General features: G+C 67.3%; 39 protein-coding genes, 1 tRNA gene and 1 pseudogene (1 of these 41 running past the window's edge). 17 read left to right on the forward strand and 24 right to left on the reverse strand.

Translation table 11 applies throughout. From position 1 onward, the window contains the following. The 3 genes from lnt to AYO52_RS02530 all read right to left on the reverse strand — a co-directional run. Positions 1 to 1,298: apolipoprotein N-acyltransferase (gene lnt, locus AYO52_RS17520; RefSeq protein WP_253701788.1), on the reverse strand; the 1,298-nt coding region annotated here is incomplete at its 3' end. A 313-nt stretch (positions 1,299 to 1,611) separates the two neighbouring features. Beyond that, positions 1,612 to 1,977: a cytochrome b5 domain-containing protein gene (locus AYO52_RS02525; protein WP_007626850.1), complete on the reverse strand. Its 366-nt coding sequence runs from the start codon at positions 1,975 to 1,977 to the stop codon at positions 1,612 to 1,614. Beyond that, positions 1,974 to 2,468, reverse strand: a complete 495-nt coding sequence (locus AYO52_RS02530; protein WP_223210127.1) for a hypothetical protein — start codon at positions 2,466 to 2,468, stop codon at positions 1,974 to 1,976. The genes AYO52_RS02525 and AYO52_RS02530 overlap by 4 nt, the downstream gene beginning before the upstream one ends. 748 nt (positions 2,469 to 3,216) lie before the next feature. Here AYO52_RS02530 and AYO52_RS02535 point away from each other — a divergent pair. Beyond that, the gene (locus AYO52_RS02535; RefSeq protein WP_253701791.1) at positions 3,217 to 3,681 is read left to right on the forward strand and encodes a M23 family metallopeptidase; all 465 of its coding nucleotides are present in this window, start codon (positions 3,217 to 3,219) and stop codon (positions 3,679 to 3,681) included. A 1-nt stretch (position 3,682) separates the two neighbouring features. Here the strand turns inward: AYO52_RS02535 and AYO52_RS02540 are convergent, their stop codons facing one another. Both AYO52_RS02540 and AYO52_RS02545 read right to left on the reverse strand, forming a co-directional pair. Continuing rightward, positions 3,683 to 4,840 carry a cell wall metabolism sensor histidine kinase WalK gene (locus tag AYO52_RS02540; protein WP_067712790.1) on the reverse strand — a complete coding sequence of 386 codons (1,158 nt, stop codon included), beginning with the start codon at positions 4,838 to 4,840 and terminating at the stop codon, positions 3,683 to 3,685. After that, on the reverse strand, positions 4,837 to 5,535 hold the full coding sequence (locus AYO52_RS02545; RefSeq protein ID WP_067712793.1) for a response regulator transcription factor: 699 nt from the start codon (positions 5,533 to 5,535) through the stop codon (positions 4,837 to 4,839). The genes AYO52_RS02540 and AYO52_RS02545 overlap by 4 nt, the downstream gene beginning before the upstream one ends. A 369-nt stretch (positions 5,536 to 5,904) precedes the next feature. Between AYO52_RS02545 and AYO52_RS02550 the strand changes: the two genes are divergently transcribed. The 6 genes and pseudogenes from AYO52_RS02550 to AYO52_RS02570 all read left to right on the forward strand — a co-directional run bounded on the left by AYO52_RS02550 (position 5,905) and on the right by AYO52_RS02570 (position 11,280). Continuing rightward, positions 5,905 to 7,500: a cytochrome c biogenesis protein ResB gene (locus AYO52_RS02550; RefSeq protein ID WP_253701794.1), complete on the forward strand. Its 1,596-nt coding sequence runs from the start codon at positions 5,905 to 5,907 to the stop codon at positions 7,498 to 7,500. Beyond that, positions 7,497 to 8,501 carry a c-type cytochrome biogenesis protein CcsB gene (gene ccsB / locus AYO52_RS02555; RefSeq protein ID WP_017836393.1) on the forward strand — a complete coding sequence of 335 codons (1,005 nt, stop codon included), beginning with the start codon at positions 7,497 to 7,499 and terminating at the stop codon, positions 8,499 to 8,501. The genes AYO52_RS02550 and ccsB overlap by 4 nt, the downstream gene beginning before the upstream one ends. 239 nt (positions 8,502 to 8,740) lie before the next feature. Continuing rightward, positions 8,741 to 9,250, forward strand: coding sequence for a DUF2771 family protein (locus AYO52_RS02560; protein WP_007626376.1), 510 nt, complete (start codon positions 8,741 to 8,743; stop codon positions 9,248 to 9,250). Then, a pseudogene (locus AYO52_RS17525) lies at positions 9,249 to 9,449 on the forward strand (ATP-binding protein); the annotation flags it as partial. The gene AYO52_RS02560 and the pseudogene AYO52_RS17525, both read left to right, overlap by 2 nt. A 110-nt stretch (positions 9,450 to 9,559) precedes the next feature. Next, entirely contained in the window at positions 9,560 to 10,267 is a 708-nt protein-coding gene (locus AYO52_RS02565) for a GNAT family N-acetyltransferase (protein WP_240341539.1), read from the forward strand. Positions 10,268 to 10,551: 284 nt separating this feature from the next. Continuing rightward, positions 10,552 to 11,280, forward strand: coding sequence for a hypothetical protein (locus tag AYO52_RS02570; protein WP_253695599.1), 729 nt, complete (start codon positions 10,552 to 10,554; stop codon positions 11,278 to 11,280). 134 nt (positions 11,281 to 11,414) lie between these two features. Here AYO52_RS02570 and AYO52_RS02575 read toward each other — a convergent pair whose 3' ends face one another. Beyond that, entirely contained in the window at positions 11,415 to 12,620 is a 1,206-nt protein-coding gene (locus tag AYO52_RS02575; RefSeq protein ID WP_067712802.1) for an MFS transporter, read from the reverse strand. Next, positions 12,617 to 12,934, reverse strand: a complete 318-nt coding sequence (locus AYO52_RS02580; protein WP_371517175.1) for an ArsR/SmtB family transcription factor — start codon at positions 12,932 to 12,934, stop codon at positions 12,617 to 12,619. The genes AYO52_RS02575 and AYO52_RS02580 overlap by 4 nt, the downstream gene beginning before the upstream one ends. Before the next feature lie 287 nt (positions 12,935 to 13,221). On the opposite strand from AYO52_RS02580, the gene AYO52_RS02585 reads away from it, so the two are divergent. Further along, on the forward strand, positions 13,222 to 13,626 hold the full coding sequence (locus AYO52_RS02585) for a four-helix bundle copper-binding protein (RefSeq protein WP_067712804.1): 405 nt from the start codon (positions 13,222 to 13,224) through the stop codon (positions 13,624 to 13,626). Positions 13,627 to 13,800: 174 nt separating this feature from the next. On the opposite strand, the gene AYO52_RS02590 is transcribed toward AYO52_RS02585, so the two are convergent. From AYO52_RS02590 to AYO52_RS02620, 7 genes are read right to left on the reverse strand one after another with little or no spacing between them, the layout of a single operon-like run. Further along, complete coding sequence (locus AYO52_RS02590) at positions 13,801 to 15,222, reverse strand: NADH-quinone oxidoreductase subunit N (protein ID WP_031264732.1); 1,422 nt, start codon at positions 15,220 to 15,222, stop codon at positions 13,801 to 13,803. Between the two features lie 15 nt (positions 15,223 to 15,237). Next, positions 15,238 to 16,728, reverse strand: coding sequence for a NuoM family protein (locus tag AYO52_RS02595; RefSeq protein WP_007626381.1), 1,491 nt, complete (start codon positions 16,726 to 16,728; stop codon positions 15,238 to 15,240). A 2-nt stretch (positions 16,729 to 16,730) separates the two neighbouring features. Then, entirely contained in the window at positions 16,731 to 18,677 is a 1,947-nt protein-coding gene (locus tag AYO52_RS02600; RefSeq protein WP_007626383.1) for an NADH-quinone oxidoreductase subunit L, read from the reverse strand. Beyond that, complete coding sequence (locus AYO52_RS02605; RefSeq protein WP_017836397.1) at positions 18,674 to 18,976, reverse strand: NADH-quinone oxidoreductase subunit K; 303 nt, start codon at positions 18,974 to 18,976, stop codon at positions 18,674 to 18,676. The genes AYO52_RS02600 and AYO52_RS02605 overlap by 4 nt, the downstream gene beginning before the upstream one ends. Continuing rightward, the gene (locus AYO52_RS02610) at positions 18,973 to 19,536 is read right to left on the reverse strand and encodes an NADH-quinone oxidoreductase subunit J (RefSeq protein WP_064257203.1); all 564 of its coding nucleotides are present in this window, start codon (positions 19,534 to 19,536) and stop codon (positions 18,973 to 18,975) included. Before AYO52_RS02610 ends, AYO52_RS02605 begins: the two co-directional genes overlap by 4 nt. Before the next feature lie 3 nt (positions 19,537 to 19,539). Continuing rightward, a complete protein-coding gene (locus tag AYO52_RS02615; protein ID WP_017836399.1) occupies positions 19,540 to 20,475 on the reverse strand; it encodes a complex I subunit 1 family protein in 936 nt (311 codons plus the stop codon). Continuing rightward, a complete protein-coding gene (locus AYO52_RS02620; protein ID WP_007626389.1) occupies positions 20,468 to 21,181 on the reverse strand; it encodes a hypothetical protein in 714 nt (237 codons plus the stop codon). The genes AYO52_RS02615 and AYO52_RS02620 overlap by 8 nt, the downstream gene beginning before the upstream one ends. Before the next feature lie 15 nt (positions 21,182 to 21,196). Here AYO52_RS02620 and AYO52_RS02625 point away from each other — a divergent pair, with 15 nt between their 5' ends. Next, on the forward strand, positions 21,197 to 21,646 hold the full coding sequence (locus AYO52_RS02625; RefSeq protein WP_187352317.1) for a hypothetical protein: 450 nt from the start codon (positions 21,197 to 21,199) through the stop codon (positions 21,644 to 21,646). A gap of 95 nt (positions 21,647 to 21,741) precedes the next feature. Here the strand turns inward: AYO52_RS02625 and AYO52_RS02630 are convergent, their stop codons facing one another. After that, positions 21,742 to 22,086, reverse strand: coding sequence for an NADH-quinone oxidoreductase subunit A (locus AYO52_RS02630; protein ID WP_007626392.1), 345 nt, complete (start codon positions 22,084 to 22,086; stop codon positions 21,742 to 21,744). Between the two features lie 383 nt (positions 22,087 to 22,469). Here AYO52_RS02630 and AYO52_RS17530 point away from each other — a divergent pair, with 383 nt between their 5' ends. The 7 genes from AYO52_RS17530 (at position 22,470) to AYO52_RS02660 (ending at position 27,612) form a co-directional block, all read left to right on the forward strand. Next, positions 22,470 to 22,733 (forward strand): heavy-metal-associated domain-containing protein, encoded by a 264-nt coding sequence (locus AYO52_RS17530; RefSeq protein ID WP_007626394.1) that lies wholly within the window; start codon positions 22,470 to 22,472, stop codon positions 22,731 to 22,733. Positions 22,734 to 23,115: 382 nt separating this feature from the next. Then, positions 23,116 to 23,298, forward strand: coding sequence for a hypothetical protein (locus AYO52_RS02635; RefSeq protein ID WP_067712807.1), 183 nt, complete (start codon positions 23,116 to 23,118; stop codon positions 23,296 to 23,298). A 395-nt stretch (positions 23,299 to 23,693) separates the two neighbouring features. Continuing rightward, on the forward strand, positions 23,694 to 24,971 hold the full coding sequence (gene eno / locus AYO52_RS02640; protein WP_067712809.1) for a phosphopyruvate hydratase: 1,278 nt from the start codon (positions 23,694 to 23,696) through the stop codon (positions 24,969 to 24,971). A 63-nt stretch (positions 24,972 to 25,034) separates the two neighbouring features. Next, the gene (locus AYO52_RS02645) at positions 25,035 to 25,940 is read left to right on the forward strand and encodes a septum formation initiator family protein (protein WP_067712811.1); all 906 of its coding nucleotides are present in this window, start codon (positions 25,035 to 25,037) and stop codon (positions 25,938 to 25,940) included. Further along, entirely contained in the window at positions 25,937 to 26,488 is a 552-nt protein-coding gene (locus AYO52_RS02650; RefSeq protein ID WP_067712814.1) for a DUF501 domain-containing protein, read from the forward strand. The genes AYO52_RS02645 and AYO52_RS02650 overlap by 4 nt, the downstream gene beginning before the upstream one ends. Continuing rightward, positions 26,485 to 27,486 (forward strand): Ppx/GppA phosphatase family protein, encoded by a 1,002-nt coding sequence (locus AYO52_RS02655; RefSeq protein ID WP_082923715.1) that lies wholly within the window; start codon positions 26,485 to 26,487, stop codon positions 27,484 to 27,486. The genes AYO52_RS02650 and AYO52_RS02655 overlap by 4 nt, the downstream gene beginning before the upstream one ends. Positions 27,487 to 27,538: 52 nt before the next feature. After that, positions 27,539 to 27,612: transfer RNA gene (locus AYO52_RS02660), tRNA-Leu, on the forward strand. Here AYO52_RS02660 and AYO52_RS17535 read toward each other — a convergent pair. The 8 genes from AYO52_RS17535 to AYO52_RS19170 form a co-directional block, all read right to left on the reverse strand. Further along, positions 27,583 to 29,295, reverse strand: coding sequence for a hypothetical protein (locus AYO52_RS17535; RefSeq protein ID WP_082923716.1), 1,713 nt, complete (start codon positions 29,293 to 29,295; stop codon positions 27,583 to 27,585). The genes AYO52_RS02660 and AYO52_RS17535 overlap by 30 nt on opposite strands. A gap of 102 nt (positions 29,296 to 29,397) precedes the next feature. Next, positions 29,398 to 30,294 carry a GIY-YIG nuclease family protein gene (locus AYO52_RS02675; protein WP_067712824.1) on the reverse strand — a complete coding sequence of 299 codons (897 nt, stop codon included), beginning with the start codon at positions 30,292 to 30,294 and terminating at the stop codon, positions 29,398 to 29,400. Positions 30,295 to 30,309: 15 nt separating this feature from the next. Further along, entirely contained in the window at positions 30,310 to 35,001 is a 4,692-nt protein-coding gene (locus AYO52_RS02680; protein ID WP_067712828.1) for a DEAD/DEAH box helicase, read from the reverse strand. A gap of 9 nt (positions 35,002 to 35,010) precedes the next feature. After that, positions 35,011 to 39,372: a hypothetical protein gene (locus AYO52_RS02685; protein ID WP_067712831.1), complete on the reverse strand. Its 4,362-nt coding sequence runs from the start codon at positions 39,370 to 39,372 to the stop codon at positions 35,011 to 35,013. Then, on the reverse strand, positions 39,369 to 41,699 hold the full coding sequence (locus AYO52_RS02690) for a 3'-5' exonuclease (RefSeq protein ID WP_067712833.1): 2,331 nt from the start codon (positions 41,697 to 41,699) through the stop codon (positions 39,369 to 39,371). Before AYO52_RS02690 ends, AYO52_RS02685 begins: the two co-directional genes overlap by 4 nt. A 1-nt stretch (position 41,700) precedes the next feature. Then, on the reverse strand, positions 41,701 to 48,147 hold the full coding sequence (locus AYO52_RS02695) for a DEAD/DEAH box helicase (protein WP_067712836.1): 6,447 nt from the start codon (positions 48,145 to 48,147) through the stop codon (positions 41,701 to 41,703). After that, entirely contained in the window at positions 48,144 to 52,763 is a 4,620-nt protein-coding gene (locus tag AYO52_RS02700; protein WP_067712839.1) for a DNA methyltransferase, read from the reverse strand. The genes AYO52_RS02695 and AYO52_RS02700 overlap by 4 nt, the downstream gene beginning before the upstream one ends. Before the next feature lies 1 nt (position 52,764). After that, positions 52,765 to 55,710: a DEAD/DEAH box helicase gene (locus tag AYO52_RS19170; protein WP_067712842.1), complete on the reverse strand. Its 2,946-nt coding sequence runs from the start codon at positions 55,708 to 55,710 to the stop codon at positions 52,765 to 52,767. Between the two features lie 163 nt (positions 55,711 to 55,873). On the opposite strand from AYO52_RS19170, the gene AYO52_RS02710 reads away from it, so the two are divergent. Beyond that, on the forward strand, positions 55,874 to 56,992 hold the full coding sequence (locus AYO52_RS02710) for a DUF3320 domain-containing protein (protein WP_067712845.1): 1,119 nt from the start codon (positions 55,874 to 55,876) through the stop codon (positions 56,990 to 56,992). Here AYO52_RS02710 and AYO52_RS02715 read toward each other — a convergent pair. Further along, positions 56,989 to 57,671, reverse strand: partial view of a DUF262 domain-containing protein gene (locus AYO52_RS02715; protein WP_067712848.1) — the 3' portion only. It continues 1,219 nt past the right edge of the window; only the last 683 of its 1,902 coding nucleotides appear in the window; its start codon lies off the right edge, out of view — the gene reads right to left on this strand; it ends in the stop codon at positions 56,989 to 56,991. The two genes, AYO52_RS02710 and AYO52_RS02715, sit on opposite strands and share 4 nt — an antisense overlap.

Here is a 57,671-nt window from a genome sequence, read left to right on the forward strand (position 1 = left end):
TTCGCCGCGATAATCGCGCTGACACCGCTGGTGGCCGCTACCACCACCGTGCGGTTGTGTTCGACAGCGCGCAGCCGCGACATCGCCAGCTGCTGATAGGTCATGTCGGTATCGCCGAAGGTTGCATTGTTCGTTGGTACCGCGATCAACTGCGCCCCCGACCGAACCGACTCGGATACCAGATCATCGAACGCGACCTCATAACAGGTGGCCACAGCGAGCGGTGTCTCATCGATGGTCACCACACCATCGCCGTTACCGGGCACGAAGTTGCCCGCCTGCGCGGCATAAGGCGAAAGCTTGCTCACGATCGATCGCATTGGCAGATATTCACCAAATGGAACCAGGCGTCTTTTGTCGTGCGCATCGCCAGGTCCTGTTCCTTGCTCCCACACCAGCGCTGTATTTCGGGTGGTACCGGAGCCAGTGGACACCACCGCCCCCACAAGGATCGGAGCGCCGATCGTCTCTGTGGCCGCATCGATCCGCTCTGCAGCGTCGGCATTGCGAAACGGGTCGATGTCTGATGCGTTCTCCGGCCAGATTACCAGATCTGGTGCGGGCTTCACTCCCGCGGCGACCTCGGCGGCGAGAGCGTCGGTACGAGCCACATGATTGTCCAGTACAGCGCGCCGTTGCGCGTTGAAATCCAGACCGAGTCGGGGCACGTTGCCCTGGACTAGGGCAACCGTTTTAGAGGGGGTGGTGACCGCTGCGGTAGGGACGGGCATCGAGCCGAGTGCAGAGGCGGTCACAAGCACCGACCCGAGCAGCGACACCGAGCGCCAGGCGGAGCGCCGAGCAAGTCCGACGACCACTGCAGCCGTTGCGCTGCCCACCAGTGCAACGGACAGGCTCACCCCTGGCGCCCCAGCGATCTGAGCGATCGCCAGCAATGGTCCATCAGTCTGACCGAACGCCAGCCGGCCCCAGGGAAACCCACCGAAGGGCAGGCGCGCTCGAACCGCTTCGGTGGCCACCCAGCAGCACGCGATCCACAGTGCAGCCCCGGGCAGCCGCGCCACCAGTGCGGTGGCCCCAGCGAAGACAGCGACTGCCACGGCCTGTAGCGCCGCTAATGCTAGCCAGGGGACAGCGCCGACATAAACCCCCACCCAGGGCAGTAAAGGTACGAAGAACCCGAGACCAGCCAGGTATCCCAGTCCGAACGCGCCGCGCACGCCGATCCCTCGGACCGACAGAACCAAAATGGCAAGACCGGCCGGGGCGAGAAACCACAAGGATAGAGGCGGGAAACTGGTGTACAGCAGTATTCCTGCGCCCAATGACGACACCATTCGACCAAGCGCACGGCCGACGGGGTGACTATTTAGCCACCGCCGAGAAGGCGTTGACCGCGGTTGATTTCGGGTAACCCCGCCCATCCTGAGGCCGACTGCTGGCAGTACCACCGATTGCGGCCCACGGTTCTTCTGTCGTGTTGTCATGTCACGCTCGCGAGGTGCGCTCTCGTCTTCCGCAGAGGTCGCGGGGGGAGCGAATCGAACCCGTTCACGGCCTCGCTGAGTCCACGCGCGCGGCCCCGGAGCGGGGCCCGGCACATGCCTCCGACCGGGACGCACAGAGCGGATCGGAAGCATATCTGCCGGGTCACCCGGCGAGCTGGCCGATCTGGAACTCGGCGAGCCGCGATTGTGGCTGGGACGCTCCACTGTGCTGGTCGGTGAAACTCTCTGTCCCGTCTGTGCCGCACAGCTGCTCGATCCGGTCCGGCCCGCCCGGGTGTTGGTCGACCCACGCGGTGAGGTCGTAGACGATGTTCTCGATCACGGTCCAACACGAGTCGGTCGAATCGTTCTGCTGGACCTCGGCCATCGTGACCTGTTTCTCGGCTCTCTCGCCCGTCTGGAGCTGCTCTGCCTGTTCTGGCGCGCCCGTGTCGTTCCCGGCGCAGCCCACAGCTAGGAGCAGGGCGGCGGTGGTGCCGGAGGCGGTGAGTGTCCTGCGCAGTCTCATTCGATCTCCTCGTATAGTGATCTACCGAAAGTCCAGGCGGCCAGCCACGTACACAGGACCGTGAGCACCAGTGCTACGCCGATGTGAAATGCCAAGGTCGAGCTGCCCCCTAAGCTCGCTTGGGCGAACGTGGCCCCGAACAGGACGAGGGCGACGACTGCAGCCCAGCGACCTCGCCGTGTAGCCCACGCGCGCCACCCTAGAACCAGAGCCAGCACGCCGGTGAGGACATGAAGGGCGATGGCGGCCGAGCTGTGGACGTCCAGACTGGTGCCGTCCTGGACCAGCACCCCTGCCGAAGTGAAGAGGAGTCCGAGGGCGCTGACTGTCACTAACGCCACCGCTCGTGCGAGCAACAACAATCGTCCGGAAATCTGTAAATCTTGTGATCGCGACACTTTCCCTTTCTCGAGCTGCTCGTCCACTTCTTCGTGGTGGGAGGCGGCCGGCGACCCGCCCCACTTGTCCCCCAATGCCGCACGCACTGTCACATCTGGAGATTGTGCTGTGCTGACCTCTTGATTCGGTCGGGGTTTGATGAAGGTCTGATCAAGATCCCGGACGTGACGGTCGCTGACGCGGTGCTGATTTGGTGCGCGGCCAGTTGGGGTGAACCTGGGTGAAGCCTGTCAGGACGTCCAGCTTCCGAAGGCCTTCCCATGTCGCCCACGTAGTCCCTGACACTCGCAACAGGCAGCTTGATGAACGCTGCCAGAGGCTGTGGTCAGAGGGAGACTCTAGGCACGATGCACGCTGGTGGGGGCCGCTCCCGGTCGTTCTTCGACACGGGTGACGAGGCCCCCACTTCTTGCGACGGCGGACTCTGCTCGTCTAAGTTCGAGCAGAAGTCACATCACGAAACCATCACGATATAGCGGCAGGGGAGACACGGCGGCAGTGGAGCGAAGACGTGCACACCGCAAGGAACACCCTTCAACTGTCGACATCTGGGCGAGTTCTGGTCGCCCTCGAGGTGGCGGTACGCATCGCCAACCCTCCGCCCGGCCCGAGTTACGCGATCAGGTCGTCGTCGTCACGGTCGCCGCCGGGGCCATCGTGTCCTCGATAAGTTTTCTAGTGGACCAGCACACAGAGGCTGGTGGTGAGCACATTCACCTAATCGCGCACGAGGAGTCGATCAGTCCTGCTGGCCAGTCTGGAGACATAGCCCTTCCCCCGGCTGAACTGCCTGGGCCCGTTGCGGTGCAAGGCGACCTCCCGCTGGAGAGCGCTGCCGCCATGGTGTCGTCATTGGCGGCAGGCACCGAAATCGACGCTCGCCGGCAAGTTGCCGAGGAGACCGCGCGCCGTCCAACAGCAGCGATGCCGACAGTCGGGACCCTCACGTCTGAGTTCGGCCAACGCTGGGGCTCGCTCCACGGCGGCATCGATATCGCAAACGCGATCGGAACCCCGATCGTGGCGGCCACTGACGGGACCGTCATCGATGCCGGCCCGGCGCAAGGGTTCGGCAATTGGGTCCGACTGCTGTCGGATGAGGGCACGATGACCGTTTATGGACACATGGAAGAGGTTCTCGTGTCCACGGGCCAGCGTATACAGGCTGGACAGACGATTGCCCTCATGGGAAGTCGTGGCTTTTCCACCGGTTCACACTTGCACTTCGAGGTGTGGTTGAACGAGGGACGGGAGCGCGCCGACCCCATCGAGTGGCTCCGGCAAAACGGTATCGCGACCAACTGAGTCAGCCCTTGGAATGAGCCGGGGTCTGCGGTAAGGAGATCGTGAATCGGGCGCCGCGGCCGAGCCCGTCACTGTGAACGCGGATATGGCCTTCGTGGGCTTCGACGAGTGCACGGGTGATGGTGAGTCCGATGCCGCTTCCTCCGTGTGCCCGGTCGCGTGCGGTGTCGACGCGGTAGAAGCGGTCAAAAATGTGGTCGAGGTGCTGCGCTGCGATGCCTTCACCAGTGTCGGCGATAGTGATCTCCACGTTCCCCTCGTGTAGGCGACTGGTGACGGTGACCATCCCACCTGAATCGGTGTGGCGGAGCGCGTTGTGCAAAAGGTTGGTCAGGACCTGGTTGATTCGATCACTGTCGACAGTGATCGGTACTGCCTGATCAATACGCGCTTGGAGCATCACATTCTTGTGCGAGTACTCGGGGCGCAGGGCGTCGATCGCGGCCGCGATGATGCTGCGAGTGTCGGTACCGATGGGGATGAGACGCGTGAGGTGTTCTTCGGCTCGGGACACCGCGCTGACGTCGTGAGCGAGCCGGCCTAGCCGACCAGTCGCGGTTCGCAGAATGCGCAGCGTGTCGTCGTCGAGTGCACGGACACCGTCTTCGATCGCCTCAAGGTGGGATTCGAGCGTGGCCAGGGGAGTCCGCAACTCGTGTGCGAGATCTGAAAGCATCCGTCGGCGTGTGGTTTCGGTGGCATCTAGTCGTCGTGCCAGTTCGTTGAAGCTGACGACAAGATCGTCGAATTCACGACCTATTCTCGGCTCGTGCACTCGTGAGTCGTATTGTCCACCGGAGATCTGCTGGACTGATCGGGTGACCGGGGTGATCGATCGTTGAACGCGGCGGGCGATGTAGCCGCTGACAGCCAGCGACAAGATCACCGATACCGCCAGTGCGATCGACCAAGACAGCATCATTGACGAGTTGAATGCCTCCTCCATATGGGCTGCTTCGGAGGAGTTCTGTGACAGTCCGGCCATCTCCAGATGCTCGTGGAAGATCCCGGGGGCAAGTATTGCGGCGACGACCCAGGCACTGACTGCGAAACCGATCATCACAAAAGCGAGCGCCGCCAGTAGCCGGGTACCGAAGGTGGCAGTGGTGAACCACCGCTTGAGGCGCGTCACGTTGTCACCCAGATCGATCCGGCTCACTGACCATCTCCGGTGCGGTAGCCGACACCGCGGACGGTGCGGATGTACGCGCCCCGGGACGCAGTGTCTCCGAGCTTGCGTCTCAGGTGCCCGATGTGGACATCAACCAGGTGCGTGTCGCCGACCCAGTCAGGCCCCCAGATGGCACTGATCAACTGCGTCCGGGACAGCACCAAGCCGGGGTCTCGCGTCAGTGCCGCCAAGAGGTCGAACTCGGTCCTGGTCAACTGAACCGGGGTGGTGTCGACGGTGACCTCGCGGCCTTCGACGTCGATCGCCAGTGCCCCAATCCTTCGCAGCTCTCTGCGTTCGGAGGCCGCAGACGGGGAGCGTAAGGCTGTAGACGATCGAGGACGGCGCAGCATGACTTGGATGCGGGCCATGAGCTCTCGTGGGCTGAACGGTTTGGTCATGTAGTCGTCGGCTCCCACGGACAGTCCGATGAGGGTATCGACCTCCTCGGTGCGGGCGGTGAGCATGACGACATACGCATCGGAAAAGGTGCGCAACTGGCGGCACACTTCGACGCCGTCCAGTCGCGGAAGGCCGAGGTCTAGCACGACGACGTCGGGATCAATCTGCCGGATCAGGTCGACTGCATCCTGCCCGTCGTGAACGATCGTGATGTCGAAGCCCTCGCGGGTCAGATAGGTACCGATGAGATCGGCGAGCTCACGCTCATCTTCGATGACCATCGCCCGCAGCCCTGCGGTCGCGCGCGTGGTCGGTGACTCACCTTCAGGTCCGGCGTCTCGAGAATCGGATGTGAACATAAGGCCTCAATCATCGTCGTAGGTCTGCCACTGGCGCCTATCGCATGCTTGATCTTGATCAGACCTTCATCAAACCCCCACCGAATCAATGGGGTCGGCGAAGGACAATCTACAGATGTGACTATGCGTGCTACAGCGGTGCTGATGATGCTATGAAGCCGGTGACGCCCCACCGAAGCTGCCCCTCGTTCCGGTTCGTCGCACCGGGAACGGCAGAGGGGACTCATATCAGTGCCTAGGATGGCTCCGGTCACCGCGTTCCTGCGGAACTCATGGCGCACTCTCACCGCGATGCGCACGGCATTGATTCTGCTATTTCTGCTGGCAGTGGCGGCGATACCGGGGGCACTCCTGCCGCAGCGCAGCCTCAACCAAGGAAACGTCAATCAGTACATCGCGGACAACGGCTGGCTGGGGGAGTTCTTCGACAAGCTCCAGCTGTTCGACGTGTTCTCCAGCTGGTGGTTCACAGCCGTGTACGTGTTGCTGTTTATATCGCTGGTGGGCTGCCTGACACCGCGGTCGATTGATCTAGTCAAACAACTCAAGGCCCCGCCGCCGCTTGCCCCGCGTAACCTTGCACGCCTGCCGCATCATGCGGCGTACCGGACCACGGCCACGCCGGAGCAGGCCGCGGACCAGGTCCAAAAGAGCCTCAAGGGCTGGCGGGTCCGTCGCAACAACGGGGACGGTCGCGTGTCGGGCAGCATCGAGTTGTCCGCGGAGCGCGGGTATGCGCGCGAGGTGGGCAACATCGTATTCCACTTCGGCTTGCTGTTCCTGCTGATCGCGTTCGCGGCCGGCAAGTTCGTGTACGCGGAAGGCATGCGGGTGATCATCGCCAACGAGGAATCGCCGGCCTTCTGCAACACCACGCCTAGTGCGTACGACTCGTTCCGGGCAGGTCTGCTGGTAGACGGCACTGACTTGGCGCCGTTCTGTATCAAGGTCGAAGACTTCCGTACCGACTATCTACCCAATGGCCAGGCGGAGATGTTCACCTCCAACATTCGCTTCAGCGAGGAGGTCACCACCACCGATCCAGACACATGGGAACCCTACACATTGCAGGTCAACCACCCGCTGCGCATCGGCGGCACCCGTGTCTACCTCCAAGGTCACGGCTTCGCGCCCACGTTCACGGTCACGTTCCCCAACGGCGAAACCCGTACAGACACAGTGCAGTGGCAACCGACGGACCTGTTGACTTTTCTCTCCTCCGGCATCATGCGCTTTGATCCGCCAGCCGGCATGTACCCGGACATCGACGACCGCCTTGAGCAGCAGATCGCCATCCAGGGGCTGTTCGCACCGACCGCCTCGTTCGACGGCACCATACTCAGCTCCCGTTTCCCGCGGATGGACGACCCGGCGGTGGCGATCGACGTCTACCAGGGCAACGCCGGCCTGGACAATGGCGGCGCACAGTCGATCTTCTCGCTGGACCCCGACCTAATGGAGTCGGGCGCGTTGGAGCGTAGGGCCCGCGTCAACCTCATGCCCGGCGAATCCACGACCCTGCCCGATGGCACCGAGGTTCGCTTCGACGGAGCCGACGAGTTCATCAACATCCAGGTCTCGGAGGACCCTACTCAGATCTGGGTTGGCGTGTTCGCTGCCGTCATGGTGGGTGGACTCGTCCTGTCATTGATGGTCCGTCGCCGAAGGATCTGGGCACGGATCATTGTCGACGAGGCCCAGGCGACCCGCGTCGACCTGGGCGGCCTCGCCAAGACGGACAGATCGGGCTGGGGCCGGGAATTCGACGACCTCCGGGACCGGCTGGCCACCATTGCTACTGCTACACCCGTCTTGCCCGAACCTAGCGACACTGCATCTAGTCGAGGCGACGACCCCGACGCTTCGTGGAAGGACAACATCCGGTGAACACTGTAATTCTCGCGCAGGGACTGCCTGTCAACGAGACGCTCTCCACCTACAGCGACCTGGCGTATAGGTCCGCGTTCGGTCTATACGTGCTGGCGCTTGTCGCATCGTTGATCTACTACGCCGGATTCCGGGTAGCCAAGGTGACTAAATCAAGCCGGAACCTAGTGGGTGCCGGTGGGCCCGGGCTCACAGAATCAACCTCTCTCACCGACACCGGAGACGAGGACCGTGAGTCCGCAGGCAGTGTCCGCTGGGCACGGATCGCACAGCTATTCATCATCATCGCCTTCCTCTTCCAAGCGGCTGCGCTGATCCTGCGCGGGGTGGCCACAGGTCGCTTCCCGTGGGGCAACATGTACGAGTTCATTCTGGCCACCACGCTGCTGGGAGTGGGCGCCGGGCTGATTTTCCTGCGCAAGCCGGCCCTACAGGTGGCCTGGCCATTCGTACTGGTACCGGTTCTGATCCTGCTGTTTTTCGGCGGCACCAACCTGTATTCCGAAGCCTCTCCCGTCGTGCCGGCACTGCAGTCGTACTGGCTGCCCATCCACGTCTCGATCATCTCGCTGGGATCGGCCATACTGCTGATATCCGGCGTCGCCTCGATCATGTACCTGATCCGGGTGTGGCAACCGCAGGGTCAGGAAACGGGCTGGAGCTCTGGGCTTTCCCGCCCACTACCGCATGCCGACACTCTCGACCGACTGGCCTATCGCACCGCTGTGATCGCATTCCCGATCTACAGCGTGGGCATCCTGCTGGGCGCTGTCTGGGCCGAGGGCGCGTGGGGTCGCTTCTGGGGCTGGGACCCCAAAGAGACTGCCTCCTTCGTCTCTTGGGTCCTTTACGCCGGCTATCTGCACGCCCGTGCCACCAGTGGCTGGGGCCCCAAGAAGGCCGCTTGGATCAACCTCGCCGGGTTTGCGGTGCTCATCTTCAATCTGTTCTTTATCAACATCGTGGTCTCCGGTCTGCACTCCTATGCTGGCCTGAACTGAACGGTTGAGGAGCACTTCGCAGCCTCGATATCTGCTTTAGAAAGCGCAGCATCCAACTCCGCGAAATGAAAGAAACGGGGCCGGCTATCGCCCCGGTCCGACTCGGGCAGGAGACGCTTTTTGGCACCGTGCGAGGCGAGCCGGGTAACCACACTGGGCTAGGTGGAACCGTTCGCGGCACCTCGGGGAAGCCGGTGGCTCCCTGAGTCCGACTACGAAGAGATCGGCAGAACGAAACTGTGAGCTCCCGCAATGAATCCGAACTGACCGGCCGCCGTGTCCGCCCGGCCACCTGGGCGATCCTGGCGTGGATGATCATCATGATCGCCGCCATCCTGGGGGCGTGGAAGGGGTCGGAAGCCCGGTTCGGTGTGCTGTCGGAGATCACCGTGGCCACCGACCGCAGCACCGTCAAGGCTCTGCCCTTCACCGCGACCGACCTGGACGGCAACTCCTTCACCAACCCGGTGCCCGAATTCGTGGTGCGCAGCGAGCACACACTGACCGTCCGATTGTCCACCGAGCTGCGCGAGTCGACGATGAACGTCTACGAGGTGCGTCAGGGCGGTACCAACGAGTACATCGTCGAGGCTGGCGGTGCCGGCGAGCTACTCATTCCGGTGAGCACCCCGGAGCATGGCCCCATCGAGGGCCTAGCCATCCGGTCGGTCCCGATCTTCTATGACAAAGCCGGTGAGCCGTCGATCCTCAACGGCGAATGGTCCGTGTCCTTCGTCTACGAGGACTGAGCGCCCCAGTGGCGGCAGCGGTATCGGCCTGACCATCACTCGCGCACTCGTCGAAGCCCACGGCGGGAACATTCGAGCGCACAGTGACGGGCCCGGCCGAGATGCAAGTTTCACTGTCGAGTTTCCGAGCTCTGGCCGCTCTCCCACTAACCGAGCCGGCATTTCCGGCGCGCAAGTGGCCGGGCCCGGTCTGATTTGACCGAAGAAGGGAGTCAGCTTATGTGTCGACCGACGTGGCGCTACCGCCTGCTCTACCGTGCGCGGACGGCGCCTTGCCCACGGCCGGGACCGGCGACGGAGGACGATCTCGTGCTGCGGTACGCCACGATCGCTGATCTCGGCGCGACCGCGCAGTTGCACGTTGAACAGCTACCGGCCGGTTTCTTCCCCGGCCTGGGGCCACGATTCATGCGTCGCTGGCACCGGACCTACCTTGATTCCCCGCACGGCGTGGCGCTGGTCGCAGTCTGTCGGTGCGACGCCCGCGGGCACGTGTGCGGTTTCTTGTTCGGTTCGATCGACGAAGCGGCACATATGCGGGCGGTGCTGGCCGACCGCCGCTGTCTGCTGGTCCTGGCAGCGGTCGCCGCCGTGTCACTGCTGCGCCACCCGTCACTGGCGGTGCGGTTCGTGCGCACCCGAGCCAGGCCGTGGACGCGTCGCCTGCTTGGCACACTCACCTACCAGACTGCCGCACCCCCGGCAGGGACCGATTCTGCGCCGGTAGCCGTGCTGGCCGCGGTCACCGTTCGCCCGTCGCTGCGGGGCAGCGGCGTCGGTGCCCGCCTGGTCGAGCTGTTTCTCAGCCACGCGCACGAGGGCGGCTGTGCTACCGCCGAGTTGTTCACCAGCGCCGGCTCGGACGGGGCCGGCGCGTTCTATGAACGCTTGGGATGGAGCCCGGGGAGCGAGTACCGCACGCGCGACGGCGACATGGTGCGCAGCTATCGTCACCCCGTGGTGCCTCCGGCCCGCCACGGCACGTTCTGCGACAAGGGTGGGGCAGATCCCCGATGAAGCTGACCCGGCGCCAATTGCTGACGGTGCTGACTGCGGGGTCAGCCGCCACCGTGGCGTCCTGCACCCTCGGCCCCGCCCCGCCACGGCCTGCGCCCTCGGTGATTACGCCGACACCGCAGCCACCTCACCTGGGTGGAGCCGAACTCGGTTCCCCTCGTTCCCCGTTGTCCGCCGCGGCAAGCCGATGGCAGCCGGCGCCGGGTGAAGTACGCCCGGAGATCAAGCGCACCGCAGCGGCGTTTCTGGAAAACGCCGGAAACTGGAGCGACGGCGAAACGGCCGTGGGCACCCTCATCCGCGCCGGCGCGTCGCCGCCGGTGGCGTCGACAGCGTCGATACTTCAACTGCCGGACGCCCGCGCCGGGGAACTGACCGTCGTCTATCCGCAGTACGGCGGGCTCGCCTCGGATACCGCTGCCGTCATCGCCCTGGTGGAGCAGAACCTGCACACCGTCTCGGGACCGTGGAACCGCGAACTGGTCGTGGACGTGCGATTGGCCCGACCCCCCGGTGGGAGTTGGGCCGTCGAGCGGCTCGTCGCGCCGACCTCACTGGGCCCGTCGCTGCCGTTGACCGACACGGCGGCAGCGGTGCTCGCCGAGCCGAAGATCATCCTGCCCGGCCCAGCCCGCAGCGATGTCAGCACCGGCAGGATGGACAACCGACTGCTGGCGATACTGCACGCACTGTCCCGGGAGTTCACCCTGGCGATCCAGGTAATGCACACAGGCCACATCCAGACGGTCTATCCCACCGCGCGAATGTCCAATCACGCCGTGGGACGAGCAGTAGACATCCGCGAGATCGACGGTCGGCCGGTGGTGGACGTCCGACCCGGCGACGATCGTGTGCTTCGGTTGATGCGGCGAGCTGCCGAGTTGGGGGCGACCGAGGTCGGTGGACCTGCCGACCTTAACGGACCGCGCAAGGGGTTCTTCTCCGACGACGTCCACCAAGATCACATCCATCTCGGTATCACTCCCGGCGACGCGCCGGCGCACCTGCGGTAGGGCGCACGTGCGTGCGGGTGGGGCACGAGGTCACCGGCGGCGTGAGCCAGTCAGCTCCGCAGCGGTGCAACCGTTTCGGACCAAGTCGCACCCTTGACGAGCACCGTGCGGCGCAGACTGGCAGTGCGCCCGGCTCACGCGACGGGTCGTGTCCAGAGAGCGAAGGCACCGAAGGCCCCGAGAACTCCGAGAGCCGAGAGGATCAGCGCGGTCTGAGGTAGACCGAGCATCGCGCCAAGAACGCCGGCGATCGGGTAGGTGAGCATGAAGCAGGCGTGGGACAGGGAGAACTGCGCGGCGAAGACCGCAGGTCGAGATACTTGGTCGGAGGCGCGTCGCAGCAGGCGGGCTGACGGGGTCAGAATCAGCGACGTCGCGGCTCCAAGGATCGCCCACAGTGTGATCAGCAAGGCCCACTGCCCACTGCCGGCCGGTAGAGCGATCACTGCTGCTGATGCGGCCAGGGCGGGCGGGATAATCGCTGAGCCGGTGAGCATGACGGGCCGATCGGCGATCTTGTCGAGGACTCGGGGAACAACGAGGGCGACGAGCATGGAACCGGCGCCGAAGGCGGCCAGCAGAAGCGCGACGTCGCTCTCGGAGCGATCCAAAGATCCTCTGACCACGACGACGGTGTTGACGATCACCATGGCGGTGGAGGTGGCCACGATGAGGTTCATCACCAGCAGACTGCGCAGCTCCGTGGTGCGCAGTCTGACCCGGACGCCCCGGGTCAGTCGTTCTCGAAACGATGCGGCTTCGGACCGTGCGCCATCGGGAATTTCGGTGACCAGGACGAGCGCGCCGGAGGCGAGAAATCCCAGCACCGTGCCCAGAAATAGATTGTTGTAGGACATGATCGCCAGCAGCGCCGCAGCCAGTACGGGGCTCAGTAGCGATTCGGTGTCGTACGCCAGGCGGGATAGTGACAATGCGCGGGTGTACTGCGCTTCGTCGGGAAGGACATCGGGAATCACTGCCTGGAACGCCGGAGTGAAGGTCGCCGACGCCGCTTGCAGCGCAAAGATCAGGACATAAATCTGCCAGGCCTCACTGACCCAGGGCAGGGACAACGCCACTGCAGCGCGGACTGCGTCCGCGCTGACAAGAACGGCCTTTCGTCGCCACCGGGTGGCCATAGCCGCCATCACCGGTGACACGGCGACGTACGCGACCATCTTGATCGTCAGCGCCGTTCCTAGCACTACACCAGCGTCTTGCCCGGCGATGTCGAAGGCCAATAACCCGAGCGCCACGGTGAGCAGACCGGTGCCGAGAAGGGCGACTATCTGAGCGCTGAAGAGCCTGGCATAGGTGCTGTTCCGAAGGACACCGATCACGATAGGCCGGTGATCTTCCCGTGGCCCAGACGGTCGCGGTCATGATGCGCGGGGTGACTGTCCACCGCGTGCTGCGCCTGGAAAATCGCGTCGGCGACAAGCTGGCGGGCGTGCTCGTCAGTCAGGCGGTAGAACACTCGTTGCCCGTCTTGGCGTGCTGAGGCCATTCGCGCCAGGCGGAGTTTGGCCAAGTGCTGAGATACCGACGCCGGGGACTTGTCGACGATCTCGGCCAGCTGGTTTACCGACAGCTCCCCGTCGCGAAGGGCCAGAATGATCCGCACTCGCGTCGCATCCGCCAGCATGGCGAACACCTCGACAGCTAGCTCAACGTACGAACTCTGCGCCGTCAAGCCACACTTAGCATCTGCATTTATACGCAGATAATGGCATGTCGACTCCCATGGATCAAGGTCTCGACGCTGCGGCATTCGGCTGGACAGCCTGGCAAGGACAGGGCGCCTAACGATTTGGTTTCTTCGGAGACGATCTCCCAACTGGGCGGCGGCGATGGCTACGGTGACGGGTACGGCCTGCGGCAGGGAGACCCACTGCGCCGCCCGTCGGAGGCGTTCTAGACGACATCGACTACGGAGGAACAATGAGCACCACCGCCATGATCAACTCCCACCCCAATCCCACCAGTGGTCTGGACGTGGACCGCCTCGCCGATGCGATCGACGCGGCGCTGGCCTGCGCGCAGTCCTGCACTGCGTGCGCGGACGCCTGCTTGGCAGAAGAGGCGGTTGCCGACCTGCGGAACTGCATCCGTACCAATCTCGACTGCGCCGATGTCTGCGTCGCCACCGCTTCCGTCCTGAGTCGCCGAACGGGCAGCAACCTGACCGTGGTCACCGAGTTGCTCAAGGCCTGCCGTGCCGCGTGCGCTACTTGCGCCGAAGACTGCGAGGCTCACGCCGACATGCACGAGCACTGCAAGCTGTGTGCTGACGCCTGCCGTCGTTGCGAAAAGGCCTGCAGCGACCTCCTCAGCGCCATTGGCTGAACCCGCGGCGCCGCTGTAGTCGTTGCTCGACTGGGTGTGCGACTTAGGTCCTACGGCGACAACCGACGATCTAGGGGGTTCTCTCCTATAAGCGGGCTCTCCTGTACGGCCCCCGGCTCCCTCCCGCACCTACTCGACGCCCCTTCCGGCTGGGGAAGGCTGCCGCTCCCAGCCCTACAGGATCCCGGGGCCGTCGAGGGCAGCCCACAGGACACCGGCCAGGACGCCCAGCGCCAGGCTCGCGGTCGCGGCGACCGCGGCCGTGACGGCCGGCCAGGCGGCCATCCCGCCGCGTCCGGGGAACTCGGCGGCTTGGGAGTCGGGTCGGGCGAAGACGGGGGCGAACCAGCGCAGGTAGTAGAAGAGGCTGATCACGCTGTTGACCACCACCACCAGAGCCAGCCACCCGTGACCGCCGTCCCAGGCGGCGGTGGCGGTGGTCAGTTTGCCCACGAAGATCGCCAGGGGCGGGGTGCCCACCAGCCCCAGCAGCGCCACCAGCACGGTCAGTCCCAACCCTGGGCGGGAGCGGGCCAGCCCGCGGTATTCGGCGAGCGTCCGGTGCTCGGGCAGGGCAGCGGTCACGGCAAAGGCGGCGACGTTGGTCACGGCGTAGGCGGCCAGGTAGAACAACAGCGAGGGCAGGGCCAGGTCGCTGCGCCCGGCTGCGGCCACGGGCACCAGCAGGAACCCCACCTGCGCCACGGTCGACCAGCCCAGTAGCCGGCGGGGATCGGTCTGCCAGTAGGCGGCCAGGTTGCCCAGGAACATCGAGGCGGTGGCCAGTAGGGCGGCGACGAGCAACCAGGAGTGCTCTTCGGCGGAGACCGTGGCCACCAACCGGTACACGGCCACCAGCGCGCCCACCTTGGGCACGGTGGTCAGGAACGTGGCGGCGGTGACCCCGGAGCCCTGGGCGGCGTCGGGCACCCAGAAGTGCATCGGCACCCCGCCGGCCTTGAACAGCAGCCCGGCCAGCACCCCCAGGATGCCTGTCCCCACGGCGGCGTCCGGTGCGGTGGGCAACGCCTCCCGGAGCAGGGCGTAGTCGGTGCCTCCGGCCAGGGCATAGAGCACGGTGACGCCCAGCATCAGCAGGATCCCGGACAGCGCCCCCATGAGGTAGGTCTTGACCGCCGCCTCGGCGCCCAAGCGGCCGCCGGTGAGTCCGATGATCCCGTACAGCGGGATGCTGGCCAGCAGGAATCCCACGATCAGCACCAACAGGTCGGTGATCCCGGCCAGGACCATCACCCCGGCGGTGGCGAAGAGCAGCAGGGCGTAGGTGTCGGATTCGCGCGGGGAGTCCTTGAGCTCCCCGGAGGCCACCCCCAGGATCAGCAGGGTGGCCAGGGTGGCTATCACCCGTGCGGCGCCGGTGGCGGTGTCCACGGCAAAGGTACCCGCAAAGGCGCTTTGCGCAGGCCCGGCCATAGCCACCGCGGCGGCGGTCGCGGCGCCCAGTAGCGCCAGGGCGGCCGCGGCGCGGGCGATCCACTGGCGCTGCCGGGGGAGGAACGATCCGCCCAGTAGCACCGCCAATCCGCCGGTAAAGACGATGATCTCGGGCAGCAGCAGCCCGGGGCTCATCTGCATGGAGGCGTCCACGGGTTACCGTCCCACCAGTTCCACGAGGGCGGCCGAGCTCGGCTCGATCACCCCGAGCAGCACCAGCGGCAGCACTCCGATCAGCACGGACAGCGCCAGCAGAGGGCCGGCCGACCACAGCTCGTGCGCCCGCAGGTCCGCGAACCCGGGGGAGCGCCCGGCGGCGGGCCCGGTGAAGACCCGCTGCAGGGCCCGCAGGAACAGGGCGGCGGTGATCACGATGCCCACTAGCGCCACTGCGGTCACCGGGGCCACGGCCACGCTGCCGGCGAAGATCTGGAACTCGGCTATGAACCCGGAGAACCCGGGCAGGCCCAGGGAGGCAAAGGCGCCGATCGCGAACAGCGCCGCGTACCGCGGGGCGGGGCCGGCCAGCCCGCCATAGGAACCCAGGTCGTAGGTCCCGGCCCGGCTCTGCATGACCCCGGCCAGCAAGAACAGGGCGGCGGTGATCAGTCCGTGGCTGACCATCTGCACCATCGCGCCGGTGACCGCCACGGACCGGGCCTGCTCGGCACCCTCCACCAGCAGCCCGGCCGCACCCAGGGCCAGGACGATGTAGCCCATGTGGTTGACGGAGGTGTAGGCGATCATCCGCTTGAGGTCGGTCTGGGCAAGCGCCACCAGTGCGCCGTAGAGCACGGAGACGATTCCCACGGCCACGATCACCCAGGCCCACGCCCGCCAGACCTCGGGCAGCATCGGCATGGCGATCCGCACGAAGCCGTACGCGCCCATCTTCAGCAACACCCCCGCCAGGACGGCCGAGCCGGCGGCCGGGGCGTCGGTGTGGGCCGGGGGAAGCCAGGTGTGGAACGGCACGGTGGGGGTCTTGACGGCCAAGCCCACCAGGATCGCCGCCAGCACCAGCCCCCCGGCGAGCGGCTCACCGGCCAGCGGGGGTGCGGCGACCAGCTCGGGGATGTCAAAGGTGTGGGGCGCCGAGAACACATACAGCCCGATGAAACCCAGCAGCAGGGCCAGCGACCCCAGGAACGTGTAGAGGAAGAACTTCAGCGCCGACCGGGCCGCATTGCCGTGGCCCCACCCGGCGATGATGAAGTACATTCCCACGATCGACAGGTCAAAAAAGACGAAGAACAGGATCAGGTCGGCCGAAACGAACACGCCGAGGCTCATGCTCTGCAGGAACAAAAATAGCGCCGCCTGCACGCGCGGCCGGTCCGAATCCCGCAGGCAGTACACAGCGCACGCCAAGAACACCACGACCGTCATCGCCACCAGCGGCAGGGACAGCCCGTCGATGCCCACGTGGTAACTGCTGCCCACCCCCGGGATCCACGGCACCTGCTCCTCGAACGCCAGCCCGTTCGGTCCCGGGTCCTTGTAGCCGGCCCACACCACGGCAACCAGCAGCACTTCCAGCACGCTCACCGCGATCCACGCCCATCGCGCGGCCGCCGGCCCGATCGCCGGCACCGCGGCCAGGACGGCGGCGGCGGCCAAGGGGAGAAAGACGATCAGACTGAGCATGCTCATCCCATCACTGCGTAGACGGTCCAGGCCACCACGGCCACGGTGAGCACCGCGACGGCCTGCAGGAGGTACTGGTGGACGGCCCCGGTCTGCGGGGTGCGGGCCAGGTGCCCGAGTCGGCGAACCCAACCGGCCAGGCCCTCGACGGCGCCGTCGACCACGGCGTCATCGAGGCGGGCCGCGCCCTGCCCGGCCGTATGGGCGGCCCGTGCGGCTGCTCCGACTCCGGCGTCGAGGACCTCGTCGTCGAACCGCGCCACGGACCGTGCCAGCATCGGGACGGCCCCGGCCACGGAGGTCACGGCGCGGTCCAGGACCGCGTCGTCGAACCGGGCCAGGAGGTGCGCCAACCGCATGACGGGAACGACGACGACAACGTGCGCAGCAGCCTCCAGCCCCAGCCACCGCTCGGCCCACCCGAGTTCCGGGGCGCGTAGACGTCGCATCAGCAGCACCACGGCCAGGGCGATGGCGGCCGAGACCACGAGCTCGAGCGCCGTCACCTCGCCGTGCCCGCCCATCGCCTGGGCGAGGGCGCCGCTGAGCGGGGGCAGCGCCAACACCGACACCGCGGCCGCCCCCGCGGCCAGCACGACCAGCGGGGCCTGCTCGAGCGCCCCCACCTGCCCGGTGCCGAGCTCTTGCGTTGCGCCGACCTCCCGCCCGGCGGTGGGCTCCTCGACCCGGGCCTGGGCCCCGCGGTGCCAGATCGTCCATAGGACCTTGCCGGAGTAGGCCGCCGACAGGGCCGCCGCCACCAGTCCTGTGGCGTAGAGCCAGGCCGAGGTCTCCAGGGCCCCAGCCAGCACCGCGTCTTTGGTCGCCCACAGGGACAGCGGCGCGATCCCGGCCAGGGCCAGGGCTCCCACGGTCGCGGTCACGCCCACCACCGGCCATCGGCGGCCCGCCCCGCGCAGTTCCGTGAGCTTCTCGGTGCCCAACGCGGTGAGCCACGCCCCGGCAGCGAGGAACAGCAGTGCCTTGGTGGAGGCATGAGCCACCAGTTGGGCGGCACCTCCGCTCACCGCGCCCACTCCGGCGGCCAGCACCACAAATCCCATCTGCGCCACAGTGGACGCCGCCAGCAACTGTTTGAGATCCCGTTGGGCCAACGCCACGATCCCCATCGCCACCGCGGTCAGTAGCCCGATCCACGCGGCGGCCGGGCCCGCCCACCCGGTGGAGGCGAGCAGCGGCTCCACGCGCAGCAGCAGGTAACCGCCCATTGCCACCATCGCCGCCGAGTGCAGCAGTGCGCTGACCGGACTGGGGCCCTTCATCGCGCCGGAGAGCCAGAACGAGAACGGCAGCTGCGCGGCCTTGCCCAGTGCCGCCACCAGGATCCCGGCCGCCACCACGTGCCGCCACGGGCTCTCCGCCGCCGGCAACTCGGACAGGCCCATACCGGCGCCGCCGGCCAAGGCAGCGCCGGCGGCCAGGTAGAGACCCAGGTCGGCGGTACGGGTGGTGAGGAAGGCCGTGAGCCCGGCCGAGACGCGGTCGGTGTCCCGCCACCAGAACCCGATCAACGCGTACGAGGTCGCGCCCATCAACTCCCAGGCAAACAGCAGCGCCGGCAGGCTGGCGGCCGAGGCCGTGATCAGGGCCGCGGCGGCGAAGAGCAGCATCAGCCCGTGGAAGCGGGGCCGGGCCGCCCGGATGTTGCCGGCCGCAAAAACCAGCACCAAAAGGGTCACCACTGCGACCATCGGCAGGGTCAGCGCCGCCAGGGCGTCGACCTCCAATGCCACGTCGACGCCGGCGATGAACGGGAACGCCACCGCAGGCCGCGCAACGGCGACGACAGCCGCCAGCAGCGCGGTCACGGCAGCGGTCGATACCGCGATCGGGGCCGCAACCCGCTCCGCCCGGGTCAGCGCGAGCACCGCACCCACGGCAGCCGGGAGCACCACCAGGGTCAGCAGCAAGGTCTGGTCGGCGGTCATCCGGAGAGATCCTCGGCCATGTCGGTCATGTCGGTCTGCCGCTTGCGGTGCAACAGCGTCGCCACGGCAAAGCCCATGGCCATCTCCACGGTCATGGCCGCCAGCACCACCAGCAGCAGCACCTGCCCGGAGGGGCCCGGGGCCAGGAACCACCAGAACCCCGCGGCGGCCAGGAGCACCCCGTTGATCATCAACTCCAGGCCCATCATCACCATCACCACCACCTGCTGGGACAGGGCCCCGTAGAGCCCGACGGCGAACAGGGCGGCGGCCACCACCAGAACGGCCTCCAGGGTCATCGACCCACACCTCCCGGCTGGGGGTCGTCGGCCGGGCGGCGCCGCAGATCGTCGCCGAGCCGGTCGTAGCGGGTGCGCCCGGCGGCCAGGACGATCCCGGCCACGATGGTGGCCACCATGACCGCGCCCACCACAGCCATCACCAACATCTTTTCGCCCATGATCTCCAGGCCCAGCGCGTTGGTGAGGTCCTCGGGTGGGGCGCCACGTCGCTCGGGCCACGGGATCAGCAGCGCCCCGGCGGCCAGCAGCACAAAGACCCCGACCGAGGTGCCGATCGCGGTCTTCTTCCCGTGGGTCATGTCCATCGGCATCAGCGCCGGGTTCATGCCCATGAACATCACCATGTAGACCGCCATCACCGCCATCTCCATGACCATCATCAGAATCGTGATGATGCCCAGGTAGCTCTGACCCAGCAGCAAAATCATCACCCCCACGGCGATGAACGATGCCGCCAGCGCGTAGGTGGCCCGGGCCATCGAGTCCACCACGAACACGGCCGTCCCCGCGGTCACCGCCACCACAGCGAGTACCCAGAACACGATCCCGACCAGCACGGCTCAGCCCTTCCAGACCACGACGAGGGACACAAGCAGATCCTGGGCCACGACGGCCGGGAGCAAGACAGTCCAGCCGATCTCCATGAACCGATCCGGTCGCAGCAGCGGAAGTTTGCGCCGCGCCCACACCAGAACCGTCAGCACCAGCGCTGTCTTGACCAGCACCCACGCCCAGTCGGGCAGGACGGGCCCGGCACCACCGCCGAGGAAGAGCGGCACCGAGAACGCCGCCCCGGCGGTGAGGAACAGGTAGCGCCCGGCCTGCAGGACCAGCCGATCGACCCCCGAGAGTTCGGCCGTCACCCCGCCGACGATGTCCGCGGACAGGGCCGGGGCGAATGGACCCCATACAGAGAAGCCGGTCACGCCGATCAGGAAGACCAGGAACGCCACCGGCATCCACACCACAAACCACACGCCGTCCTGCGCGGCCGCGACGTCGCCCACCGCCAGACTGCCGGCGGCGATCGCCGGGGCCACCAATGCGAACATCAGCGGCAGCTCATAGGCCAGCCCGTGCGCGAGGAAGCGGTAACCGCCCACCAGACCGTGGATGGAGTTGGCGCCCCACCCCGCCAGCCAGACCAGGGCCCACACCATGACGTCGACGGCGTTGAACCACACGACTCCCACGTCGAGGTCCGCCAGTGTCCAGCGGCCCAGCGGGATCACGGCGATCATCAGGAACGCCCCGACCAGCATGCCCGCGCCGCCGATCCGCCACAGCAGGGTGTCCGCGGCGACCGTCGTGCGGCGACGCTGCCGCAACAGACGGGCCGCACGGGCCAGGGGAGTGGGCCCGCCACGACCGCCGCCCCGCGCCGGCGACGAGAGCACCCCGTCCAGCGCCACCGCGAACAACGCCAGCCCACACAGGATCACCCCGGCCAGCACGGCCCACCCACCGGACACGGTCGTCACCACGGTCTCAGACATGCCCCACCTCCCGGACGGCAGGATGCGAGCCCAGATCAAGGCTCGCCACCGCCAAGCGCACAGTGCCCAGCTCCAAACCGGTCACCAGGTCCGGCACCACCGCCCACGGCACAGTTAGTTTGTCCGCAGATTCCTGCGCTGAGCCGCCATCCGCCCGGTCCGGCGTTGCGCCGCCGACCTCGACGCGGATCCGTTCCAGTTGGGCCAGCAACCGGTCGTGGGCATCCCCGAGGCAGTGCCCCGGCAAGCCGTGGCGCTCCAGATCGGCCGGGCCGAGCGGCAGCACGCCCCGCAATGACCAGCGCAGCAGCCGCGACCTGCGAACCTTCCGGTGCAGACGCTCGACGGCGTCACGGGCGGCACCGGGATCGCCCGTCAGAATCCCGTCCCGGGCACGGCGGGCGCAGTCCGCCAGGTCTTCGGCACCGGCCAGTGCCAGCAGTGCCATGACCTGATCACATTGGGTCACCGTGGCAGACGCGTGGTCCGTGGGCCGACCGGGTGCTCCGGCCCTGTGCTCCGTCGCGTCGATCACCGAGGCGGTGGCGTCGACGACAACGTCCCCCTGTAGCGAGCAGTGCAGCACGAGCCCGGCCGGCCAGAACGGCAATACCGGACCGAGCGGCAGATGGAGAACATCCATCTCCAGGCCGTCGCGGTCCTCCCCGCCTTCGGCCAAGGGAATCCCGGCGGGAGCCATGTCCATATCCCCGTGGCCTTCATGGCCCTCGTGCCCGCCGTGGTCTGCGTGGCCCTCGTGGCCACCATGCCCGCCATGGTCTTCGTGGCCCTCGTGCGCCTGGCGATCCGCGTGCTCTTCGTGGTCCGAGTGTCCACCGTGGCCCTGGTGTTCCTCGTGTCCTTCGTGACCCACGTGCCCTTCGTGCCCTTCGCCATCAGCATTGTTCGCGTGATCGGACATCGAGGGCTCCTGCGCCCGTTCGCGGGCGTCGGTCCGGTGATGGGAAGTGTCGAGCAGGAGCGCAGTGGCATTGTCGAGGGCGGGAACCACCGCTCCGGGCGAGGCGATGCCGATGCGCACCCGAGGGCCGGGCATCTGCTCCCAGAGGCGGTTCGCCAGATCCGACAGCTCAGGGCCCGGCGCACCACACACGACGAGCACGTCCCCCTGAGCCGGACTACTGGCTATCCGCCACCCGCGACGGAGTAGCTGTTGCTCAAGCTCCATCCGAGTCGCCCACTGGCCCGGGGCCTCGACGACGAGCACCCGGGTGGCCTGGACGGCGAGGCGGGCGAGAAACGGGCTCAAGCCCATCGGAATGCGCCTTCTCGCCGTGCCCAGGCCACGGCGACTAGCAGGGCACCAAGGAACAGGAACATCTCCACCACCGCAGAGAGCCCCTTCTCGATCACCACCACGGCCCACGGGTACATAAAGAGCATCTCGACGTCGAAGGCCAGAAACACGATCGAGGCGAGGTACCAGCGTGCGTGGAACCGCGACAGGGCGTGCTCCTGCGGTGCCCACCCGGATTGGGCCGGCAGGACTGTCAACGGGTCGGAGGTAATGCTGGCCACGCGGTGGAGTGCATAGAAGAGAGCAACGACAGACAGCGCCACCAGAGCCACGGACACGATCCCTGAGGACATGACGGTCTCTCCCCTTTCTCGCGGTCGAACATCGAGGCCGGTCGCTGAGCGGTGGGAGTCACCTTAACGGATTACCGCGATCGATAATCTCGTTCCAGCTCGGCGGTCAGCCGTGACCGGGGCCGGCTCCGCAGAGCAGCAGGAAATGATGGGCGCTGTAGGGCACCGGCAGAGGGTGCTTTCAGGGGCCAGTCCGAAAACCGCGGTTCTCCGAGCCCGATCGACCAGCCTCGGGCAACGTGTCCTGGGGCGCCCACCTCGCTCCCTCGGTGCCAAGGTCAAGATCTCGTGAAGAAACCTGACGACTCGAATCATGTACCCACCGGGGGTATATGATTCTGGTGTGGGATCGCCCCACGGCGTTCGGCGAAAGGATTAAGACGATGACGGCCACCACATACCAAGTTCAGGGGATGACCTGCGGGCATTGCGTTTCGTCCGTGAAAGCCGCTGTTGGTGCATTGCCCGGCGTGATCGGCGTCGAAGTCAACTTGCAGGCAGGAAGTATGACAACGACCGGAACCGCGACTACCCAGGCCGTATCCCAAGCCGTGGCCGACGCCGGATACGCGATAGTCTCCGCAGATCAGACGGTCGGTGTCTCCTTGCCCATGGCGAGTGGAACGGGTGGCTGCTGCTGCAGCTGACGCTTGTCTTGCGCCTGGCGGAGGTCTTGCGTGGGGACCGGGTCGCCATCAGTTGCCGCCCCGGTTGCGGGCGGTGATGAGGGCGGGTGAGTCCACTGAGTCCTCCTGGATGGTCCTGGCGGGGTCGGGCTCACTCTAGGGGCCGGGTACGTCACCGTCGGCGCCCGCTGGCGGGCAACCCGCCGAGCTGCCGAGACGCCGGGCCGCCGAGCCGCCGGGGGCGAGCGTGGGGAGCCGGCGTGCGGCGCGTTCGGGACGAAGTCCATGACGATGGCGACGACGACACGGGCCCGCGGCGGCCAGAGTTCTGGTTGCGGGCTGGTTCGTATTCACGCAGGCCGTGCCGGACCCGCAGGATTGGCATAGTTTCTCGACAGGGGTGATGAGTATGCAGAGCCGGGATGGTGAGGACGCAGTCAGGCTCGCGACACTTCGTGCAGCAGTCGAGCTGGGCTGGGCTGACGTGGCGGCGGGCCGCTACGTGGATGTCGGCGACTCGGACCTGGACGACGCCACCGCGTACATCCGCGCACGAGCAGTGGCCGACGGTCGGTCACCTGGGTGACGGCGACATTCCGCCTCACGGTGAGCGCGGGTGAAAAGTCTGTCTGGTCTGCCGTTTCGACCCGGACATGCTCGTGGTGGGCGGGGTTCTCCACGACGCGATGGACGTGGGCCAGCACGTCGATCCTGCTCACGTGTGGAGCTGAGCGAGGGCGGCTGGGGAGAGGTATGCGCCCGGAATGGACCAGACCGGGTGCGTACCCGGGCCGGCGGCGTACATAGGGGACGCGCAACCCCGGAGGGGGCGAAGGCCGGCCAGGCGGGGGCGGGGTGAGCGCCCCCGGCCCAGCCTCGTCCCGCCCTCTGGACCGACGTGGAACAATGGCCAGCGGACTGCGCCCGCCTAGCGGCGCCGGCCACGCACACGAACCCACGAACTTCCCCCAAGGAGCACAGATGGCGCTTATCGAGCAGGTCGGAGCCCGGGAGATCCTCGATTCGCGAGGCAACCCCACCGTCGAGGTGGAGGTGCTTCTGGACGACGGCTCGTTCGGCCGCGCCGCCGTGCCGTCAGGCGCGTCGACGGGCGCCCACGAGGCCGTGGAGCTGCGCGACGAGGACGAGCGCTACATGGGCAAGGGCGTCACCAAGGCCGTCGAGGCCGTACTGGACGTCCTCGCCCCCGCCGTCATCGGCATCCCCGCCGAGGACCAGCGCGTGGTGGACGAGGCCCTCCTCGACGCCGACGGCACCCCCAACAAGTCGACCGTCGGCGCCAACGCCGTCCTCGGCGTCTCGCTGGCCGTGGCCCGCGCCGCGGCCGAGTCCTCGGGCCTCGAGCTGTATCGCTTCATCGGTGGCGCCAACGCCCACGTGCTCCCCGTGCCGATGATGAACATCCTCAACGGTGGCGCCCACGCCGACTCGGGCGTCGACGTCCAGGAGTTCATGATCGCCCCCATCGGCGCGCCCACGTTCCGTGAGGCCCTGCGCATGGGCACCGAGGTGTACCACCACCTCAAGACCGTCATCAAGGACCGCGGCCTGTCCACCGGCCTGGGCGACGAGGGCGGGTTCGCCCCCTCCGTCGAGTCCACCACCGCCGCGCTCGACCTCATCGCCGAGGCCATCGAGAAGGCCGGCTACTCGCTCGGCACCGACGTCGCCCTGGCGCTCGACGTCGCCGCGACGGAGTTCTTCAAGGACGGCAAGTACCATTTCGAGGGCAAGCAGCTCTCCGCCGCCGAGATGGCCGACGTCTACGCCGAGCTCGTGAACAAGTACGCGCTGGTCTCCATCGAGGACCCGCTCGACGAGGACGACTGGGACGGCTGGAAGACCCTCACCGACATGATCGGCGACAAGGTCCAGCTGGTCGGCGACGACCTCTTCGTCACCAACCCGCAGCGCCTGGCCGAGGGCATCGAGAAGGGCCTGGCCAACGCCCTGCTGGTCAAGGTCAACCAGATCGGCACCCTCACCGAGACGCTGGACGCCGTGGACCTGGCCCACCGCAACCGCTACGCCTCGATGATGTCGCACCGCTCGGGCGAGACCGAGGACACGACCATCGCCGACCTCGCCGTGGCCTGTAACTGTGGCCAGATCAAGACCGGCGCCCCGGCCCGCTCGGAGCGCGTGGCCAAGTACAACCAGCTGCTGCGCATCGAGGAGATGCTCGGCGACGCCGCCCGGTACGCCGGCGCCGAGGCGTTCCCGCGCTTCTCCGCCTGACGGCACCAACACCGCCCGCCGGAAGTTCACAGCTGACGGGCACGTAGTCGGAAAGGAAGGCGCATGGCCCGCCCGCCCCGCCCCTCGGACCGCCGGGGAGACGCACGCGATCGTGCGGCGTCCCGGCGGCCCGGGGAGGCGTCGGGTGCCATTCGTCGCCGTGCGAACGGGACGGGCCGTGGGACCGCCGCCGACCGGGGGAGCAACACCGGCCGCGGCCCGGGTGCTACCGGCCGCGACGGAGTCGACGGGCAGAGTGGGGCCGATCAGCCTGCCGACCCCACCCGCCGCGAACCGACCCGCCGACGGACGCCGAGCCGCGAACGGGACCGGCCCGTCCCGGCCTCTGCCCGCTCCGGCCGGGTCGGCACCACCGCGCATCCGGAGGCCCACCGCCTCACCACGCGCACGGACCTGTCCGACACCCTGCTGGGCCCGCGGAACTACACCCCGCGGCGGATCGGACTCCTCGCCGTCGTCGCCATCATCCTGCTCGTCACGGTGTCGTTCCCGCTGCGCAATCACTATCAGTTCTTGCGCGACGAGAAGACCGTGGCGCAGGAGCGGGCCGCGCTGGAGGCGACGATCGCCGAGCTCGAGGCCGAGGAGCAGATGCTCTCCGACCCGGCGTACATCGAGCAGCAGGCCCGCATCCGCTTTGGCGCCGTGAAGCCGGGGGAGACGCCGTACCGCGTGTCCATGGTCGACCCGATCGAGCAGGCCGTGGCTGAGCAGAAGGCGGCCGAGCTGGCGGCGCAGCCGTGGCAGACGCGGGTGTGGAACTCCATCGCCGAGCCCGCCGACCCGATCATGCCGGAGGACTCGGCGGTGCTCGAGGGCACGTCCATCCCCGGTGGCCCCGACACCCCGCCGGTGCCGGTCGTGCCCGGAGTGCCCGGTGCCGATGACCCCGCCGCCCCCATCCCGGGCGGCGTCCAAGATCAATCACAGGAGGACCCCCCAGCGTGAGCGCCGAGCAGAGCGTGTCCAGCGAAGACCTCGACGCGATCCAGGCCCAGCTGGGTCGGCCGCCGCGGGGCGTGCTGGAGGTGTCCTACCGCAGCCCCGACGGCCAGCCCGGGGTGGTCAAGACCGCGCCGCGGCTGGAGGACGGCACCCCGTTCCCCACGCTGTACTACCTCACCGATCCGCGGCTCACCGCCGAGGCGAGTCGGCAGGAGTCCGCGGGGATCATGAGGGGGATGACGACGAGGTTGGCCCAGGAGCCCGAGCTGGCCGCCAACTACGTCCAGGCGCACGAGCGGTTCCTCGCCAAGCGCAACGAGATCGAGGACCTGGGCACGGACTTCTCCGGTGGCGGGATGCCCGAGCGGGTCAAGTGCCTGCACGTGCTCATGGCGTACGCGCTCGCCGAGGGGCCTGGCGTGGTCTGGCTGGGCGACGAGTCCGTGGCGCTGGCCTGCGAGGCCGGGCTGCGCGGTACCGCGCTGCCGGAGGACTGGCCGACGCCCGAGGAGTTGGGCGTGCCCGACTACCTCGCGATGGACGAGCAGTGAGCTCCGCTGGTTCGGCTGGCTCCGGCGCGGTGCGCGTCGGCGCGGTCGACTGCGGCACCAACTCCATCCGCCTGCTCGTCGCCGAGGGCGTCCCCGGTGAGACCGGGTTGACTGACGTGGTGCGCGAGATGCGGATCATCCGCCTCGGTGAGGGCGTCGACGCGACCGGCCGACTCTCCGACGGTGCGATCTCCCGTTGCCGGACCGCCCTGACCGACTATGTGGCGACGATGGCCGAGCTCGGTGTGCAGTCGGTGCGGATGGTGGCCACCTCCGCCACGCGGGACGCGGCGAACAAGGACGAGTTCTTCGGCATGACCGCCGAGGTGCTGGGCGCGCACTTCCCGGGTGCTGTCGCTGAGGTGATCTCGGGGCAGACCGAGGCCGAGCTGACCTTTGCCGGTGGGGTATCGGACCTGCGGCCCGAGGACGGCCCGTTCGTGGTGACCGACCTCGGCGGCGGGTCCACGGAGATCGTGGTGGGCGAGCTCGTCCGCGGTGAGGTGCGCCTGCTCGGAGCCCGGAGCCTGGACATCGGCTGCCTGCGCATCACCGAGCGGGTGCTCCACTCGGACCCGCCGACCGGCGACGAGGTCGCCGACGCCCGCGCGGTGATCGCCGACGCGCTGGCCGAGGCCGGCGACGTCCCGGTGGGCCGTGCAGCCCGCTGGGTGGGCGTGGCGGGCACCTTCACCACGATGAGCGCGCTGGCGCAGAACCTGGCGGAATACGACCCCGAGCGGATCCACGGCAGCGTCATCTTGCTCGACCGGATGCTTGAGGTGTGCGACCGCCTGGTGGCCTCGTCGGTCACCGAGCGGCGCAGCTTGGGGCCGATGCACCCGGGCCGCGCGGACGTGATCGGCGGGGGAGCGATCGTGGTGCAGTCGCTGTGTGATGTGATGGCAGAGCGCGCGGGGTTGTCCGAACTCACGGTGAGTGAGAAGGACATTCTGGACGGCATCGCGATGTCGGTGCTGACCCGGCTGGCCGGCTAGCGCGAATCGGCGCGCTGCGCGCCACCCGGCCCCGCCTTGGCGGTGCCGGCAAGCCCCCATAGCCCAATTGGCAGAGGCAGACGGCTTAAAACCGTTTCAGTGTCGGTTCGAGTCCGACTGGGGGTACCGCTTTTCGATGGTGAACGGTAGCGCTCGCCGGAGTAGCGACGCCATGTCCTCCCATGCGGCGGATTCGCCTCTGCAGACCTGTGCCGTCTCTTCGTCTTCCTCGCCTTCGGCGGATTGGTGCCAGCTGATCGCTTGCTCCTCACTCAATCGGATGCACGTGAGAATGAGCGACCGGTCGCGCCGCATCAGCCGTGCCGCCAGTTCCGGGTCCACGACGACGTCGGGCTCGTTGTCCATGTGGATCAGCGCCAAGAGCTCGTCGGGTAGGTCGTCGTCGGACTCGTCCGCGGCAGGTTCGACGTTGTCGTCGCCGTCCGTGCTTCCGCCGAAGAGGACGGTGCCGCCGGTCCGGGAGGCGATCTCCTCGTCGGACTCGTCGATGATTCTGCTCGCTGTGACGATCACGTCGATGAGGTGCGCCGGGATGAACGGTTTGGCGGGGAAGTCGCAGGTGGCCATCACGTCGTCGTCATCGACATGGAAGCGGACGTACAGCGACCATGAGTTCAGATCCTTGAGGATCTGAGAGGCACGTTCGGGGTGCCGCATCTTCGTGACGGCGAAAGCGGTGACGGAGACGGCCATGGGTTCGCGCACCTGGATGAGCAGTCCGGCACTCCCGGCACGGATAGGGAAGACGCCGTCGTCGTCTGGAGGAACATACATCCCGTACATATTTCGCAACACATGCGAGACGGCCCACTGCAGCTCTTCTAGCGTCCCTGCGACGTAGGGCTGGTCGATCGGTAGAATCTCCTCGTCCTCGTGGGGGTCGGCGGAAGACGGGGGTGCGTGGAGCTCGTCCTCGACGGGAGCGGGCTTGAGGAACGACGGGTGGGGAATCCCGAACACACGGCGGAGCGTATCGACCACGAGTACGGCGACCGCGTCGATCACGTCTACGGGAGCCGACACGTAGAAGTTCGGGATCGAGGGTGTCTCGCCCGGTGCCGACGGGGGGTTCCACCCCAGAGCGAGCAGGTCGCCGATCTGGATTGCAGACAGTCGGGAGGCGGCCGGCAACTCCTGATTGCTCGACACCTCGACTCGAACGGTCTCGCCTTTGTCGCTCACGAACGCCTTGATGAACGGCGAGGCGTCGCCGAGTGAAGTGTCAATGCATAAGGAGATGTAGGTGTCGTCGTCGAGCGAGAGAACACGTCCGACAAACCCATCGCCGAATTCTTCCCATGCGCCGCTGATCTGCCTTTCGTCAGAGTCGCCCGGTGAGATGGCTCCTTCCTCGGCATCGAGATCGGCATCCTCGAACAGCTCACTCGGGTGATGAATTCCGAAGACCTTCTGAAAGGTGGTGGTGATGACCTCGGCCATCTCGGCGGCGAACGTGATGTCGACGACGGCATGGAAGTGAGGGCTTCCATCGGGATCCGCTGGCGCGGTGGGAGCGAACCAGCCGACCTGGAGCAAACTCTGCTCTTGGTCGCTAGTGAGTTTGTGCGGTCCACTCAGGTACTGATTGCTCGAGACCTCAGCGCCGACCTGGTCGCCGTCGATTGACTTCACGACCTGGACAAACGGTGCGTCATCGGTGCCCGTGTCGGTGAGTTCGACGGTGTAGACAGCTCCGGGCTCGAGTTCGACGATCCGTGTTGCGAGGTATTCGGTGAAGCGCTTCCAGTCGGCGTTCGGTCTGTCCGAGACACCAGTGCCGTCAGTCATACCTCGGACACTATTCGGTTGGTTCGCGGGCATGCGCCGGTTTTCGCAATCAGGTAGGGCTCAACTCGAGTGCTCATGGCGCTCGTGTCCCGAGACCGCTGGTCAGGTGGCGTAGGGCCAGTACCGGAAGCTGCCTTGGTCACCGCGCTTCTTGGCGGGAATCGAGTGGCCGTGAGGGCCCACCACCTCTCGCCACAGTGGATCCGCTCGGTCCACGATGGGAATGACATCGCATCCGCGACGATGGTGTGGAGCGTCGTAGATCTCCCGGGATGTGCCGGGAACTATCTGGAACAGTCTCCGGATAACCCCCCTATAGACGGCGACCAGATGCGTGATGCCAGAGTTTTCTACTTTCCTCTGATCCCACCGCCACCAGCAGCAAGTCGAATTGGCAAGCTCGTCGATGGAGGATTCGAGAAGCTTCTTGTCCATCCACTCGTTCTTGAAACCGAACCCAGATCGAATTTGCCCGTTGGGCATCTGCTCCTCCGCATCCTTCCAGTCACCGAGGGTGATAAGAAGCAATGGTTGTTGCGTGATGAGCGCCGGTGCTCGGAGTTCATCGACGATGCCTCCGAGTCTGGTGATTCCCCGCGCGGCGTCCCCACCCCGAACCTTGTTGGTGAGAGGCGTCCCGCTCGTGAGCGGACGAATCCGCTCCGGTGAAGACGCGAAGGGGAAGGTTCGGACGAAGTCGATGAGAGTGGATTCGACTGCGGAGTACTCAGCGCGAGTCATCCCGTACCTCAGTATCCAGATGTCGACTTCTCCACCGGAGTCCTCGATTGCCGAGATCCGATCGAGCTTGTCGTTCAACCCTGCAGGGTTTTCGGCGGCGACCCAGGCCTTGGCCTCGAGCCCGTGGTGTTCGACCCGCGCGCTGGTGCCCTTACCGATGTAGAAGGGGATACCGTCGCGAGGGTCGACGAGCGCGTAGACGTAGTTCCCGAGCCGGTGCGTCACGTCAGCGTTGATCGACATCACTTGGTCAGTCATGGGTCGTCCCCCTTGTCAGCGGTGTGAAGGTGGCGCTGGTACGAGGTCGGAGTGATCGATTGGACTGTATGACCGCATCTGGTCGAGAAGCGCGAGCGCGCCTCGGCGGCTGAGCTTCTCGTGGTGCCTATCGTTGAAGGCGTTGCGCAGACATCCGAAGCAACTGGTCTCCTCGCCGCAGTCACAGGAGGAGACCCTGTGGTAGGCCTCGTCGAGGACCGTGGGGAACTCCTCCGTGATCTTCCTCGCCGCGCCAGCGCCGGCCGGCACAGTGTCGAAGATGACGATGGACCTAACGCCACCCTTCCACGAGAGAGTGGCGGCGATGTCGTCACGGGAGATCTCGAGACCTTCGGAGGCGCCTTCGAGTAGTGCGTACATCAGAGAGAGCATGCTGTCGGAGTCTGCATTGACCAATCCTCGTGGAACGATCTCCGCGGAATCGGTCTGGTACCGGTGCCCCAGGGAGAACACGTCAAACGAACCTCGGCACTCCGCGCCGGAGAGCGGATTCTCGTGGGCGGTCGAACGATCGCCGTCGTTTGCTCTGGCCCAGCCGCAGATGTTGCACACCCGGAACCCCATCCCGATTCCCTCGGACAACACCACCATCTTGGCGCGCACGCCCGCGGTCACCGTCGTGGTTGCGGGGTTGCCCTTCAGCGTGACCTCGGAAAGTGAATCGCCTGGGTACTCCACGTGGGATGAACCGAGCGTCCTACGGGAGGGCGGCGTAGATCCCACGGTGTCGGGAGTCCGGTCCGCGACGAAACCCCACTCGGGAATGATGAACCGCCTCACGCTCTTGCCGGTGTGCTCGGTGCCGCACACCGCACAGGTGGCGGGGGCGTCGGAGAGGTCGAGACCGCTCTCGAAGGCGTCGCAGTTGCGGCAGACCCGGTACTCGTTGCGGACGAAGGCCTTGCCGGGCTTCTTCGCCACGGCCCGGGAGGTCCACAGCTTGCCTGCGGCCACCACCTGGTTCCCAGGGGCATAGTCGAGGATCGCCAGCGCCAGGTCGCGGTCGAGCTCCAGCTTCGATCCGGCGGGGTCCGAAGAGTGGTTGGTACGAAGCCCTACCGTGTCCACAGGGAAGCCGTACTTCGGAAGCACGTTCCGCTGGGCGAGGACACCCAGCGTCTGGCGTCCTTCGACAGTCTTGAGCGTCCGCTCGAGGAGCGCGGCGAAGCTGAACTTCTTCTCCGAGGAAGCTGCGCCCTGTAGCTCGGTGAGCTGCGCACGCTCGAGCCGGATCTCTTCTGCAACGCGGTCGAGTAGCTCGAGTAGCGGCTCGACCCACGAGTTGTCGGCGACTCCCAGCTCCTCGTGTAGTTCCACCGGAACCACCCGGGCCACTGAATCGGCGATCGCCACCGGAACCGGGGTGAGGAACGGACGGATCTCCCGCCATGCTTCGTCGTCGGGGTCGTCAGCACAGAACAGGTCTGCGATCTGCTGGAACTCGACGCCCCTCTCGACGTACATGTGCCGGAAGAACTCGGCGAACACGATCGAGTGGATGTGCCTGCGGGCGATTCGTTCGTTGTCGATGGGTACCCACGGAACGCGCATGACCCCGTTGATCATCTGAGTCGGATCCTGGAAGCGGGAGAGGTCGCGGGAGCGCCGCTGGGCATAGGTGGTCACGAATGCGGCGGAATCGGTCCGGCGCCCGGCGCGTCCGGCACGCTGGACGTAGTTCGCCGTCCGTGGGGGCATATTGCGGAGGACGACGGCCTGGAGATCGCCCACGTCGACGCCGAGCTCGAACGTGGTCGAGCATGACAAGACGTTGACCTCGCCGTGGATGAACTGGTTCTGGATTTCCAGTGCCTGCGACGAGGTCCACTGGGCGGTGTGTTCTTTGGCGGACATCGGAGCGATGGCGATCGAGCGGTAGAGATTTCGGTAGTGGTTGTTCTCCTGCTCCAGGAGCGGGATCGGGTACGAGACGAGCTGACCGTCGCAGTTCAGGGTCGGACACACATCGGCGGCGTTGTGCGCGGTCACGTTCCGGCAGACATCGCACTGCCACCACTCTGCCGTTGTTCCGGGACGGAGCTCGATGCGACGGTGATCGAGTTGGTAGGAACCGGTCGTCGGTGAGTTCGGGCGCATCCACCCCAGCCCGGGTCGCCCTGGCTCGACAGGTGAGGAGAAAAGTTTCCAGAGGTGATTGAGGAATTCGACCGCCTTGTCCTCCTGGCCCACGGTGGACAGGACGCGGCGGAGATAGTCGAGCCGCTTGTTGGTCCCTCGAGTCGGGGCCCAGGACAGTTGCTTCTTGCGCCGATCGGAGCCGTCGGACCGCATGGAGATGACGACGTTTCTCGGAGCGAACAACTCGTCGCCGACGTCGACGCCGTCGGGGACCGTGACCGCACCTTGACGACGCACCATCGTGGCGAGTTGTTGGAGAAGCGCCCGCGCGCTGTCCTCTCCGAGAGCGTCCAGGAGTGGACTCGGAATGACTGAGCCGGCAGGCAGCGCCATGCTCACGTGGAGAAGGCCGAGTCCCTCGAGTGACTGCCTCACGTCCGTACCGATGAGGTCGGCCATGACCCACGCCCCCACGGCACGATGCTGGCCGTGGGAGGTGACGGTGGAGTCGAAGAGGTGGGCTTTGCGTCCGGCGGCTGCGGCATCGGCGACGAGGTCGTCGATCGCTGCGGGCGTCGTGGCGAAGTGCGGCGCCTCGATGGTGCGGGCGAGCAATCGTCGCTGGATCAGCCTCGAGTACGTCGAGTCGAGGTACGGGGCGGCGTAGGCGGCGGCCTGTCGGGAGTCGCTGAACATCAGGAGCTTGCGACCTTCACCCACGAGTTCGCGGGACTTGTCGCGAGCGCTGGGCAGCTGTTGGTAGAGCGAGGTGGTGACGACGGCGGAGGGGGCATCGTTGCCCAGATCCAGCCGGCGGACGAGGTTCGATTTGCGGGCGCCGCAGTGATTGCAGGTCGACAGTCCCGCCTTGGACACGCGGAGCGCGACGATGGGACGCATCTCGCCGCGTCCGCAGCCATCGGGACACCTCAGGGTCTGAGAGTCCGACAGGCGGCCGCATCCGGTGCACAGCCAGGAGGCACGAGCATCCACCGCCTTCTCCTCGGCGGAGAGGAGGTCGTCGTCGTCGTCCACCACCGCCTCCTCGGAATCGAGTAGGGCGAACCACGAGGCCTTTGTGACGCGGGCGGTGACGGGGACAAGTCGTTCGCCTTCGATCTCGCCTGCGAGGTGGACGGTTCCGCACGAGGTGCAGGTGGCGAACTCGAACACTGCCGCCTCGCAGTCGGGGCACGTCTCGTGGCGGGCGAGAGCGACATGGGGGCCGGACTCGGAGAGGCAGGTGAACGCGCCTTCGGTGGCACGGACGAAGAAGTGGTACCTGGCAGAGAGGACGGGGTGCCCGTTGTCCAACTGAACCCTGCCCCCCAGGCGCACGAGGATCTCCACCAGCCTGTCGGCGTCGTCCCTGTCGGGCCATAGTTCGCCGGCGACGGTGTGGATGTCGACTGGACCGTCCTTGAGAAGGCCGCGGAGAGCGACCAGGTGGGCCTCGTGGTCGAGCGCTTGACCGGGGGTGGGCAGGCCCGAGAGCGCGGTGAGTCGCTCGAGATCGGGGCCGCCCGGGTCCGACGTTCCCCACTCGTCGTTGGCGCCCTCGACGATCGACACGAGTTCCTCGGGGGACAGTTCCCACGTGGAGTCGACGGTGGCGGGGATCCGATCGGCGTGGACGACGTCCTGCTGTGCGGGGTCGTCGGTGTACGCGAAGTCGGCGTTGAACAGGTCGGACGCGAACTTCGTGACTTCGGTGGGATCGCCGTCCAGGGACGCGGACGTGGCGATGTACTGCAGGCGATCGGACGGGGCGACACGGTCCTTGAGTCGCCGCAGGAGCATGCCGACCTCGGAGGCCTGGGCGCCGTCGTAGACGTGCGCCTCGTCGAGCGCGACGAACCGCCAGGTCTGGTGACCGTGCGAGGCGAACAACTCGATGTCCCTGGGGCGCAGCAGCAGGTACTCCAGCATCGCGTAGTTGGTCAGCAGGATGTGGGGTGGCTCGGCCTGCATCTCCTCACGGCTGAGTCGCTCGTTGGGGAGGACCTCCTGACCGGGGTTAAGTGACTCGAAGTGCCGCCGGGCGTCCTTGGCGGTGTGCTTGGTCTCGCCGGTGTAGCGGCCGAAGGTGATCTCGGGGACGTCGGCGAGCATCGTGCGCAACCGCTTGAGCTGATCGTTGGCCAGGGCGTTCATGGGGTAGAGCAGGAGCGCCCTGACGCCGGGCCCGAGAGTCCCGGCAGCTTGCTCGGCAAGAAGATGGTTGAAGATCGGTAGCATGAAGCTCTCGGTCTTTCCGGAACCGGTGCCGGTGGTTACCACGACGTTCCGGCCGGCGACGACCTTGCGGATAGCCTTTTCCTGGTGGGCGTACAGAGGTCGCTCCAGAGGGAGGGCCTCGCTCGCCATCCGCCGGAACGAGGCGCCCAGGACGCCCTCGTCGATGAGCTCCTCGAGCGACAGTCCAGGTGCGTACGGAGGCGTCGTTTCCAGCAGCGGTCCCTTGGTGAGGCTCCGGGTCTCACCGACGACGCGGACGAACTCGTCGTGCAGCGCGGCATCATTCGGGCTGAGCAGAGTTGTGATGTAGCGCTTGTACGTCGTCTCGATGGCGTGCGCGGTGGCGAGCGGGTCGAGGATCTCGGTCACTGGGAACTCCTAGGTGCGGAAGATGGCGTCGACGAGTTCTTCGTCCGAAGACTTCCCGACGGGGATATACGGGTTGGACTGACGCTGGGCAAAGTCGAGCGCCGTAACCAGGGCATCCGCGGTCACCAGGTCGATCATGGTCTGTTCCGGCTCGCGGAGTGCGAAGCGAGACCAGGCTCGGTCCAGGTCGGGCGGAAGCGAGAGCGGAATCCGGTCTGCTGCAGCAAGCCGGGCGTAGAGACAGACGATGAGGCTGGCCACAGGTGCGTTGGCCCACGAGAAGCGATCACCGAGGGTGCCGAGCTGTTTGCTGCGGACGGAATAGTTCTTTCGCAGCGAAGCGAAGCCTGCCACCACGGACATCGGGTTCCCGTCGCCGCGGACGACCACTTCGAAGAACTCTCGGAGTTCCGCCGGATCGGCGGTGGCCTGGTGCTGGAAAAGCGCCAGGTACGCGTCGTATCGAGAGGCGGGATCGATGAGTCCACCCGGGATCAGCTTCCGCTTCTCGAGGTAGTCGGCGACCGCGCCCGGTTCGTCGCTCCGCAACACCAGATCCCGGCTCAGTGCAGCCGACTTCGCGAACGGGTCCCAACCGCGTTCGAGGATCGTCGAGAGTGCGTAGCCTCCGACCTCTCGGAGCCGGCGCCTCATACCGCCGCGGAAGGTCTCTGGGGTCGCGGGGAGGTCGGCGATCGTGAGGAGCATGTCGAGCCAGGGTTCCGAGGCGAGGACGCGTCGGTCGATCGCGACGGAATCCGGATCGTCCTCGTCGGGTCGGAAGGAGTCGAAGACCAGACCGGTGCGGATGAGGAGCGCGAGTTTGTCGGCCGTGGAGAGCTCCGACGCCGCCAGGGAGAGGAGCGACGGGCGAGGGTCGCGCCGGATCTCGCGAGCGAGCAGGCCGAACCGCTCGTCGTCACCCGGTTCGAGTTTCCGGTCGAGCAGGGCGAGCGCGGACCAGATCTCGGACAGCGAGGGATCCACATCGGGGACAACGTCGAGTCCGAGGAGGAATCTGGATATTCCCGCCGTGGTCGGGCTGGCGAACTCTGCCTCCCGTGGGAACCGGATGCTCTCCGGCGGCGGGAAGCTCTCCGGCGGGACGGGATCCCAGGCGTCGTCGACGACGGGCGCTACTCGGATGTCTCCGGACCCGAGGACGGAGGCGGGGAGGGTGCCGCGGCCCTTGACGAGCGGGACAGTGGTCACGGGCGCCCACGGACGCGCGATGCGCCACACGTGCAGGACGATGTCGGTGCGCACGTCCAGCCCGAGGACGTTGACCCGGTCACCCTCGACCTCGACCCGGACGTTCGCGCCGATGGTGCTGAATCGGACGAGCGGCGCCTCGTAGGTCTGCGCGTCGGGGTAGCGAAGGATCAGCACGACCTCGCCGACCTGAGCCTCACGAGCGGCGCCGGCAAGCCGGTCGGCAGGCATCGTCAGGACCCCGGACCGCGTTCGCCGGGGAAAGTCCTCGTTGCCGTATTCGCGCCCGTTGAGGCTGCGTACGACGGCGCGGACGGAGACGTCGGCAGGAACGCCCCGGACGGCGAGCGTCGCCCGGGAGAAGTCCTCTGGGCGGCGGCCGATCCGACGATCGCTCCACACGGCGATGCGTCCGACGGGGGTGAGGCGGAACTCGAGACGCGGAGGCCGGACCGTGACCACGGAAGATGCCGCACCATTGCGCAGGCGGACCGTCTTCTTGGAGTCCGTCGGTCCGAAGGCGAGCGTCTGATCGAGCACGTGGAGTGCCGGTGACGTGGAGCCGCAGTCGGCGTGCACCGGGGTGAGGTTCTCGTCGTCTGGTAGCCGGAGGTCGTCGTCGAACTCGACGGAGAGCCCTTCGGCGACAAAGACGCTGTGGTCGAGTCGCGCTCCGTCCGGGCCGGTCACACGGACGTCGAAGCGCCCCAGTTGCTCTGGTTCGCCGTCGAAGAGCGGGACGTCACCGCCGTCAGGCGCCGCGTACTGCCCCTGGAGGGTCCACTCGCGGGCTCCTGACCGTCGGTACCGGATGGTCCACTCGTCCGCCGACTCCGGACCCAGGGCGGGGAGGCTGATCCAAGGACGTGAGTACAGGACGGGAAGCTTCTCGCTGAATACCCCGGGCAGAACGGGGAGTGGGTCGTCCGGAAGGTCCAGGAGTACGGGCAGGGGCCGGCTACCGACCCGGAGGTCCACCGTTGTGCCGTCCCCGGTCCTCGCGCGGACGGATGTGGTCTCGGAGAGATCCCACTGGCGGATCTCCCAGCCGTCCCAGCCGATAGGGGCGCCATATCCGCCCAGATCACGGGGAGCGTGAGGGGGTTCGCCCAGAACGTCAAGGTCTCCGGGGACGATGGCGACGATCTCGGATCGAGGCAGGACGGCGGCGTCCGGGAGATGTTCACCGCGGGTGGAAAAGGTGATGATGGGTCGGGCGTCCTCGTAGAGACGCATCTCCACGGGGTTCGCGTACGAGGGGTGGGTGACCACGACGCGCCGCGCCGGCTGATCGACGGGGACCTCGACGGCCTGGTCGCCCCGGAACCGTTCCGGTGCCACCCGGACGACGGCCGTGTCGATCGTCACCGTCCAAGGTGCCGAGGTGTGGCTGGAGGGTGCGGGTATCCGGACGACGATCGAGTCGTCAGTCTGCAGGTGGAGGGTGGGGACCTCGCGAGACCGACGACGCTCGGACCGGACGCGATCGCCCACGTCGGCACGGAGGAGTGCGTCGCGGAGTGCGTCGACAACGATCTCCGGAAGTCGTGTGGTGTCCGCGGTGAGGGTCGTGGGATCGGCAGCCGGGTTCTCTGCGATGTCGGCGACGATCCGGGCCATCTCGTCGAGAAAAGCTCGTCCTCGGTCGCCGCCGTACTGGATGAAGTCACGGGTCGACACGTCGAGCTGGTTTAGCACGAGCTCGTGGCTGGGCTCGAGGATCCAGTCCCGAAAGCGGCGGCTCTCCCGCGAGGTGACGTTCCCGACGTACGCGCTCAGTGCCTCGAGAAGACCGTCGAAGCTCGCTGCCGGAATCCCGGCGTGGACGGCGAGACGTTGGACGTACCTGCTCGCCGGCAGGTCGTGCAGAGGATCGAGCCCGAATCTCTTGAGCAGGGCGGGGATTGCGGTTCGGAGTGCTGCCTCGTCTGAGGACTGTCGCTCGACCCCCAGCCGCTCCCAGTAGGCGTCCCAGTACGCGTTGTGTTCGAGTCCGACGTGAGCCATCCCCACCAGGGAGGCGAGCGTGGTCGCGGGGAAGTGATGGACGATCTGGGCGACCGTGGTGCCCCGACCACGGGAGAGGCGGTATCGCGCGGCGTAGACGTCCAATAGGACGTCGAGCTCGACCGCGGAGAAGTCGGCCTCCACGGCGAGGACCGCGTCACCCAGGCGAGCCCTGACCGCTTGTTCCCACGTGTCGATGTCGTCGTCCGCGGTCAAGGGCGTCGGCAAGGGATCGGCGGGTGCGACGGAAGTCGCCAGCTTGTCAGCGGCGGGGGGAGGAGACGGCTCGGGAGCGGGTGTAGTCGCGTCCGATTCCACTGACGGTGTCGACTCCGCCGGAGTCGGCGTCGGCCCCATCGGCTTCGATCCGACCGGTTTCAGGCCGCGGGGTGTCGGTGCGGCAGGTGTCGCCGGCGGCGTGGCTCGGAGGATCTCGCCCACCTCTGGGACGAGCAGCTCGCATACCGTGGCGAGGGGCACGTCGAGGAGACCGACGGGACGCATGAGTTGCGGGTGCGTGTCCACCGCGTGACCGGATGAGTCGGCCCTGAGGCTGTCGAACCAGTGGCCGACCTCCGTGGAGTCCAGGACCTCACGGGTATCGGCGACCGCGGCGTCGATCACGGCGTCGAGATCAGCGTGGAGCTCCCTCTCCACGTAAGCCTGGGCGGCTTCTTTGTCGCCGCCCAGCAGCTGAACATCGACCAACGCGTAGAACCGCTCCGGGTCGAGGGAGAACAGGACGGAACTGACGGCCCGGATGACGGGTTCCTGTGGCCAGGCGCCCGATCGGGACGCGGCCGCCGCGGCGTTGACCTGGGCAAGGGAGCCGTGCAGGCGCCTGCCTTCGGCACGCGACAGGAGCTGGGAGATGTCCGACGGTGCGCTGGAGGCGATCGATGAGAAGGACACCTCCCTGCCGCCTTCCCAGCGGACGCCGAACCCCGCCGGGGCCAGTGGGTACAGCTCGCCCAGTACATAATCCGGCGTCGTCCGGTACGTGGAGGCGATCTCCAGGATCGTCTCCACGCGATCCTCGGGGAGCGTGTCGGCGACGGGCAGTGAACCACCGACCGGGACGTGGTCGAAGACCAGCTCCCAATACGGGAACGCCTCGCTCCACGTCGTCTTTCCGGATGGTGGGGGTGTCACGACGCAGCCTCGGCCATCGCACCCTCCGGCAACAGTGAGGACGGACGCTCCCCGGTGGTCACGACGAGCTGATCACGCGCCCGCGAGGAGGCAACGTACAGCAGCGAGCGCTCACGGCGGAGGAGCTGCTCCCTGTCCTCGTCGGTAAGGCCCCGTGCTCCGTGGGAGGAGGGAAGCGTGCCCTCGGAGACGCGAGCCAGCACCACGTGGGTGAACTCCATGCCCTTGGAGGAGTGCATGGTGAGGACGTGGACGCCCGCTCCCTCTCCGGTGCTCACGTCGATCCCGCGAGCCTCGAGGCCGTCGATGATCCGGTCCACGTCCCGCCGGTTGTGCGTGAGCACACCGATGGATGCACCGGCATCCTCGGCGAGCCATTCCCGGATGTGCTCCTCGGCCACGTCGAGTTCGCCGGCGAGGGTCTGAGCCTGGGCCACCTGCGGGAAGGGGCCGCTGCGAGCGGACCGATAGCCCTCGGTGGAGTCGGCCTCGCCCTCGGTGTCGACGAACGTTTCGCCGTGGAGGATGCTCATGGCGAAGCCCAGGTTCTCGGCGGTGGTCCGATAGTTGAGGGTGAGCCGATTGGCGCGACCCACGATGTTGATGCCGAAGTGGGACAGGCGAGTGGGACGACCGTAGATCCGCTGGTGGCCGTCCTCGGCGATGAAGAGGTCGTTGGGAGACTCCGCGACGACGGCGCGAAGCAGACGCCAGTGACCCACGTGGAAGTCCTGTGCCTCGTCGACTACGGCGTGGTCCACGATCCGACCATTGCCGGACTCTGCGTCCAGATCCAGCACGGCGGCGGCGAGGCAGCCGAGGACGGGGAAGGTCTGCTTTCCCTCGCGACGGGTGATGGCCAGATAGGACTCGATCACCGACCACACGGCCGTGCGTGCCTTGCGATTGAGCGGCGTCCTCCGGCCGGAGCGGTCGGCCTTGAGATAGGCGGCCTTGGAGGTGACCCGCTGCGCGAGGACCACCGATTCGAGCTCCCCGCGGAGGAACTCGGGGGAGGTGGTCGGGCCCTCCGGTGCCTCGGTATTCCGCTCGGCGGCCTCGAGCCATAGTTCGCGGTCGTCCTGGTCGCTGAGGGGCGACGGCAACGACTGCAGGGGCGACCCGAGAAGGACGGTCGAGGCCTCCCGAAGTCGGTCGAGGGGGACCTTACGCAGAACTGCCATCGTCACCTGGTCGATTCCCGCCACGCACACCCCGGGCTCGCCGACGGTCTTCGCGCGCGGCAGGTCCGGGTCGAGCACGGAGAGCTGCCGGCCGAGCGACGCGGCGAGCACCTTGGTGAACGTGGTGAGCAGGACGCGAGGGGCCGCGCCGTCGGGGCCGGGTCCGTCGATCGTGCCGTCGACGAGTGCCTTGGTTCGGTGCAGGGCCACCACTGTCTTGCCCGTGCCCGCCCCGCCGGAGACCCGCCACGAACCGTTCCGTGAGCGGGTGGCGAGGATGCGCTGGGTGGGGTGGAGGAAAGTGGTCCAGGCCTCGAAGTCCCCGCTCTCGATGATGTCGCGCATGACGTCTTTCGCCTCGCGCAAGTCCCCGAGGTACGTGAACTGCATCGAGGACGCAGGCTTGGTGACGGCACGGACGAACTCGTCCTCGCTGGCATATTCGGCGCCGAGGTCGAGTTCGGTACGGACCTGGTCGATGGTGTACCCGACCGCGAGACCGAGAAGTGCGTCCCGCTCCCACGGAGCGGCCTCGGAGAGAACGGCCTCGAGCTCGGCGAGGGTGGAGGAGGAGAGCGCGGGCCCGGAGACCGACGGATCGATGCCGAGTTCGCGTTCGAGGACCTCCGAGGTGATCCCGCCGTCCTCGAATGCCGGAGCCGGCGCCTCGGGCGCCGACGGCTCCCGGGTGGAGGACGACGACGTGCCCTGATCGACCGTCCCCTCCGCGACGGCGGCCGCCGCTTTGGCTTCCGCGGCAGCGATCTGCTCCTGCTTGGCCTTCTCCGCCGCGAGGGTCGCGTCGAGCGCCGCGCCCTGTTCCCGAACCAGTGAGAGCACACCGTTGACCGGATTGACCTTGAGGGTCAGCTCCGCAGCCGTGTCGTAGGCGTCGTCATGGTTGTACGTACCCACATAGACGTAGTGGGTCTCCGTGCCGCCGTCGATCTTGAAGACCAAGGATCGGAACTGGTCGTTGACCCGGACCGAGCGGATACGTGGGTCGACGGAGTTTTTGATGGGCTCGACGTGCACGCCCGCCGAGGTGTCGTCCTCCTGGAGCTTTGACAGCATGTCGAACACGCGCTTGCGCACGGAACCGTCCAGGTTCTCCTTCTTGTTGATGAGAGTGATGGTGGGCATCTCAGCTCTCCTCTCCGCCAGGCGTACCGAGCGCTTCGCGCAGCCGGCCCGACTCGGGCTCGGCCGTCCAGTCGATCACCGTCCAACCGGCGTCGGCTATCGGGCGCACCGTATCGGGTGACTGTGACACGAACAGCGCGACCTTCGCCTCCGGCCACGAATAATTGGCGATCACGCCGCGAACCTCTTCGCCGTAGTCCGGGAGGGGTGCGCCCATCTCGGCCAGCACGCGGAGGACGTCGAGCTCTGCGGTGGAGTCGGGGTCCTCGGGGTCGATCTCCTCGGCGATCTCCCGCCACGCCCCCGAGAATCCGGGGTCCGCCGGAGTCTCAGGCGCGGTGGCCGACGCAGTCGGCTCCGCTGCGGCCTCGTCGACCATGGCAGCGAGTTCGGCTTCCACATCCACGAGGCTGGTGTCGAGTCCGTCCGCTGCGTGGATCCGCGAGCCTCCCGGCCGAAGGGAGAGGAGATTGGACCAGCGCAGCCACCACTGCCAGTCCTCGCGGTAGGACGCGGAGCCCACTGCGGCGTCGGAGGAGTCGATCACGAGGTCGGCCCAGATCGAGGCCGCCTGCCGCGGATTGCCCGAGACCGCGAGACGCGAGAACGGTCGGCTGACGATTCGAGCGTCGCCATCACGGACGCCGGAGGCCAGACCGTACGCGGCGCACGCGTGCCCGACGTCCTGCCACTGGCGCGGATCGGGGTCGGCGACGATCTTCGTCAGCAGCGTGACCGGATCCCCGGAGGCCGCATTGACGAGCGTCGGAGCCAGGCCCAGCGAGGTGGCGAAGGCCTTGACGTAGTTCTGCTGAGGCCACGCCGGTGGAGCAGCGACGATCTCCGCTTCGTCGAGGTCCGCGTGGGTTACGGCCCACGGGATCCATCCCATGTCACGAGCCGCTTCGCGCTTGTCGGCGTCGTCCGCCACCCGGTTGTACTCGGGACTGGCGTGGTACTTGGCGCCGTCGGCGTAGATGGCGAACTTTGGCAGGTTCGGGTCGTCCGGCTGGAGCAGGTAGTCGGGTCTGGTCCCCAGGCCGGGGAGGTCGACCTGCGCGAGCAGGTCCCACGTCACCTGCGAGCCGGGCACCCGGATCCGCAGGGCGCTGTACTTGCCGGCCGGGATGGTGTCCACCTTGGCGCCGGCGTCCTTCAACAAGGCCGACAGGCGGTGACGGAAGCGGACCTCCAGGGCCGAGTCACCTTGCGGGTCGAATGTCGGGAATTCCACGATGCTCCAGTCCTCGAATCTCGGCACGGCCTCGTCGTCGCGACCTTCTCCGCACAGGAGGTCGAGGAGTGCCGTCTCCGCCGTGGCCCGCGAGGTCCGATCGACGTCGGCGGGGCTCGAATGGGGGAGGAGGCACTCCGGGCACGCGAGGCGGTTCTCCGCGGCGCAGGGGCAGTCCCGGACTGCGGACCACGCGGTGTGGAGCAAGCTCCAGACGTCCTCCGGTGAGGTGAACCCCGCCAGGTAGCCGGTTCCGCCGGGCACGCTGTCATGCAGCAGCAGGGCGGGAACGGGTCCACTCGGCCCCGCGGTCGTCGTCTCCGTCGTGGTGGACGGCTTGCCCGGCAGCGGGACGGACACGGTTCCGACCTCGAGGTGGCTGGGGTCGCCCCCGAGCGCCCGGCGGAATCCGAGCTTCAACGCGGCCACGAGGCTGGGCAGGATCATCGTGTCGTAGGTGGAGACCGTGCTGGGGAGGTAGAGCAGCACGCCTTCGGTGTGGAGCGTCCTTCCGAGTGCGACGTGGACGTTGTGCTCGTGGGGAGAGTCCGCGTGCGCACACCATGGGCGGTGATTTCTCCGGGTGTTGCGGCCGGCGTCCGGGTCGATGTGGCCGCAGTACTCACACAGACGGAAGTGCGGGGCGGCGGGCTGGTTGCCGCCGATCATCCGAGAGGCGCCCGGGCCCGTGCCGAGGTTGATCCACCGGATGTCCGCCCGGCGTAGGTAATGGGCGCCCAGGCTGGTGCCGTCGACGAACCAGGCACCGGCGCCGTCCTCGGTCCGGAACGTCAGTGTGCGCGCCACGGTGTAGCGCCGACTCAGCCGCTCGTCGTGCCGCTCGTCCACCGTCGCGGAGTCCCGGCTCACCTGCGCGGCCACGCGGCGGAGCGGCACCACGTCGAGGACCTGTGCGGAGTCGGCGAATCCGGCCGCTCCACAGGAGGGGCACGCGCCCACGGTGTCGGTCACCACGGTCTCGGCATGGCTGCATGCCGGGCAGACGCGCCACCGTTCGACCTCGTCGCGGTCGGCGCCCATGTCGACGCTGGAGATCTCGATGCGCATCCGGTCGGCATAGAAGGAGTTGCCGGGTGCGAGTTCGGTGAGAGCCGAGGCCACGGACCGGGTGAAGGTGGTGGACTCGACGCTCCACTCGGAGGTCTCGGGGTCCTGCGAGGAGACCGAGGTGTGCAGGTCCACCGTGTCGTCGAGGAGCTGGTATCCCGGCAGGAGGCCGAGCCGCTCGAGGGCGGAGATCCAGTACTCGCGCATGTGCTGCTGCCGCTGGCGGATCGTGGCCTTGTGGGAGGCCTCGGCGGCGCGCAGGTCCTCGTGGTCCTGATCGCTCGCCCCGGGGCTCTGCGCCCGTTCGCGGAGGTCCACGAGGACCGTGTCGAGCCGGTCGAGGCGGCGGGTGAGCTCGGCGGTCTCGTCGTTCCACCGGTCGAGAGCCAGCGCGAGCGTGGAGTCGAGAGAGCGCGGCGCAGGGTCACCCTCCGAGGTTTCCCCGGTGGCCCACTCACGCAGGTCAGAGGCGGCGGCCTCGGACACGTACTCACCGAGGCTGCCGAGGAACTGCTCGAGCAGCGCCGGCACGCGGCCGGGCAGCTCGATACGTAGCCGCGGCACGAAGCAGTCTGCGTGCTTCTTGAGGACGTCCCGTGCGCGGGTGCCGTCGGGGTGGATGCCCTCCAGGACGAGTGCGTCGATCGCGTGGGCGAGGAACTGCCGGCGGAGGATCTCGGCCGCGGAGAGGAACGCCGCCGGCGGCTGGACCGAGCCGTTGATCAGGGACAACGGATCGTGCACGACAGGCAGGGTCTTTCCGCGGCCGCGCACGAGTGCCACGACGAGCGAATTACCCGTGAGACGCCCGGCGCGTCCGACGCGCTGGACGTAGCTAGCCACGGAGTCGGGCAGCGAGGAGAGCATCACGGAGGAGAGGTCGCCGATGTCGATGCCCATTTCCAGCGTCGGCGTGGCGACGAGCACGTTGGGTGCGCCGGGCTCGTCGGCCGCGGTCTTGAACTGCGCCTCGATCCGTGCCCGGTCCTTGGTCTCGAGCAGGCTGGTGTGCTCCCGTGCGACCACGGCTCGGCTGTCGGCGGAGTAGTAGAGCCGGCGGTAGTAGTTGTCGGCGTCGATGGACACGGTCGCCAGCCGCCCGGGGCAGTCCACGGTGAGGCACGGCGCGCCGGTGAGCAGGTCGCGCACCGATGCGACCGCGGGCGAGGTGTTGTGGCAGACGTCGCAGCGCAGCTCGCCGGGCTCGGGCTCGGCGGTGACGATCACGGAGTCGGGCGAGAGCCCGTAGACCGACGCACCGGACTCAGTGGTGATCAACTCAAGCACACCGGCCTCGGCGAGCCGGGCCATCAGGGTTGCAGCGAGTCGCTGCGCCGAATCGGGGGTCACGCCTAGATGCCGGGAAGTCCATCGTTCGTACCAGGACTGACGCTGGGCTACGGGATCCATTCCGCGCACGTACTTGCTCTTGGCAAGCGTCGAGCCCACGCGAGGGAACGCAGGATAGGCGCCGATGGGGAAACCGGGCACGCCCTTGGCACGGGCCTGCCGCTTGAACAGGTGCCACGTGTTGCCGTCGGTCCGCGCGTACTCGGTGAGCCAGCGGTGGGTGATCCCGCCGCGCTGGAGGATCCGTCTGATCATCACCCGTGCCCACACCTCGAGCGCGTGGTCGTCGGGCTCGGCCTCGCTCAGCGCCGACTCCACCGTGGTCGCCTCCCACGCGCCGCGGGCGGCGTCCACCAGGTCGGCGGTCGGGGCGTCGACGGTGGCCACGGCACTGCCGGTGAGGGCGAGCGTGCGGCCGAGGGTGGAGCGCAGGCCGAACTCCAGGCTGAGGTCGAACAGCAGTCGGTCGCCGACGGCTTTGGTGGCGGTGCCCTTGGCGGAGGAGGTGGCCCCGGTGTCCCAGAACGGCGTGAACAGCGTCCGGTCGGCGAGCGACGGATGCAGCAGGTGGTAGCGCTGGACGGGGGTCTGCGCCTGGTCGCGGACCGCTCTGGCGAGCGCGGTCAGCGACAGGGACCCCCCGGCGAGCGCCGTGGTGGTGGCGGTGCGCAGGGCGAAAGCATGGGCTCGGGCCTGGACGAATCCGGCACGGTGGGAGGCGTCCTGGACGGAGTCGCTGAACACTAGGGTGCGCTTGTCCGCAGCGTCGAGGCCGGTGGTGCCGAAGAGGTTGGACAGCGCCACGGAGAGCAGCGTGGCCACGGCGGAGCCGATGTACCGGATCGAGTCGCGGGTTCCGCACGCCGGGCACGTCTCGCGCTCAGAGAGCTCCTTTGCGGTGGCGCCGGTGTGCAACAGGACTGGCACAATCCGCGGGTCGGCGTCGGTGGTGGGGTCGACGGATTCGGCGGCGAGCAGGCGCGTCTGGGCGGGGTTCAACCACATGAGGGACGTGGTGGAGTCGCGGGAGCCGCGTACCTCGGACAGGGGCATGCCTTCGGCGAGTGCGGCGTCGACCTCCTGGTCGGCGGCGATTAGTGCGCGGACGGTGGTGCGGTCGGCGATTGAGGACTTGCGGATCGCCGCGGCGGCGAACTGGGGGGTCTCGGTACCGGGCTCGTAGGCGGTCATCCAGCCGGCGCGTCCGCAGTGGCGGCAGAAGATCGCGGGGAGGTGGTCCTCGGCGGAGAGGCTGCCGGCTTCGCCGGCGTCGTCGGGTAGGGCGTCGGGGCCGTCGTCGTGCCAGCGGAAGCGAACAGAGGTGGCCACGGCGCGGTCGAGTCGGGTGAGTTCGCGCACCCACAGGTGCGCCTCGAAGCTGGGCAGCCGTCGTCCGGCGACGGAGTCGGCGGCGGTGATCACGGCCCGCATATGGCTCAGCGCGCCGAGGACGTGGGTGAGGTACCGCTCGGCGTCGGAGGGGCGCCGGACGTGGGGGAGTACGGCGACGGCGAGGTCGCCCAGGCTCACGGCGTGGGCCGAGTGCTCAAGGATTCGGGCGAGCAGCTCGTGCTCGCGCGCTCGCTCCATTGCAATCCCGGTGTCGGGGTGCCCGTGCTCGCCCCACACATCGGTGCACACGGCGGCGAAGATGGCCTCGGCCGGATCCTCGCCGTCGTCGAGGCGCTCGGCGATCGCGCGGTCGAGTTCGGCCATCCGCGCGGGGGAGGCCACGTCTTCGACGGGCACGCGCTCGGCATCGGGCGCGAGCATCCACTGGTCCACGGTGAGGCGGGATTCGGTGAGGACGGCCTCGGCGGGGAACTCCTCGCCGAAGACTGTGCGGGCGAACTCGCGGACGGGGCCGGTATCGCCGTCGTCGCCGAGCGTGGCCGACGTGGCCACGGGGGTGATCCGACCGAGTGGACGGTCACGGTCCGCGTCGGTGAGGAGAACCCTGCCGCCGTCGGTGGGGGCGAGGTGGGTACCGACGACGAGGCCGAGCCGTCGCAGGAGCAGGGCCACGTCCGTGCCCTGCGCTCCGTCGTAGGTGTGGAACTCGTCCAGGACCACGTACTGCAGTCCCTCGGCGGAGATCCGCCAGATGTCGGCGTCCTCGGGCCGTAGGAGCAGCTGGTCGAGCATCTTGTAGTTGGTGAGCAGAAGGTCCGGTGGATCCTCGCGGATCGTGGCGCGGTCGGTGATGAGCCCGGCCTCGCTCACGGTGGTACGTCCGGAGCCCTGATGCTCGCCGGTGTAGATGCCGGCCGTCACGCCGGCCAGTCCCGGCTCGGCGAGGAGGAGTCTCGTCAGGCGCTCGGCCTGGTCCGTCGCCAGGGCGTTCATGGGGTAGAGCAGCAGCGCCTTGACCCCGCGCACGCCCTGGGAGCGGGCCCGCTTGGCGTGGTCGAGCACCGGGTAGAGGAATGCCTCGGTCTTGCCCGAGCCGGTGCCGGTGACGACCAACGTCGGTTCCGGGCGGCGCCAGGCGACAGTCGAGCCCTCGTCGGGTCGGCTGGACAGTCGGGCGAAGGCCTGGGCCTGGTGAACGTAGGGCACGAAGGGGAACGAGGACGGGGTCCAGTCTAGAGCTGATGACTCGTCCTTGGCGGCGGGCGCGAAGGGCATGCGGGTGCGCACGAACGGTCCCTGGAACATGCCCGAGGAACGGTCGCCCACGAAGTCGGTCAGGGACTTCTGTGCCCGCGCGTCGGCGAGCGCGAACGTCGTGGAGAGGTACTCGGAGATCCCACCCTGTAGTTCCCGGGCCGCTTGCAGGGGAAGTAGCGCGCTCACAGCGTGCTTTCCGCCAGTTCGCGCTCGAACTGGGCGTAGGCCTCACGCATGTCCGCCTCCCGGTCGAGGATCCGGAACGGGTACTCGAACACGTACGTGGCTCCCGACTGCGGGTGTGTCCACGTCCGTTCCTCCTCGCTGAGCTCCTGGCCCGGCTTGAGTTTGCGCTCGAGTTTGGCCACGTCGTCAGCCACCTTGCGACCGTTGGCGTCGAAGAGGTCTTGCGAGTCGTATTTGCGCATCACCGGGAACTGGGTGCGGTAGATCATGCACAGCTCGTCAGCTGTGACGCCGAGGGAGAGCGCGACGAGGGCGTCGATCTCCACCTGTGCTTGGCGGCGCTCCTCGGCCTTGCGGAGCGGAACGTCGGGGGTCCACTTTGTGCCGGTCACCTCTTCCCAGAGGGGGGTATAAGCGGAGGTGAGGCAGGTTAGCCGGGCATAGCGCCCAACAAGGTGTTTCGAGGAGCGGCCAATGCTGGGCGAAGCCAGACCCTCTACGGTGGAGCCATGGATGTCGCCGCCGCCGCTGGAACGCAGGAGGAAGTCACAGAGAACTGAACTCATCGCGGCCCCTGCAAGCACGAGCGGAGTGCGGTTCGATTGATCGCCTGATGCCGCTGATTCGACCATGTGGACATGCGCGGCACCTGGGGGGATAACCGAAGGATAAAGTGTGCGAAAACCTGTCATGGCTGCCATTCGCCGCCACCCGATTCTGAACACGGCGCGCGCTGAGACAGGCGGAGAGGTCGACTGTTCGAGTTTGCGATAGCCACCGTCGTAGTCAATGCCGTCGCGGTTCGGCTGGTACGCGGTCGCGGGAATGAAGTCCGGTGGCATGGCCTCAAGGTCGATCTCGGACCAGTCCTTGTTGTTCTTGAGCGTGGGATTTGGCTGCTTGGCGAATGGACTCGCCACGCCGAAGTGGGGGCCTTGAAGGATAACGTCGTTCCACGAATCGGGGACCGCCCACTCGGTGTCAAAGTAGCCCTTCTTCTTGTCGATTGACTCGTCCCATCCTCGCGAATACTGCAAACCGAGCTCCCTGATGCGCGGGGCGGCGGCGAGCTTACGGAGCACGCCCTCGGCCTCGCGGGTGACGGAGTACACCATCCTCGAACTCAGGACCGGTGTGTCCTCGTCCTCCAGAATAGATTTCCACAACTCAAGGGTTGAAGCTTCGACGAGGGTGATGCGGTCCGCATGGGGACGGAGATCCCACGACCCTTCGTCGTTCTTGAGACCGGGTAGCGGCCCGGTGCCGTCGTGGACCAGTGAATCGGTGACCGTCGCGGGGTGATACAGGTTGGTTGCCGAGGCGAAGGACGGGTTGTCTCGATGGGCGGCGTAAGTGTGGACACCGTACGTCACGTGATTATCGATGTCGAATAGCTTTAATTCGTTCACGAACTGCCAATGCCGCCGTAGACGGAGATATGTCTCACGCCTGAGCGGCGCCGCCTTCTTCTCGGTGAAGTGGGACTCCGGATGAAGGAGCGTGACGATGCCGTCGTCACTAGCCGACCGCCAGGCACGCTGCATGAACGCGCGGTACAGGTCGGGTTGCTGACCCGCGAGGAGCGGATACTGCGCGGTGTCATTGAGGAACTTCGAGGTGACGACCGTTTCGGCGATGCCATCGGCGAAAGTGTCGAGCGCACCAGGCCGGGCCAGCGTGAAATCCCGGCGCGCTTTCTTGGCAGCCTGTGTGGGCTTGTGCGCAAGAATCCACCACGGATCCGACTCGCCCCACAGGGCGTCCTCATCGGTGCGCGGTCTCACCCACGGAGGATTTCCCACTTGAAGGTCAAAGCCGCCGAGGGCGAACACGGGGGAGAAGTCCAGCTCCCAGTGGAAGAACCCGCGGTCGGCTGCGACCCGGTCGGCCACCGCGAGCCAGGGGTGTCGGTCGAGCACCGCAGCGATGGGCACTTCCTGCGCGAGGATGCGGTCTATGTCCTCAGCTTCGCCGATCTGCGCCCACGTGAGGTCACCACCGAGTCTAAACTGGGCCTCGCCGTGGCCGTACTTGCGACTGCCCTTCTGGGTGTCCGCATAGGCGTGGCCGAGGAGTGCCTCGAGCCCCTCGATCCACTGATCGAGCGTCGGAGGCACAACCACCTCCCCGTCGATGCGGGTCTGGTCCTTCGTAAGCGGCCAGAACCACAGAGCGCACCATGCGTCCATCGCACGTCGCAGGCGTTGGAAGGCGCCGTTGGCGTCGGCGAAAGCCGCCTCGATCTCGGTACGGGTGACCGGGTTCGAGGGCACGTCGAGGTCAGCGCCCCACACATCGATTCGGCGCCGGATCTGGTCCTCGGCGATCCGCATGCGCACCAGGGCGAACTGCCACAGCCGCTCAATTCGCTCGGCCAGGTCTGCCAGGCGCGCCACCTGGGTCTTGGTGGGCTTGGAGGTGATGGTCCTGTGCCAGGCTTTAAGTTCTTTCTGCGCCTCTCCCACGTACGGCGTCAGGTCCTTGGCATCGGCGGCCGCACCCCAGCCGGCGGCCGGAACAAGGAAGTGGTGGATGCGCCCGCGTACGGAGGGGTCGAATCCGGTCTCCTCGTCCACTGCGACTGCCAGCCCCGTCATCGGGGCGTCCTGCGGCTCGGCGGTGAGCCACTGCTTCTTCTCCACCTGAGTGAGCGAGTACGTGGCCCGGCGGGCGCCGATGAGTGAATTACCGCGCCGCAGGTGCAGACCGAACCACGGGGCCTGGAGACCCGGCGTCATAGTGTCCAGCCACAGCGCGATCTCGGCCAGCTCTACGGCCGTGGCGTTGAGGTCCACTCCGTATACGCGGTGGAGCGCTAGATACGCCTTGACCTTCTGCAACTCTGTGGTGCGCTCCTCGGGCTCGATCTCCTTGCCCAGCTCCCGCTGGCGACGCTCCAGGTACAGCTCGGCCAGCTGACGGACCGCCTCCACGGCGAACGCCCCCGAGCCCATCGCCGGCTCGCAGATCGAAATCGTGAGGATGTCCTCCGCGTGATCGATCCGCCCCGTGGCGTCGAGCTCCTCGATCGCCTGCCCCACGACGAACTCGCTGAGGACTTGTGGCGTGTAGAACGACGCCGAGCGCTCCCGGTCCCGCGAGGACTGGCGGAAGACGAACGACCCGCGCGGGTGCGTGACCCACACGTCCTCGCCGGTCTCCGGATCGCGACGAGTCACCTGATCCGCCGCCGAGACTTCGAGAGAATCCTCGCGGTTGATCACCCACGAGCCCTTGCTCGCGTCGCCGCCGCGGGCCACCTCCCACAGGTCTTCCTGCGCGATGAAGCCCGTGTAGGACATCAGGCCCTCGTACACCTGGCCGAGCTCCGTTACCCCGAGGGTGGCGTAGGAGATGAAGCCGCGGTCGCGGCCCGCCTGCTCCGGGGTGAGCAGGAGATGGCCCAGCACGCGCTGCAGCGCGAGGTTGGACAGCCCCACCTCGTCGATGAGCGCCGTCGCGCGCGGGGAGAACAGGTCGGCGGTGAGTTCGTTGAACTCCAGCCCCGGCGCCGCCCCGGGCTCGTCGTCCGGGTGGTGGCCGCCATCGACCAGGCGGAAGAGCAGGTTTAGTGATTCGTACAGGTAGGTGCCCTGCTCCTCGCGCGGCGTGGCCGGCGGGGAGAGGATCTGATCTCGCAGGCGGGTGAGGCCGTAGCCGTCGTCGTACTCCGTGGCCCCCACTGGGAGGATGTTAAGCTCCGGCGACGCCTCGGCGAAGAGCAGGAAGAGGATCCGGTAGAGGTAGCGCAGCGACTGGCGGGCGAGGTCCTGACCGTCGACCCCCTCAAGCCCCAGGCCCCGCTCACGGCGCCGGTCGAGGACGTCGTTGGCCAGGATCTCGATGGATTCCCGCACCGCGCCGCGCAGCGACTCGGAGACCTTGACCGAGTGTTGGCGCGAGTCCTCGATGACCTCCGTCCACCACACCGTGCCGTCCGGACGCCGCTCCGACGATTCGCGGCACGTCGCAGCCACCACGCGCTGGACTTCACCGCCCGCCTTGGTGTCCTGGCGTTCGAGCGTGAGCAGTAGGTCGATCGCCAGCGCGCGACCGAGCGGCCATGACTCGCGCTCGGCCAGCAGGAACCACCGGCCGGCGAGCACCACGACGAAGGCCGGCGGCACGTCCGAGAGGAACAGTTCGCCGACGAGCTTGCCGACGGCGTCCGTGCTCGGCTTGCCGTCGAGCGTCACGTCCCCGAGCGGTGACGCGCCGCGCAGGTCCTCGACCGTGTCCACCGGGGCGGCTTCGAGCTGCACCACCCCGTCGCCCGCCCACGCTCGCGCGGTCCATGAGGACTCGCCGCGCGTCCACGAGTGCGTGGTCGGAGTGCCGTAGCCCAGCGCGCGCCGCACGTGGGCGCGCTGCTCCTCCGTTGCGGGTGCGGTGACGCCGTCCTCGTCCGGTGAGAGCTGCGAGAGCGAGGTGAGCAGCGCCTGTCGCTCGGCCGTGAACCGCGATAGCGGCGACACGGCCCCCTCGCCGGCGTCCTGCTTCCACTCCGCGACCAGCTTGCGGACCTGTGCGAGGTAGGACTGCTTGATCTCGTCCGTGGTGAGGTAGTGCTCGCTGATCCATTCCTCGACGTTGACGATCGCACTGTCGGCGGCCATGTCAGCTGATCTCCTGGGACGGGACGGTGGCCGGAGCCACGGGGTGATCGGTGGGGACGACGACGAGGAGCGGCCGTACCAGCCGCTGCTCCGGTCGGAGTTGTTCGGCAAGCTCCGCCTCCTCGCGCACACGGCGGGAGAGGTGTCGCAGTCGGGCACTGCTGATCTGGCGGTCCGCCTCGGACTCCCAGCGCGCGGACTTCTCCCGCCAAGCGGCCACGCGGCGTTCCGCTTCCGCGGTGGCCGAGGCGAAGACCCCGTCGAGGCTCGCCCCCGTCACCTCCACGGCCTTGGGGATCAGCGCCGTGAGCGAAGTCTCGTCGGCGACCGGGCCTGGATTGGTGGCAGTCCTGTCCAGGCCGATCTCGCGCAGCCAGGCGTGGGGGTCTGCGATGGTATCGCCGGTGTGGAGCGTGGGGGAGCGGAACTCCACCACGTGGAAGGCGCGGGAGACCACCTGGCCGCGGCGGTTCATGAGCGTGCCCATGACGAGGACAGTGGGAACTTCGAGGTCGCCACGGACCGCCGGAACCTCGAGGCGCGCCATGGACGACAGCGCCCGGTCCGCTGCCCAGTCCGACACTGGGTGCAGCGGTCCCAGGAAGTGGGCGATTGGCCACGTCGTGTCCGACGTGCCCTCGCGGGCCTCGCGGAGAGACTGGTCCGCCCGTGCCCGGGCGGTGGCCAGGACCAGCTCCTCGCGGACCCGGCGCTGGCGGACGTAGTCCTCCGGGAGCAGGTCCAGACGGCGGATGAGATCGCGAGGTGGCTCGAGCTGCGCCGTGTCGTTGGCGTTCCTGCGCCACGCCACGCCACCGCGGGCGGACGGGAACTGCGGCTCGCCGTGGAACGCCTCGGTGAGGGCGTCCTCGAGGTAGTCGGCCTCCGAGTCGTAGACGCTCTGACGGCCGGACCCGTCGGTGGTCCCGCTGCCGGGAACGGCGTCCTCGTCGTCGTCCCCCTTCCCGATCTCCTCGAGCCAGGCATCGATCTCGCCGATGTCCAGCTCGCCGTCGTCGGTCTTCTCCCGCGCGGTCGCCAGGACCTCCTCCGGGGTACGGACGGTCTCGTCGAAGGCCTTTCGGCGGGCCAGGACCTCGCGGATCGCGTCCTCCTCGCTCTTGACCGAGTGCTCGCCCATGAGCGAGGCGACGTCGCCGAGCTGCGAGTGTGCCGCGTGCTCGCGTTCCATGAGGCGGGTGAGTACGTGGAGGTCACCTGGCGTGGCGTCGTCCGGCGGGTCCAGGAGCAGGGTGGTGATGACCGGCGGAGTCTGCTGCCCGTAGCGGTCCACACGGCCGTTGCGCTGCTGGATGCGGATGAGCGACCACGGGATGTCGTAGTGCACCAGCTGGTGACACTGCGCATGGAGGTTGACACCCTCCGAGGCCACGTCGCCCGTGACCAGGACGCGCAGCGGACTCGAGGACCGCTTGAACGCGTCCACCACGTCCATCTGCTCCTGATCCGACAGACCGCCGTGCATGATCTCCACCGCGCCGGCCTTCAGGCCGAGGTCCTTGGCGAGGTTGTCCCTGAGCCAGTGCAGGGTGGCCACCCGTTCGGAGAAGATCACCACGCGCTCGCCACTCCGGCTCGAGATGCCGATGGCCTTGAGATGGGAGAGGAGCCGCTGGTACTTGGCGCTGGTCTTGGGGGATACCGCGTGCGTGAGTTCCGCGAGGCGGTCGAGGGCCTGCTGTTCCGTGGGGTCCTCGGACTTCGCACGCCGGTTGGCCACCGACTCCGCGAGAGCCGCGGGGGACGAGAGGTACGCCTTGGCCAGCGTCCACGGGAAGAGACGGTTGTCTCCCGACGGTGGCTGCACGCCGGGGCCGGTCCACGTGTCGCGGATCTCGCGGGCCAGTGCCGTCTCCTCCTTGGAGGCCGACACGAGGACGTTATTCGGCTCGGCGCGCTCAGCCCACTTGCGGCCCACCTCCGCCGCGACCTCCGGGCTGTGGCGGTGCCGGCGGATGATGAGCTGCTGCAGGTCCGTGCGATTGATGCTGCCGTCAGGGTGCACCACGGTTGGATCGAGCAGTGCGAGGATCTCCGCGAAGCTCTCGCTACGCCCGTTGTGGGGTGTCGCCGAGGCGAGGAGAAGGGCCTCCGTGGTGGGCGCCAGGATGCGGGCGAGCTCGTTGTTTTGTGTGGAGGCGTTGGTGGCGTTGTGGACCTCGTCGATCACCACCGCGTCCCAGCGGACCTTCTCCAGGTACGCCTTGTACTTGGGTGACTTGAGCGTGTCGATGGAAACGATGACCCGTGGGAAGAACGTGAACGGGTTGCGTGTGGCCGGCAGTGTGCGACGCACCTTCTGGATGCCCACCGAGTCCAGGCGGACCAACGGGATCGCGAACCGGCACCAGAGCTCCTGCTGCATCTGCTCCAGGACGTGGCGAGGGGTGACGACGAGGATGCGGTCCCCGCGCCCGCGCCGGATGAGCTCGCCGAGGATCATGCCGATCTCGAGAGTCTTGCCCAGTCCCACCGCGTCCGCGATGAGAAGGCGAGGGCGCAGGTTCTTGGTGGACAGGGCTTTGCGGACGGCGCTGAGCTGGTAGTCGAGGTGGTCAGCGAGCATGTGCGGCGCCACGACCAGGGACTCGTCGTACAGCGGGACCGGCGTGCGGCGCAGCGTGGACTCCAGCCATAGGCGCGCCCGGCGGTAGTTGGGGGAGGCGTCCGCCTTGACCGTCGCCTGACTGGGATCGAGCGGCGTGACCACGTCCAGGTCCGTGTAGAACGTCGCTGTGGTGTCCCGGACGTACGGGCTCAGGCCGCGGACTCGCAACAGATACGGGGTCTGCGAGCCGTCCGGGTCGCCAGCCGCGCGCTCGACGGAGGTGACAAGCCACTCCTCGTCGCGGACCAGGACGGTGACACCGGGGGCGAAGGGGACGTGACCAGTAGAGTCTGCCTGAGTTGCGGGCGGTGCGGTCACAGTCGGTTATCTCCGTTCCAGGGCTAACATAAGCGGCACTTGAGAGTATCTGTCACGGGTCTGACACGTAGACGATTGCGGGTACGACTACTGGTTTCTCACGCTGGAAACGTCTGTGCCGTTTCCGGTGTGAGGTTCCGGTAGGGGGGCGGAGAGTGCAGCAATGCAGAAGGGAGATGTTGTGGCGTTAGATGCTCGTCACTCGGTTGACCAGGGGCTTCTCCATCTAGCCACTCGGCTGGACCCGATCATCGGAGCCAGACTCCGGTTGGAGCTCGACGGTCTCCCCTGGACGTCGGTCCTGGTTGAACTGGACCGGATGCGGGGTAAGACGGCCAAGAACTATGCCTCTACGGACCTACAGTCTCAGCTAAGAATGATCACCGAGCGGCTCGGAAACCTCGGCTTCCCGTTCGATGACCACTCGCGCCAGGTGAGCACATTGGGCAACGAGCTCCGGATCGTGCGCAACAAGTGGGCGCATCAGGACGAGTTCACCGTCCTCGATGCGTGGCGGACGCACGACTTCGCGGTGCGGCTCCTGGAGCGGTTCTCGGATGTCGAAGGGGTCGCAGAGGCGACGATCCTGCGTGATGCGGCATTTGCGGCGCTGGCGGAGAAGGAGAACCCCGCCACTCCGCCGGCACGGATCGAGGATGAGGTCGTAGTCGACGACACTCCCCCGCCTGCGGCAGAGGTCGAAGAGGACGCACATGTCACCCCGGACGCCGGCGTGTACGTCCGCGCGGATGCTGCGAGCACTCCGCTGATCGGCGGGGAGCGCCATTCCTATGACCCGTGGAACGTCGTCATCGTGGGGGCGCCCGACGTGGTGGACAACCTCCGTAGAAACGACACCAAGGAACAGGTACGGGCCGTGGCCACCGAGATCGCCGAGTTCGAGGGCCCGATCCACGTCGACAGGCTCGCGCGTCTCACGGCCTACTCATTCGGCGCCCAGAGATTGACAAGAGGGCGGCGGCGGAGTCTGGTTCATCAGATTCGTCAGCTCGAGCTTAAGATCGACCGCGACGGCTTCGTGTGGCCGAGTGATCTCGACCCCGAAAGCTGGGATGAATTCCGACCCAATGACAGCACGGTCGAGCGGGAGTTCACGGAGATCAGCCCGGTCGAGATTGCCAATGCGATGAGGTTCCTCGACGACCGCGATCCCGACATGTCCGATGAAGAGCTCTACCTGGCTACCCTGCGGACTTTCGGGCGGCATCGCCGTACCAGGGGATGCGCGGATCACCTTGAGAAGGCGAGGCTGCTTCTCTAGTCGTCGGGATCCCCGCCCAGTAATTCGAGTTCGGCGTCGGACATGGCGGACTCTCCAGAGTCACCACCCGAGGACACCGTCAGGGGCCAGCGCCTGAGTGCCCACTCCACGATTGTGGTCTGGCGGTGCATGACCGTCGTCGGCGTCCATTCCCTGTAACTGGAGGCGAGCTCCTTTTCCTGGAAGAGTCTCGAATCCTTGTACCCGGGCTTGTCGAACTGCTTCCTTCGAAACGGCTTGTTGGAGTACGCGGAATTGTCGTAGGTGAGGACCAGATTTCCCAGGGTGTGTCGATAACGGAGATCGCGATCGTCTCCGAACGTGGTCTTCCAGCCGTATCCCAGCTTCTGCGGGGCGATGTGTTCGATCGAGTCTTTGGCCACGAACTCCTCGAACGGCGCCAGACTCCCTTCTCCGCCGGTGAGATGCTTCTCGTACTCGTACAGGAAGAACTTCAATGACTGGCGCGAGTACCAGTTCGAGGGGTTCGTCGCCCGATCCCACACCTGATCGTCGGACGCGTAATACGCGCAGTTCGCTAAGACATCTCGGGAGAGGTCGAAACCTGACCCCAGATCCCATGCGGTCTTCGCGCTGCTGGCCAGACCGTAGGCCCCCGTGCCTGAGCGGTAGCCGCAGAGTACGGACACCCGGACCCGGTGGGTGAGGCAGGCCGCCA

Origin of the sequence: Dietzia sp. 111N12-1, assembly GCF_001658045.1 — a bacterium.
Taxonomy (GTDB): Bacteria; Actinomycetota; Actinomycetes; order Mycobacteriales; family Mycobacteriaceae; genus Dietzia; species Dietzia kunjamensis.

Bases quoted from the DNA above. Each gene is read 5' to 3' on its own strand.
- AYO52_RS02525 (WP_007626850.1), bottom strand. From the start codon at position 1,977: ATGAGACTGCGCAGGACACTCACCGCCTCCGGCACCACCGCCGCCCTG.
- AYO52_RS02535 (WP_253701791.1), top strand. From the start codon at position 3,217: ATGGTGTCGTCATTGGCGGCAGGCACCGAAATCGACGCTCGCCGGCAA.
- AYO52_RS02545 (WP_067712793.1), bottom strand. From the start codon at position 5,535: ATGGTCATCGAAGATGAGCGTGAGCTCGCCGATCTCATCGGTACCTAT.
- AYO52_RS02550 (WP_253701794.1), top strand. From the start codon at position 5,905: ATGCGCACGGCATTGATTCTGCTATTTCTGCTGGCAGTGGCGGCGATA.
- AYO52_RS02585 (WP_067712804.1), top strand. From the start codon at position 13,222: ATGAGCACCACCGCCATGATCAACTCCCACCCCAATCCCACCAGTGGT.
- AYO52_RS02590 (WP_031264732.1), bottom strand. From the start codon at position 15,222: ATGCAGATGAGCCCCGGGCTGCTGCTGCCCGAGATCATCGTCTTTACC.
- AYO52_RS02595 (WP_007626381.1), bottom strand. From the start codon at position 16,728: ATGCTCAGTCTGATCGTCTTTCTCCCCTTGGCCGCCGCCGCCGTCCTG.
- AYO52_RS02600 (WP_007626383.1), bottom strand. From the start codon at position 18,677: ATGACCGCCGACCAGACCTTGCTGCTGACCCTGGTGGTGCTCCCGGCT.
- AYO52_RS02605 (WP_017836397.1), bottom strand. From the start codon at position 18,976: ATGACCCTGGAGGCCGTTCTGGTGGTGGCCGCCGCCCTGTTCGCCGTC.
- AYO52_RS02615 (WP_017836399.1), bottom strand. From the start codon at position 20,475: ATGTCTGAGACCGTGGTGACGACCGTGTCCGGTGGGTGGGCCGTGCTG.
- AYO52_RS02620 (WP_007626389.1), bottom strand. From the start codon at position 21,181: ATGGACATGGCTCCCGCCGGGATTCCCTTGGCCGAAGGCGGGGAGGAC.
- AYO52_RS02625 (WP_187352317.1), top strand. From the start codon at position 21,197: ATGGCCCTCGTGCCCGCCGTGGTCTGCGTGGCCCTCGTGGCCACCATG.
- AYO52_RS02630 (WP_007626392.1), bottom strand. From the start codon at position 22,086: ATGTCCTCAGGGATCGTGTCCGTGGCTCTGGTGGCGCTGTCTGTCGTT.
- AYO52_RS17530 (WP_007626394.1), top strand. From the start codon at position 22,470: ATGACGGCCACCACATACCAAGTTCAGGGGATGACCTGCGGGCATTGC.
- AYO52_RS02635 (WP_067712807.1), top strand. From the start codon at position 23,116: ATGAGTATGCAGAGCCGGGATGGTGAGGACGCAGTCAGGCTCGCGACA.
- eno (WP_067712809.1), top strand. From the start codon at position 23,694: ATGGCGCTTATCGAGCAGGTCGGAGCCCGGGAGATCCTCGATTCGCGA.
- AYO52_RS02645 (WP_067712811.1), top strand. From the start codon at position 25,035: ATGGCCCGCCCGCCCCGCCCCTCGGACCGCCGGGGAGACGCACGCGAT.
- AYO52_RS17535 (WP_082923716.1), bottom strand. From the start codon at position 29,295: ATGACTGACGGCACTGGTGTCTCGGACAGACCGAACGCCGACTGGAAG.
- AYO52_RS02675 (WP_067712824.1), bottom strand. From the start codon at position 30,294: ATGACTGACCAAGTGATGTCGATCAACGCTGACGTGACGCACCGGCTC.
- AYO52_RS02690 (WP_067712833.1), bottom strand. From the start codon at position 41,699: ATGCCCACCATCACTCTCATCAACAAGAAGGAGAACCTGGACGGTTCC.
- AYO52_RS02700 (WP_067712839.1), bottom strand. From the start codon at position 52,763: ATGGCCGCCGACAGTGCGATCGTCAACGTCGAGGAATGGATCAGCGAG.
- AYO52_RS02710 (WP_067712845.1), top strand. From the start codon at position 55,874: ATGCAGAAGGGAGATGTTGTGGCGTTAGATGCTCGTCACTCGGTTGAC.